At 69.2% G+C, this 57011-nt stretch carries 50 protein-coding genes and 1 pseudogene (2 of these 51 running past the window's edge); 27 read left to right on the top strand and 24 right to left on the bottom strand.

The window, feature by feature from the left end; translation table 11 throughout:
- Together AC069H_RS28475 and AC069H_RS28480 are read right to left on the bottom strand one after the other, a co-directional pair.
- On the bottom strand, positions 1-1082 hold the 5' portion of the coding sequence (locus AC069H_RS28475) for a multicopper oxidase family protein (RefSeq protein ID WP_478234371.1). It extends 487 nt beyond the left edge of the window; only the first 1082 of its 1569 coding nucleotides appear in the window; it begins with the start codon at positions 1080-1082; its stop codon lies beyond the left edge, outside the window.
- Positions 1079-1486 (bottom strand): hypothetical protein, encoded by a 408-nt coding sequence (locus AC069H_RS28480; RefSeq protein WP_478234372.1) that lies wholly within the window; start codon positions 1484-1486, stop codon positions 1079-1081. Before AC069H_RS28480 ends, AC069H_RS28475 begins: the two co-directional genes overlap by 4 nt.
- Before the next feature lie 80 nt (positions 1487-1566).
- Between AC069H_RS28480 and AC069H_RS28485 the strand changes: the two genes are divergently transcribed.
- Complete coding sequence (locus AC069H_RS28485) at positions 1567-2463, top strand: LysR family transcriptional regulator (protein WP_478234373.1); 897 nt, start codon at positions 1567-1569, stop codon at positions 2461-2463.
- Between the two features lie 21 nt (positions 2464-2484).
- Here AC069H_RS28485 and AC069H_RS28490 read toward each other — a convergent pair whose 3' ends face one another.
- The 3 genes from AC069H_RS28490 to AC069H_RS28500 form a co-directional block, all read right to left on the bottom strand.
- Entirely contained in the window at positions 2485-3579 is a 1095-nt protein-coding gene (locus AC069H_RS28490; RefSeq protein ID WP_478227069.1) for a S1 family peptidase, read from the bottom strand.
- Positions 3580-3829: 250 nt separating this feature from the next.
- Positions 3830-4978, bottom strand: a complete 1149-nt coding sequence (locus AC069H_RS28495) for an SGNH/GDSL hydrolase family protein (protein ID WP_478234374.1) — start codon at positions 4976-4978, stop codon at positions 3830-3832.
- A gap of 8 nt (positions 4979-4986) precedes the next feature.
- On the bottom strand, positions 4987-5559 hold the full coding sequence (locus tag AC069H_RS28500) for a TetR/AcrR family transcriptional regulator (RefSeq protein WP_478234375.1): 573 nt from the start codon (positions 5557-5559) through the stop codon (positions 4987-4989).
- A gap of 157 nt (positions 5560-5716) precedes the next feature.
- On the opposite strand from AC069H_RS28500, the gene AC069H_RS28505 reads away from it, so the two are divergent.
- Positions 5717-6712, top strand: a complete 996-nt coding sequence (locus AC069H_RS28505) for a hypothetical protein (protein ID WP_478234376.1) — start codon at positions 5717-5719, stop codon at positions 6710-6712.
- On the opposite strand, the gene AC069H_RS28510 is transcribed toward AC069H_RS28505, so the two are convergent.
- Positions 6692-7129: a Dabb family protein gene (locus tag AC069H_RS28510; protein ID WP_478227073.1), complete on the bottom strand. Its 438-nt coding sequence runs from the start codon at positions 7127-7129 to the stop codon at positions 6692-6694. The genes AC069H_RS28505 and AC069H_RS28510 overlap by 21 nt on opposite strands.
- Positions 7126-8298 (bottom strand): MFS transporter, encoded by a 1173-nt coding sequence (locus tag AC069H_RS28515; protein ID WP_478234377.1) that lies wholly within the window; start codon positions 8296-8298, stop codon positions 7126-7128. The genes AC069H_RS28510 and AC069H_RS28515 overlap by 4 nt, the downstream gene beginning before the upstream one ends.
- 81 nt (positions 8299-8379) lie before the next feature.
- Between AC069H_RS28515 and AC069H_RS28520 the strand changes: the two genes are divergently transcribed.
- From AC069H_RS28520 to AC069H_RS28530, 3 genes and pseudogenes are all read left to right on the top strand, one after another.
- Positions 8380-9831 carry an FAD-binding protein gene (locus tag AC069H_RS28520; protein ID WP_478234378.1) on the top strand — a complete coding sequence of 484 codons (1452 nt, stop codon included), beginning with the start codon at positions 8380-8382 and terminating at the stop codon, positions 9829-9831.
- On the top strand, positions 9753-10499 hold the full coding sequence (locus AC069H_RS28525; RefSeq protein ID WP_478227076.1) for an EI24 domain-containing protein: 747 nt from the start codon (positions 9753-9755) through the stop codon (positions 10497-10499). The genes AC069H_RS28520 and AC069H_RS28525 overlap by 79 nt, the downstream gene beginning before the upstream one ends.
- A gap of 86 nt (positions 10500-10585) precedes the next feature.
- Positions 10586-11017, top strand: a pseudogene (locus AC069H_RS28530) (carboxypeptidase-like regulatory domain-containing protein); the annotation flags it as partial.
- 26 nt (positions 11018-11043) lie between these two features.
- Here AC069H_RS28530 and AC069H_RS28535 read toward each other — a convergent pair.
- Complete coding sequence (locus tag AC069H_RS28535; RefSeq protein ID WP_478234413.1) at positions 11044-11202, bottom strand: hypothetical protein; 159 nt, start codon at positions 11200-11202, stop codon at positions 11044-11046.
- 51 nt (positions 11203-11253) lie between these two features.
- Here AC069H_RS28535 and AC069H_RS28540 point away from each other — a divergent pair, with 51 nt between their 5' ends.
- Positions 11254-11517 carry a hypothetical protein gene (locus AC069H_RS28540; protein ID WP_478234414.1) on the top strand — a complete coding sequence of 88 codons (264 nt, stop codon included), beginning with the start codon at positions 11254-11256 and terminating at the stop codon, positions 11515-11517.
- A gap of 81 nt (positions 11518-11598) precedes the next feature.
- On the opposite strand, the gene AC069H_RS28545 is transcribed toward AC069H_RS28540, so the two are convergent.
- Positions 11599-14583, bottom strand: coding sequence for a 3-keto-alpha-glucoside-1,2-lyase-like domain-containing protein (locus tag AC069H_RS28545; RefSeq protein WP_478234379.1), 2985 nt, complete (start codon positions 14581-14583; stop codon positions 11599-11601).
- A gap of 153 nt (positions 14584-14736) precedes the next feature.
- Here AC069H_RS28545 and AC069H_RS28550 point away from each other — a divergent pair, with 153 nt between their 5' ends.
- The 6 genes from AC069H_RS28550 to AC069H_RS28575 all read left to right on the top strand — a co-directional run bounded on the left by AC069H_RS28550 (position 14737) and on the right by AC069H_RS28575 (position 23080).
- The gene (locus AC069H_RS28550) at positions 14737-16050 is read left to right on the top strand and encodes a hypothetical protein (RefSeq protein ID WP_478234380.1); all 1314 of its coding nucleotides are present in this window, start codon (positions 14737-14739) and stop codon (positions 16048-16050) included.
- The gene (locus AC069H_RS28555; RefSeq protein ID WP_478234381.1) at positions 16047-17102 is read left to right on the top strand and encodes a hypothetical protein; all 1056 of its coding nucleotides are present in this window, start codon (positions 16047-16049) and stop codon (positions 17100-17102) included. Before AC069H_RS28550 ends, AC069H_RS28555 begins: the two co-directional genes overlap by 4 nt.
- Positions 17089-20130, top strand: coding sequence for a hypothetical protein (locus tag AC069H_RS28560; RefSeq protein ID WP_478234382.1), 3042 nt, complete (start codon positions 17089-17091; stop codon positions 20128-20130). Before AC069H_RS28555 ends, AC069H_RS28560 begins: the two co-directional genes overlap by 14 nt.
- 58 nt (positions 20131-20188) lie before the next feature.
- On the top strand, positions 20189-20716 hold the full coding sequence (locus tag AC069H_RS28565; protein ID WP_478234383.1) for a hypothetical protein: 528 nt from the start codon (positions 20189-20191) through the stop codon (positions 20714-20716).
- A 183-nt stretch (positions 20717-20899) separates the two neighbouring features.
- Complete coding sequence (locus tag AC069H_RS28570; protein ID WP_478227083.1) at positions 20900-21745, top strand: DUF3592 domain-containing protein; 846 nt, start codon at positions 20900-20902, stop codon at positions 21743-21745.
- A 21-nt stretch (positions 21746-21766) separates the two neighbouring features.
- Entirely contained in the window at positions 21767-23080 is a 1314-nt protein-coding gene (locus AC069H_RS28575; RefSeq protein WP_478227084.1) for an MFS transporter, read from the top strand.
- Here AC069H_RS28575 and AC069H_RS28580 read toward each other — a convergent pair.
- On the bottom strand, positions 23073-23888 hold the full coding sequence (locus AC069H_RS28580; protein ID WP_478234384.1) for an MBL fold metallo-hydrolase: 816 nt from the start codon (positions 23886-23888) through the stop codon (positions 23073-23075). The genes AC069H_RS28575 and AC069H_RS28580 overlap by 8 nt on opposite strands.
- 82 nt (positions 23889-23970) lie before the next feature.
- Positions 23971-24567, bottom strand: a complete 597-nt coding sequence (locus AC069H_RS28585) for a DUF6801 domain-containing protein (protein WP_478227086.1) — start codon at positions 24565-24567, stop codon at positions 23971-23973.
- A gap of 228 nt (positions 24568-24795) precedes the next feature.
- Here AC069H_RS28585 and AC069H_RS28590 point away from each other — a divergent pair, with 228 nt between their 5' ends.
- Positions 24796-25578 (top strand): adenylate/guanylate cyclase domain-containing protein, encoded by a 783-nt coding sequence (locus AC069H_RS28590; protein WP_478227087.1) that lies wholly within the window; start codon positions 24796-24798, stop codon positions 25576-25578.
- Positions 25579-25822: 244 nt separating this feature from the next.
- On the opposite strand, the gene AC069H_RS28595 is transcribed toward AC069H_RS28590, so the two are convergent.
- Both AC069H_RS28595 and AC069H_RS28600 read right to left on the bottom strand, forming a co-directional pair.
- Positions 25823-27211, bottom strand: a complete 1389-nt coding sequence (locus AC069H_RS28595; protein WP_478234385.1) for a Gfo/Idh/MocA family protein — start codon at positions 27209-27211, stop codon at positions 25823-25825.
- A gap of 174 nt (positions 27212-27385) precedes the next feature.
- Entirely contained in the window at positions 27386-28081 is a 696-nt protein-coding gene (locus AC069H_RS28600) for a nitroreductase family protein (RefSeq protein WP_478227089.1), read from the bottom strand.
- A 279-nt stretch (positions 28082-28360) separates the two neighbouring features.
- Here AC069H_RS28600 and AC069H_RS28605 point away from each other — a divergent pair, with 279 nt between their 5' ends.
- Positions 28361-29080, top strand: coding sequence for a S1 family peptidase (locus tag AC069H_RS28605; RefSeq protein WP_126736969.1), 720 nt, complete (start codon positions 28361-28363; stop codon positions 29078-29080).
- Positions 29081-29403: 323 nt separating this feature from the next.
- Here AC069H_RS28605 and AC069H_RS28610 read toward each other — a convergent pair whose 3' ends face one another.
- Together AC069H_RS28610 and AC069H_RS28615 are read right to left on the bottom strand one after the other, a co-directional pair.
- Positions 29404-30189 carry a dioxygenase family protein gene (locus tag AC069H_RS28610; protein ID WP_478234386.1) on the bottom strand — a complete coding sequence of 262 codons (786 nt, stop codon included), beginning with the start codon at positions 30187-30189 and terminating at the stop codon, positions 29404-29406.
- Positions 30190-30351: 162 nt separating this feature from the next.
- Positions 30352-30927 (bottom strand): CGNR zinc finger domain-containing protein, encoded by a 576-nt coding sequence (locus tag AC069H_RS28615; RefSeq protein WP_478227092.1) that lies wholly within the window; start codon positions 30925-30927, stop codon positions 30352-30354.
- Positions 30928-30991: 64 nt separating this feature from the next.
- Here AC069H_RS28615 and AC069H_RS28620 point away from each other — a divergent pair, with 64 nt between their 5' ends.
- The 6 genes from AC069H_RS28620 (at position 30992) to AC069H_RS28645 (ending at position 38830) form a co-directional block, all read left to right on the top strand.
- A complete protein-coding gene (locus AC069H_RS28620) occupies positions 30992-31630 on the top strand; it encodes a haloacid dehalogenase type II (protein ID WP_478227093.1) in 639 nt (212 codons plus the stop codon).
- Positions 31631-31701: 71 nt separating this feature from the next.
- A complete protein-coding gene (locus tag AC069H_RS28625) occupies positions 31702-32199 on the top strand; it encodes a hypothetical protein (protein WP_478234387.1) in 498 nt (165 codons plus the stop codon).
- Positions 32199-33578, top strand: coding sequence for a hypothetical protein (locus tag AC069H_RS28630; RefSeq protein ID WP_478234388.1), 1380 nt, complete (start codon positions 32199-32201; stop codon positions 33576-33578). Before AC069H_RS28625 ends, AC069H_RS28630 begins: the two co-directional genes overlap by 1 nt.
- Positions 33575-34945 carry a VWA domain-containing protein gene (locus AC069H_RS28635; RefSeq protein ID WP_478227095.1) on the top strand — a complete coding sequence of 457 codons (1371 nt, stop codon included), beginning with the start codon at positions 33575-33577 and terminating at the stop codon, positions 34943-34945. Before AC069H_RS28630 ends, AC069H_RS28635 begins: the two co-directional genes overlap by 4 nt.
- A 19-nt stretch (positions 34946-34964) precedes the next feature.
- Positions 34965-36077, top strand: coding sequence for an ATP-binding protein (locus tag AC069H_RS28640; protein ID WP_478227096.1), 1113 nt, complete (start codon positions 34965-34967; stop codon positions 36075-36077).
- Positions 36074-38830, top strand: a complete 2757-nt coding sequence (locus tag AC069H_RS28645; RefSeq protein WP_478234389.1) for a DUF5682 family protein — start codon at positions 36074-36076, stop codon at positions 38828-38830. Before AC069H_RS28640 ends, AC069H_RS28645 begins: the two co-directional genes overlap by 4 nt.
- Before the next feature lie 44 nt (positions 38831-38874).
- On the opposite strand, the gene AC069H_RS28650 is transcribed toward AC069H_RS28645, so the two are convergent.
- A complete protein-coding gene (locus AC069H_RS28650) occupies positions 38875-40332 on the bottom strand; it encodes a carotenoid oxygenase family protein (protein WP_478234390.1) in 1458 nt (485 codons plus the stop codon).
- A gap of 83 nt (positions 40333-40415) precedes the next feature.
- Between AC069H_RS28650 and AC069H_RS28655 the strand changes: the two genes are divergently transcribed.
- Complete coding sequence (locus tag AC069H_RS28655) at positions 40416-41135, top strand: TetR/AcrR family transcriptional regulator (RefSeq protein ID WP_478234391.1); 720 nt, start codon at positions 40416-40418, stop codon at positions 41133-41135.
- On the opposite strand, the gene AC069H_RS28660 is transcribed toward AC069H_RS28655, so the two are convergent.
- The gene (locus tag AC069H_RS28660) at positions 41119-41724 is read right to left on the bottom strand and encodes a TetR/AcrR family transcriptional regulator (RefSeq protein ID WP_478234392.1); all 606 of its coding nucleotides are present in this window, start codon (positions 41722-41724) and stop codon (positions 41119-41121) included. The genes AC069H_RS28655 and AC069H_RS28660 overlap by 17 nt on opposite strands.
- 89 nt (positions 41725-41813) lie before the next feature.
- On the opposite strand from AC069H_RS28660, the gene AC069H_RS28665 reads away from it, so the two are divergent.
- Positions 41814-42686 (top strand): alpha/beta fold hydrolase, encoded by an 873-nt coding sequence (locus AC069H_RS28665; RefSeq protein WP_478234393.1) that lies wholly within the window; start codon positions 41814-41816, stop codon positions 42684-42686.
- Here the strand turns inward: AC069H_RS28665 and AC069H_RS28670 are convergent.
- A complete protein-coding gene (locus AC069H_RS28670) occupies positions 42668-43276 on the bottom strand; it encodes a TIGR03086 family metal-binding protein (protein WP_478234394.1) in 609 nt (202 codons plus the stop codon). The genes AC069H_RS28665 and AC069H_RS28670 overlap by 19 nt on opposite strands.
- 70 nt (positions 43277-43346) lie before the next feature.
- On the opposite strand from AC069H_RS28670, the gene AC069H_RS28675 reads away from it, so the two are divergent.
- Positions 43347-43775: a MarR family winged helix-turn-helix transcriptional regulator gene (locus tag AC069H_RS28675; protein WP_478234395.1), complete on the top strand. Its 429-nt coding sequence runs from the start codon at positions 43347-43349 to the stop codon at positions 43773-43775.
- A gap of 6 nt (positions 43776-43781) precedes the next feature.
- Here the strand turns inward: AC069H_RS28675 and AC069H_RS28680 are convergent, their stop codons facing one another.
- Positions 43782-44405 carry a YaaA family protein gene (locus AC069H_RS28680; RefSeq protein ID WP_478234396.1) on the bottom strand — a complete coding sequence of 208 codons (624 nt, stop codon included), beginning with the start codon at positions 44403-44405 and terminating at the stop codon, positions 43782-43784.
- 13 nt (positions 44406-44418) lie between these two features.
- Positions 44419-45534: a sensor domain-containing diguanylate cyclase gene (locus AC069H_RS28685; protein WP_478234397.1), complete on the bottom strand. Its 1116-nt coding sequence runs from the start codon at positions 45532-45534 to the stop codon at positions 44419-44421.
- Between the two features lie 146 nt (positions 45535-45680).
- Between AC069H_RS28685 and AC069H_RS28690 the strand changes: the two genes are divergently transcribed.
- On the top strand, positions 45681-48677 hold the full coding sequence (locus AC069H_RS28690) for a DEAD/DEAH box helicase (protein WP_478234398.1): 2997 nt from the start codon (positions 45681-45683) through the stop codon (positions 48675-48677).
- A complete protein-coding gene (locus AC069H_RS28695) occupies positions 48670-49374 on the top strand; it encodes an SWIM zinc finger family protein (RefSeq protein WP_478234399.1) in 705 nt (234 codons plus the stop codon). The genes AC069H_RS28690 and AC069H_RS28695 overlap by 8 nt, the downstream gene beginning before the upstream one ends.
- Here the strand turns inward: AC069H_RS28695 and AC069H_RS28700 are convergent.
- A complete protein-coding gene (locus tag AC069H_RS28700; protein WP_478234400.1) occupies positions 49362-50360 on the bottom strand; it encodes an enoyl-CoA hydratase/isomerase family protein in 999 nt (332 codons plus the stop codon). The two genes, AC069H_RS28695 and AC069H_RS28700, sit on opposite strands and share 13 nt — an antisense overlap.
- Before the next feature lie 101 nt (positions 50361-50461).
- Here AC069H_RS28700 and AC069H_RS28705 point away from each other — a divergent pair, with 101 nt between their 5' ends.
- Positions 50462-52117 (top strand): DUF885 domain-containing protein, encoded by a 1656-nt coding sequence (locus AC069H_RS28705; protein ID WP_478234401.1) that lies wholly within the window; start codon positions 50462-50464, stop codon positions 52115-52117.
- 22 nt (positions 52118-52139) lie between these two features.
- Here the strand turns inward: AC069H_RS28705 and AC069H_RS28710 are convergent, their stop codons facing one another.
- Entirely contained in the window at positions 52140-54530 is a 2391-nt protein-coding gene (locus AC069H_RS28710; RefSeq protein WP_478234412.1) for a LamG-like jellyroll fold domain-containing protein, read from the bottom strand.
- A gap of 348 nt (positions 54531-54878) precedes the next feature.
- Positions 54879-55283: an HAD domain-containing protein gene (locus AC069H_RS28715; protein ID WP_478234402.1), complete on the bottom strand. Its 405-nt coding sequence runs from the start codon at positions 55281-55283 to the stop codon at positions 54879-54881.
- Positions 55284-55357: 74 nt separating this feature from the next.
- On the opposite strand from AC069H_RS28715, the gene AC069H_RS28720 reads away from it, so the two are divergent.
- Positions 55358-56938 (top strand): FAD-binding oxidoreductase, encoded by a 1581-nt coding sequence (locus AC069H_RS28720; RefSeq protein ID WP_478234403.1) that lies wholly within the window; start codon positions 55358-55360, stop codon positions 56936-56938.
- On the opposite strand, the gene AC069H_RS28725 is transcribed toward AC069H_RS28720, so the two are convergent.
- A protein-coding gene (locus tag AC069H_RS28725) for a LysR family transcriptional regulator (RefSeq protein ID WP_478234404.1) crosses the window boundary here: on the bottom strand, positions 56913-57011 show its 3' portion. Its footprint extends 825 nt past the window's final position; 99 of the gene's 924 nt are visible here — the last part of the coding sequence; the start codon falls outside the window, past its right edge; its stop codon occupies positions 56913-56915. The genes AC069H_RS28720 and AC069H_RS28725 overlap by 26 nt on opposite strands.

Below are 57011 nucleotides of genomic sequence, written 5' to 3' on the forward strand. Positions count from 1 at the left end.
AGCCGGTTCACGAGGGTGACCTCGGTGCCGGCCGGATACCGGCCGAAGTCGACGACGACGTCGTACCGTTCCGCAGGCGCGATGGGGAGATGGTCGTGTACGCGCGGCGCGTCCAGGAGGCCTTGGTCGGCGCCGATCTGCACGAAACCGCCCCCGCCGGGCGGCGACGGGTCCAGCGCCAGGTCGTAGCGCCGGGCGTTGGAGCCGTTGAGCAGGCGCAGGCGGTACTTGACGGCCGCCACCTCGTGTACCGGCCACGGCGCGCCGTTGACCAGGATGACATCACCGAAAACGCCTTCCACATAAGCACTTTCGACGCCTGGTGTGGTCCGCAGCGACCGGTCGAGCGAGGGATAGGCGAAGGCCCCGTGCTCGTCGAAAGACCGGTCGGCGATCATCAGCGGCAGTTCACGGTCCCCGGACGGGAGTCCCAGTGAGTCTTCCTCGTCGTCGCGGACCAGATGGAAGCCGGCCAGGCCCCGGTACACGGCCGGACCGGTGAAGTCCATGCGATGGTCGTGGTACCACAGTGTCGCGGCCCGTTGCCGCAGCGGGAAGACGTAGTCGCGTTCCCCGTTCGAGATCCGGGCACGGGCGTCGGCCATGGTGTGCCCCGTGTGCGCGGTGCTCCAACCGGACCGCGGCAGGACGAGATCGGTCGGGTAGCCGTCGGAGTCGGCGGGGGTGTGCCCGCCGTGCAGGTGGACCACGGTCGGCACGGGAAGTTCGTTGCGGTGCTGAGCCACCACCGTCCGGTCCCGCCGCGACTCGATCGTCGGACCGGGGAAGATTCCGTCGTAGCCCCAGATCGGCGTCCGGACGCCGGGGAGGATCTCGGCCGCCGCCGCCCGCTGGGTGATCGTGTAGTGATCGGCCTCGGCGGTCCTTTGCGGACGCAGGACCGGCGGGATCGGCAGCGGTACCCGGAACGGCTCCGGCAACGGGAGTCCGCTGCGCAGCAACTCGCCGGTCCCCGGAGCGCCCCGCGCGAGCAGGCGGGGAGCCGCGACCCCCGCCGCGACGAGGACACCGGCCCCGCCGGCGAGCCCGAAGAAGGTCCTGCGGGGCAGCCGCCTGCTCATCGGTCCACCCGCCAGGTCTGCGGCCGCCAGACGGCGATGGTCGTCAGCACCGTCGCGGTGACGAGGGCGACGCCGAGCGGGATGTGCAGGTCGAGCGCGCCCTTCATCCCGGCGAGATACTGTCCGGTCTCGCCCAGCGCGAGCAGCAGGCTGATCCAGAACAGCCAGCGCGGTCCGCGGACCAGCCACAGGACCAGCGCCGCCAGGATCTGCGCGTACGCCAGGTACGACACGGCGTCGGCGCCCCAGCGGTGCAGCCAGAGCATGTCGTAGTCGCCGCCGAGATAGCCGCCGGCGAATACCGGCTGGCCGATGATCGCGACGGCGTGGGCGCTCACCAGTACCCGGTTCACCACCAGCGTCCCGTTCGCCGTCCGGCTCGGGCTGGTCAGGGTTTCACTCACGTGATCGAACGTAGAAGCCGACGCCTTATGCTGTCCAAGACAAGATCGGTTATCTGTTCATAACAGGCGAGGTATCAGCAGTGGATCTTCTGGCACTCCGGTACTTCCAGACGGTCGCCCGGCTCGAACACGTCGGCCGGGCCGCCGAAAAGCTGCGTGTCGCGCAACCCTCGCTCAGCCGGACCTTGGCCAGGCTCGAGAACGACCTCGGCGTACCGCTGTTCGACCGGCACGGCCGCCGGATCCGGCTCAACCGGTTCGGGACCGCGTTCCTCCGCCGCGTCGACCGGGCGCTGGCCGAACTCGACGACGCCCGTCAGGAACTCGACGACGCCGCCGGGCTGGAACGTGGCACCGTCGCCGTCGCAGCCGAAAGCCTCCTGGTCCTCACCGAACCGCTTCGCACGTTCGTCCCCAATCATCCGCTGGTGGACTTGCGGCTTTCCCAGGCATCGGCGGAGGGGATGGCGGACAAACTGAGAGCCGGCGACGTCGACCTCTGCGTCACGTCGCAACCCTTGACCGGCAACGACATCCGCAGCCGTGTGCTCCTCGACGAGGCGGTGATGCTCTGCGTTCCTTCCGGGCACCGGCTCGCCGAGCGCGGCCGTGTCGGCCTGGCGGATCTCGAGGGCGAGCCGTTCCTCACCACGCGGCCCGGTTACTGGCAACGCGGGCTCGTCGATCGTCTGTTCGCAAAGGCCGGGCTCGACCTGCACGTCGTCTGCGAGGGAGACGAAGCCGCGGTGCTCTTCCAGCTCGTCGACGCGGGGCTCGGTATCGCGCTGGTGCCTTCCCTGGGGTTGCGCGCCGTCACCGGCTCGGCGGTGGTCTGGCTGGACGTCGACGATCCCGACTGCCGCCGCGTGCTCAGCGTCGCGTGGCGCGAGGACACGTACCTTTCCGTTGCCGCCCAACGGTTTCGCGATCACCTGGTCGGCCACTTCCGTGCGCGGGCCGAGCCCCGGTCGAGGTGACCGGGGCCCGGTGGGGCGCCCTTACGGGTTGAGCGTGACGCTGTAGGCGCTCAGTGCCTCGCCGATCGGCTGGTAGTACGAAGTGCCACTGCCCTTGCCGGAGGTGATGCCGAGGCCGACGCTGCCGGAGAAGAGGCAGCCGCCCGAGTCGCCGGGGTTGGCCAGCGCGTTGGTCTGGATCAGCTGGTGCACCGAGCCTTCGGCGTAGTTCACCGTGACGTTCAGCCGCTGCACCGAACCCGAGGTGAGGCGGGTGGTGCTGCCGCTCTTGCTGATCCGCTGCCCGACGGTGGCGGTACCGGCGGAGGCGATCCGCTGGGTGGAGCCGTTCCACAGGGTGACGGCGCCGGGTGCGCTGCCGGTGGTGTTGCGGATCAGGCCGTAGTCGTTGGTCGGGAAGCTGGCGCCCTGCGACGGTCCGACGTTCCACTGCGACACCGCGCGGGTGCAGTGACCGGCGTCGAGGATGTAGTTCTGGCCGCCGCGGTTGGTGTTGAACCCGACCGAGCACCGGGTGCCGCCGCCGGTGATGGCTTCACCGTTGTAGATCGCGGTGTGCATTTCGCCAGTGGTCCGCTCCACGCGGACGCGGTCGCCGAGTGCTTCGGCGGCCTTCACGAGGGCTTCGGTGCCCTTGGCCGCGTCGGAGATGGTCAAGACGACCTGGTTGGCCTTCGGGTCGAGGCCGATCGACGTGTGCGCGACCGACGGCAACGCCTGCAGGGCGTTCTGCGCCCCGGCCAGCGCGGCGCTGGAGTGCTTGACCACCCGGGCCTGCGCCCCGGTTGCCGTCACCTGGTCCGCGGCGGCCTGGTCGAGGACGTTCACGACCGGCTTTGCGGCGTCGTCGAGGTATCCGTCGGCGGCGCGGGAGCCGAGCGAAGCGGTGACCTTCTGCAGCTTCTCGACGCTCGCCGTCTGCGTCCGGAGGAATTCGACGGCGGCGGCCTGGCTGATCCCGGCTTCGGCGGCGAGGGACGTCACCGCCTCGTGCTGCACCGTGGGGGAGTAGCCCGCGATGGTGGTGGCGGTGGCCGTGGACGGGGCGAGGAAGCCGGCGACCGCGGCCGCGGCCACCAGTGTCGTGGCGGTACGGGCTAAGGGGTTTGTGCGCATACCGGTGACTCACTTTCGCGAGGGGACATCCAGCGCGAGGGGTGGCCGCACTGGACACAGTGGGTAGCCGGGCACGGCCAAGGCGACCCGGCGCCGGTGATCCGGTGCCGATCATGGTGATCCGCCGCACCGGTGGCGGATACCGACTTTCGTTGGACAGGAAGAAAAATAGGTACCCGCCGTTCGGTCTACCGACGGATACGCGCACAGCAAACGGTGGGTACGTGACTCGCGTGATCAGGAACGGATCTCACGTGAGTGCGGCGTCGAAGGCCAGGCGGGCGAAGCGCTCCCCGATGAGCCGGTGCGTGGCCGCGTCCGGGTGGAGGGCGTCGGGCAGCGGCAGCTCGGCGTGGTCCGCCTCGCCGTACAGTTCGAGGCCGTCGAGGTACCGCAGGTTCGGATCGGCCGCGCTCCGTTCCTTGACGATACGGGCGAGTTCTTCGCGGATCACGGTGAGCGTCAGCTTTCCCGATGCGGTCTCCGCGGGATCGCCGGCGGCCCTGAACCGCACTTTCCCCTCACACAGGGCGTCCGGGTCGAACTCGCCTGGCCCCGGCGTGTGTTCGTGGATCGGGCAGTGGATCGGCGAGACGACCAGCAACGGCGTGGTGGGATGGCCTTCCCTGATGGTGTCAAGGAAACCGTGCACCGCCGGGCCGAACGCGCGCAACCGCATCAGGTCGGCGTTGACGACGTTGATGCCGATCTTGACGCTGATGATGTCGGCGGCCGTGTCCCGCATCGCGCGGGCGGTGAACGGGTCGAGCAGCGCGCTGCCGCTGAAGCCCAGGTTGACCAGGTCCACCCCGGCGAGGGCCGCGGCCGTGGCGGGCCACGTCCCGGTCGGGGTCGTCGCGTTGGAACCGTGACTGATGGAACTGCCGTGGTGCAGCCAGGTCCGGCGACCGCTCGACTGTGCACTGTGGACGGACGAGTCGGTGCGCAGGGCGACCAGCCGGGTCGTTTCGTTGTGCGGCAGCCAGATTTCGACGGTCTTCTCGTGACCGGGCAGGTCGTCGAACCGCAGGGTTCGCACGGGGCCGGGCTCGTGCCGCGCGGCACCGGTGGCCAGGTCGACGCTGATCGTGTCGCCGTCGGCCACGCTCGCCTGCCTCGAGAGCCTGCCGTCGACGAACAGTTCGTAGACGCCGTCGGGCCGGGGCGGTGTGCCGGTGAAGACCCGTTTGGTGGCCAGGACGTCGAGTTCGACGAGGGACGCCGTGGTGCGGAAGACCAGCCGCACGCCGGACGGTTGCGACTCCGCCATGGTCAGCTGGCCGTCGGGGATCTGCTGCCGCGCCCGCGCGGGCAGCCGGTGGGGGAGCACGCCGCGCTCGGTGGATTCGAGGTCGAGCGCGCCGCGGACGAGGTCGGCGGTGATCGGGGTGGTGAGCATTCTTCCGTTCATTTCGTTCGGGGCCAGGCGCGCAGCAGGACGTCGAGCGCGTCGAGGATCTCGGTCCAGCTCTCCTGCGAGCCGGGGGTGCTGTGGCTGAAACCTCCGGCGGCCTCCAGACCGACGAAACCGCTGAACACACTGCCCAGCAACCGGACCGCGTGCGTCCGATGCGGTTCGGCGAGGTCGTAGCCGCGCAGGATCGCCCGCGTCAATTCGGCGTGGCGGACGCCGGCGCTGGTGGCCGCCTTGTCCGGTGCGAGCCGGAACCTCGCGGCGGTGAACCGGCCCGGGTGTTCGAGGGCGTAGTCGCGGTGGACGTTCGCCAACGCGACCAGCGCCTCCTTGCCCGCCAGTCCCGCCACCGCGGTGACGGCGAGATCGGCGAGTTCGGCCAAGGCCAGCAGGGCGATCTCGGTCTTCAGTTCGTGGGCGTTCCGCACGTGCGAATACAGGCTCGCCGTCTTGACGCCGCACCGTTTCGCGAGCTCGGTCGGGGTCACGTGCTCGAAACCGATCTCGTCGGCCAGCTCCGCGCCCGCCCGGATCACCCGTTCCGTCGTCAATCCCGCTCGCGCCATGGCTGCCACTCTACCATAGTCCATTTGGGAGTTGCCTAATAGGATTAGGAGACGAAACCTGGGTTCGGTAGCGCCGGGCTCGGCAAAGGGTGGACCGGCCGAGGCGCCATCCCGCCCTCGGCGACCGGCTGCCCGCGAACCGAACTCTGGAGTGTCCATGCCGCTCACCCTCGTCCGCGGGTTCCTGACCGGGATCATCAGCGGGACGACCTTGTGCGCCTTCATCGCCGGCGTCGTCATCGAGTACGTTCCGCTGATCATCACGGGCGTCGGACTGCCGATCGTCTACGGGATCCTGCTCTACCTCGCCGGGGCACCGCGACGCGCCCGTGAGGCGAAGATCGTTCCGGTGGTCGCGCTCGCCAAGATCGAAAGCCTTCGTGCCGGGGGCACCGAGACGGGGGACATCCCGGTCGAGCTCGCCCTCACCGTCGCCCCCGACGGCCTGGCCACGTTCCGGGTGAAGATCACCCACGGCATCAACCTGGTCGACATCCCGAACTACCGGACGGGCGACGTCCTCGTCGTCCGGTACCCGCCGGACCGGCCGTGGAAGGCGGAGGTCGTGGACCGGCCGCCGCCGTCGTGGGAACGCCGCGCGGCCGAAGCCACGATCGAATCCGCTCCGGAGTCCAGCCTGGTGCAGGAACCGACGGAGGGCTGCGGGTTCGCCGCGCTCGCCGTCCTCGGGTTCCTGCTCGGCGCGGCGCTCGTGCTGTTCCAGTTCGGCGCGGAGCTGTTCGCGCCGGAAACGCCTGCCCGGACGGAAGAGACCCAGTCCAGTGTGACCACGTCCTCCTCGGGATCCGCGACCGTCGACGTCGACAGATCCCTGCTGGGCGAAGGGGAGTTGCGCCGGGCGATCGACTCATTGGCGCAGGCCGCGGACGTTTCGCAGGTGATCACCGTTGTCGTCGAGGACCGGCGGCTGACCGTGGTCTTCGCGCCGACGGGCGCCCAGGTGCCGCGGTTCGACCTCCGCGCGCTGGAGGTCGACCGCGTCCCTGCCCTGGTGCGGCGGGCGAAGGCGACCATCGAAGTCGGGGAACCGCAGACGTGGCAGGTCACGACCGTCCCGTTCGGCACCGCCGTCAGCACCCGGGTGATCGTGACCGGCCCCGACGGCAGCGGCTCACTCGCGGACGGTGGCTGAAGCCGGTCCGTGCTTTCCCGGCGCGGCGCTGCCGGAGTATTCGCCGAGATCGGAGATCAGCGCGGTCAGCTCGGCGTCGTTGTCGTAGCGACGCTGGTGCAGTTCGGCGATCTTCGCGCCCATCTCCGGATCCGGGTCGTCGGTGATGTCGAAGGACGCGAACCTGTCGACCAGCGGCAGCCCGACCCGGTCGGTGTTCCGGTGCGCCGGGTGCATGAGGTACTCCCAGTACCCGTCGAGGTCTTCGATCGCGAAGACGGCGCCCCATTCGTAGTCACCGCCGAAATCGCGGCCGACGACGAAGGACTTCACCGACGGGATGACCCGGCCTTGGTTGCGGAGGCTTTCCAGAGCTTCTTCGACCTGCTCCGGGGAGGCGTCGGGGCGCAGGGTGAAACGGTTGCCGTGGTAGATCATCGTGTTTCCTTTCCGTTGTTCCGGTTCGGGAGGAGAGCGGCGAGTGCCGCTCCGGCGCCCAGGGCGACACCGGTCCAGGTGAACGCGCCGGCGATGCCGATGCCCTGGACGAGTGGCTGGACGACGATGGGGGACAGGAACTGCCCGAGGAAGATCGCGGCGACCAGGCCGCTGAGCACGCGGCCGCGGTGCGCGGGATGGGCGAACTCGGCCAGGCGCAGGTTGAGGTTCGGGACGACGAAACCGACGCCGAACCCTCCGACGAGCAGTCCGGCCACGACCTGGGCGACGGTGCCCGCCGTGCCGATCACCAGCCAGCCCGCGCCCATGAGCGCGACGCTCACCGTGGTGATCGCCGTGGGGCTCAGGCACTCACGCAGGCGGGGGAACGCCAGTGCACCGGCGACGCTGGTCAACGTGCTCCCGGCGACCACGGCCCCGACGACGGCGGGGCCGCTGCCGAACCCTTCCAGCAGGAAGGGCAACTGAGTCGGCGCCATGTAGAAGACCAGTGTCGCCACCAACGCGAGGACGTAGACGCCGATGATGCGCGCGGGCAGCCGGGTCCGCTCGCGCTCACTGACCGCGGGACTGCTCCGGACCGGTTCGCGCAGGGATGTGATCGCGAAGATCGCCACGATCGCCGAGACCGAATAGATCCAGAACGGCGCTTGCCAGCTGACTGTGGCCAGCACCCCCGCCAGCGGCAGGAAGACGACACCGCCGAGACTCGCGAAAGCCTGCTGCAACGCGAGGAACGAGGCACGGCGCTCGCCGGAGTACCAGTCGGTGATCAGTGTGCTGACCGCGGTCATGATCCCGCCGACGGCCAAGCCGAGCCCCGCCCGGGTGATCAGCAGCAGGTAGAGGTCGTTCACGAAGAATCCGGCCGTCCCGGAGATCGCGTAGAGCCCGAGGCCGGCCAAGAGCAGGGGGCGGCGTCCGGCGCGGTCGGCGACGATCCCGGACAGGGGCGCGCTGATCGCGATCGCGAGGGAGGTCACGGTCAGCGTCAACCGCACGAGAAGGCCGGAGCCGGGGGTACCGGAGAAGACCTCCCGCATCGCGGGCAGGCTGGGCGCGATGATCGCCGCGGCCATGATGGTCAGCGGTGCCGCGGCCAGCACGGTGCCGCGGGCTCGCCGCGTCGGCGCCAATGTGTTCGTCACGCCCCCAATCTCGCAGCGCGACGGCGGGGTTCGCGTCGGTGAAAATCGCCTATGTCCGCCCGTTCTCGGTAGCGTGCGAGCATGACCGACGAGATCCTGCCCGCCATCGCCGGAGCGATCCTCACCGGAGAAGCCGCGCTGTCCGTGGCGGGGAGGGACTGGGGCAACCTGATCCACACCAGGCCCGGGCTGGTCGTGAGGCCCGCCTCGGTGACCGACGTGGCGATCGTGCTCAGGTTCGCCGCCGCGCGGGGCCTGCCGGTCGCCGCCCGCGGAGCGGGGCATTCGCCGTACGGGCAGGGACAGGTCGAGGGCGGGATCCTGCTGGACATGACTTCGCTGCCGCCGCACAGGGTGGTCACCGGTGATCTGGTGTCGGTGGACGCGGGCGCCCGCTGGCGGGAAGTGCTGGAGGCGACCTTGCCGCACGGGCTGGCACCTCCGGTACTCACCGACTATCTCGAGCTGACCGTCGCCGGCACCCTGGTGGTCGGCGGGATCGGCGGCGCCACCCACCACCACGGCACACAGACCGACGGCGTGGTGGAACTGGAGGTCGTCACCGGCGCCGGAGAGGTGCTCACCTGCTCACGCGAGAGCGGCGAGGACCTGTTCGACGCGGTCCTCGGCGGCCTGGGGCAATGCGCGGTGATCACCCGCGCGACCCTGCGCCTGACCCCGGCCCCGGCGCGGGCCCGGCGATGGAAGCTCTACTACGACTCGCTCCCGGCGTTCTTGGCGGACCAGCGCGCGGTTGTCCGTGACGGTCGTTTCGACTACGTGGAGGGCCAGCTGATCCCCGTCGGCGACGGCTGGCGGTACAGGCTGGAGGCGGTGGCCTACTACTCGCCGCCCGCCGGGCCGGACGAGGACGCGTTGCTGGACTCGCTCGGTTTCGGCGAGTCCGAAGACGAGGACACGAGGTATTTCGACTTCCTGAACCGGATGGCCGACGGGGAGGCCGCCCTGCGGGCGGAAGGAAGCTGGTTCCATCCGCATCCGTGGCTGAACGTCTTCCTCACGGACGACACGGTCGAGCGGTTCGTCGCCGAAACCCTCGCCACCACCGGCGAACCCGAACTGGGTGCCACGGGACTGGTCCTGCTCTACCCGGTGCGGAACGACCGGTTGAAGACTCCGCTGTTCACCGTGCCGCGGGGGGGAGATCTCCTGGCTGTTCTCGCCGCTGCGCGTCGGTTCGCCCCGCGATCCGCTGCACAACGCCCGCTTGCTGGAGCTCAATGTGGACCTCTACCGGAAGGCACGCGAGCTGGGCGGGAAGGTCTATCCGTCGAACGCGCTGCCGATGTCCACAGAGGACTGGCGCGCGCATTTCGGCGGCGCCTGGCCGAAACTCGCCGACGCCAAGGCCCGGTACGCGCCGGGGAATCTGCTCAACCCCGGACAGTGCCTGCGGGTGCCCTGAGGTCCGCGGACACTGGTAGAAATGTCCGATGCGGGATTTCTTCAAGGGTTTCCGGATGTTCGGGCAAGGCCTGGGCATCCTTCTGCGGTCGCCGAGACTGCTGCTGATCGGCGCGCTGCCCGCGTTGCTGACCACGCTGTTGCTGATCGGCGGTGTCGTCGCGCTGGCTTTCTGGATCGATGATCTCTCGCTGCTGCTCACCCCGTTCGCCGACGACTGGTCGCCGGGCTGGCAGACGACGATCCGGGTGGCGGCCGGTGTCGCGGTGTTCGGGGTGGCGCTGGCCATCGCCATGATCGGGTTCACGGCGATCACCCTCGCCGTCGGCGGGCCGTTCTACGAACACATCGCGGAGAAGGTCGAGGACGACCTCGGTGGCGTGCCCGGCGCGGTGGACCTCTCGGGGTGGCGGTTGCTGGTGCTGGGCCTGAAAGACGGCATCGCTCTCGTGCTCCGCTCGCTGCTGTTCACGATCCCGCTGCTGATCGCGGGCTTCATCCCGGTGGTGGGGCAGACGGTCGTGCCGGTCCTGCTGGCCTTGGTGACGGCGTGGTTCCTGGCGCTGGAACTGATCGCCGTGCCGTTCTACCGGCGGGGGATGGGCTTGAAGCAGCGCCGGCCGCTGCTGCGCCGGCACCGCGCGCTCGCCCTCGGGCTGGGGCTTCCTGTGTCGCTGCTGTGCCTGATCCCGTTCGCCGCGCTGATCGTGATGCCGGTGGGGTTCGTCGGCGGTGTGCTCGTCGCCCGTGAGGTCCTCGCGGCGGAGGCCTCCTGAGCCTCCCCGGGCCGTGTCTGTGTCAGATGGCGCAGACACAGCAGCCCCTCGGCGCCATCGTTGGCGGACACTGAGGGGAGCTTCCGATGAAGAGAGCACTGTTCCTGGCCACCGCCATACCGATCGCGGCCCTGCTGACGACCGGTCCGGCCGTCGCCGCCGAAGGGATCGTGTCCGGGGTGGTCAAAAGCCGCGGACTCCGGAGAGCCGATCGCCGGAGCGTGCGTGACGCTGTTCGATCTCGACCTGAAGGAAACTACAAGGCACGCGCGACCGCCGCCGGATATGCCGAGCTTTGGTCGCACAACAAGGGAAGCGCGCTCGCCGCGGACGTACTGGGCCTGCCGCACGCACTGGATTTCGGCTTGCGGCAGGGCGCGGCCACCGTCCGCGGCCGGATCACCGACCAGGGAAAGCCCGCCGCGGGGGCGTCGGTGAGCTTCACCGACCAGAACCAGCGGTGGTGGTCGACGGTCCTCACCGCGGCGGACGGCACGTACTCGTTCGGCGACGTGAAGGCGGACACCTACACGATGGTGATCACCTACGGCGATCGCTCGCAATGGATCCGGCGGAAGGCGAGCTTCCCGGAGGCGGAGACCTTCGTCGTCGCCGATGACCAAGTCGCCGTCGTCGACGAGGCGATCGCACCGTACGGGAAGCTCCGGGTGGTCGCGACGGACGAGAAGACCGGCGCGCCCATCGCGGGAGCGTGCTCGCAAGTCGAACAAGGGCATCCGCCGCAGCTGCGCAAATGCGCCGGCGCGGACGGCAAGCCCACCCTCGGGTACGTCTACAGCTACAGCGCGCGCACCGGGACATCCTCGACTGGGCCACGCCGGACTCGGACGGGCAGTACACCGTCAACGGCCTCGCCACGCAGAACGTCAAGATCAAGTTCTACGTCGACGCCGAATGCTGGTACCGGGACGCGGCCGAGTTCGCCTCCGCCACACCGATTCCGGTCACCGCCGGGCAGACCACCGGCGGTGTGGACCTCGGTCCCTGCCGCCGCTGAGCCTCAAGTTCGTGAAGGCCTCCTTCCCTACCGTGAGGGTAAGGAAGGAGGCCTTCACGGACCACGCCGGACCGGCATGACTCAGCCGATGGGCTCGATCCAGATGTTGCGGAACCGCGGGTTCTCCCCGGGATCCCCGTGGTCCTGCAGCCGGATGGCGCCCGGTGCCGCGCTCTCCGGGATGCTGTCGCCCGTCCCGCCGTCGATCGCCACGTCGTTGTGGACCACGACGCCGTTCCAGACCACGGTCACCCGGGCGTTGTCGGTCTTGTTCCCGGCACCGTCGAACCGCGCGGCACGGAAGGTGACGTCGTAGGTCTGCCAGGTTCCGGGAGCCGTCGCCATGTTCCGGTCGGGTGCCTTCTTCGAGTAGATCGCGCCCGCTTCGTTGTCGGCGAGCGTGGTGTCCCCGAAGGATTCGAGCACCTGCAGTTCGTAGCGTTCCTGGAGGTAGACGCCGCTGTTGCCCCTGGCCTGCCCGGTGACCTCCGGCGGGTAGTTCGGCTCGTTCCACTCGACATGCAGTCGGAAATCACCGAACTGCTGTTTCGTGCGGATGTCCCCGCCGTACGACTCCATCGCGCCGCCCGAGACCGGCCAGGTCGCCGCGCCGCCCGCGCGTTTCTCCCACGCGTTCAGATCGGTGCCCTTGAACAGCTGGATACGCCGCGACTCGGTCAGGGTGAGACTGTCGAGATTGACGTTGCCCGCGTCGCCCGTGTCGTAGCGATAGGAGATCGTGTTCGCCCCGGCTTTCAGGTTCAGCGTCTCGGGCTGTGTGTTCCAGGTGTCCCAGTTACCGGTACTGGCGAGCCTGACCTGTTTCACCTTCGTCCCGTTGACGTAGACGGTCACCGATTTGGTCCCCGGCGCCGGATCCGGGCCGTTCGAGTAGCGCAAGGCCGCGTTGTAGGCACCGGACTTCGGCGCGTTCACGGTGAACGTCGTGGCGGCGCCCTGGTTCCAGTAGCCGTCGACGAATCCGGTGCCCGTGTAGCCGGCGTGGTTCGTGTTCGTCCCGGCGCCACCGCTCAACGCGGCCCGCTCGGCCTCGTAGGTCGTACTCGCCGGAGGGCCACCGACCAGAGAATTGAGCGTGTACCAGGCCTCGGTGCTCCACAACGCCGCACCGGACTCCGCCGCGAACGGACGCGGCGAACGCACGTGGACCACGTGCCCTGCCTTCAGGCCCGCCATCTGCAACGTGACCTTCTTGCGGTCGGCCGAGAGGCTCGCGGCCGTGACGGACAGGGTCTGCTCGTCGATCTTCGGTCCGCCGTACGCGGGGGTGGGCTGGTAGCGCCACTGCTGAGCCTGGTACTTCGCCGCGAGGTTTTGCGCGGTTTCGGCCGACAGCGGCTGGGTGTACTCCAGTTCGAATCCGCCCGCGACGGCCCGCATGGCGCGGATGTCGAAGGCGTTCGTGCCGTTGGGCGTCACCTTCTGGAGGCCGTAGGCGAGCTTGCCGGGCTGGCCCCAGTTGCCGCCGCCGTCGATCCCGCCGGTGTAGATCGCGCCGTCGGGGCCGAGGCTGATCCGGCTGACACCCGACTCGAGTCCTTGTGTGAGACGGAAAACGGCTCCCTGGTACTCGCCGTTGACCTTCTCCAGGAACGCTCGCTGAAGCCCGCCGTAGGTCACGTCGCCGTACACCATCTGCCCGGCGAACGGGCCCTGCGAGAGCATGACCATGTTGCTCGGCGAGTTCGCGATCTCGTTGTGCGGCAACCACAACACGGGAGCGGTGACGGGCTTGGAGTCGAACGGGCCCGGGGGATTGGTGTAGTGGTTGAAGAAGCGGTCCTGCTTGACCCGGACGAGCTTGTTCGCCGGCAGCCAGCCGCCCTGGTTGTCCGTGACGAAGACGTCGCCTTCCGGTCCCCAGCCGATACCGTGCGGGGTGCGCAGCCCGCCGGCGATGTAGGAGACCTGGCCGGTGGCCTTGTTCACCTTGATCGTGGTGCCGCGGTTCGGCGCGGGCTGCGGGTCGGTGGTGGCGCCGCCGTAGTTGATGGACACGGAAAGGTTGGCGTAGAAGAAGCCGTCCTTGTACAGCAGGCCGAACGCGAACTCGTGGAAGTTGCCACCGAACGGCCACGTGGCCACGGTGCGGTAGTCGTCGGTCACACCGTCACCGGTGGTGTCGTTCAGTTCGACGAGCCGAGTCTTCTCCGACACGTACAGCTTGCCGTCGACGTACTTGACGCCCATCGGTTCCTTCAGCCCGCTGGCGACGCGCTGGGTGCGGACCTTGCTCGGGTCGGTGTTCCCGCTGACGTTGCTCAGCAAGTGGACCTCGCCGAGGGTCTTGTCGGAACCGCCCCAGGTGGCGATGGCGAGCCGTCCGTCCGGCAGCCAGTCCATGCCGGTGACCTGCGGCTGGAAACCGTCGGGACGCAGGTTCGTCAGCGTGAAACCCGGGTGGACGCCGTTCAGCGGCAGGCCGTCACCGGGCGAATCCGTGGCACCCTCGCATTCCTTGCGCCCCGGCGAGGTCACCCGGACGACGTCGGCGTCGGTGCTGAGCACCGAATTCGGCACGAGCGCGAAGTCCGCCGCGCCCGGTGGCCGCCATTCGAGGGTGACCTGCTGGTCGTGGAGGTTGTCGAAATGGTCGATCCGCAGTGCGTGATACCCGGTGCTCAACTGGACCGAACCGGTCGCGGGAGTCGCGCCGTGCAGGCCGTCGTGGTTGATCACCGTCTGGCCGTCGATCCGGAGCCGGGAGCCGTCATCGCTGGTGAGCCGGAATTCGTACTGCCCGGCCGAGGCGATGTTGATGTTGCCGATGACCTCGGAGACGAACTGCTCGTTGAGCCCGAAGTCGGCCGTGGTGGTCCAGTTGATCGTCGGCATCAGCTTGTCGACGTTGGGAGTCTGGCCGGATTTGATCGAGCAGAGCTTGGTGAGCTCGCGCTGCAGGTCGTACGTGCGGAGCGTGACACCTGGTTGCTGGGGTGGGATGGCCGCTTCTGCCGGGGCTGTCACCAGCCCGGACACTGCCGTGACCAGCGCCAACGAGGCGACGATGGTCCGGTTGAAGCGCTTGCGGACAGACGGAAGCATCGTTGCTCCTCGGGTCGGCGGCGGAGCACCTCTGTGACGACGCTGAACCTAAGAGGACTTTCGGTTGAAGTCAACGAAAGTATGTACAGAACGGACGAAAGTTAGTCCGAACGGTCTCTCGGATAGAGTCGTGGCCTGCGGGAGGGAGGGCGATTGACGACGGAATCGGGCGGGCCCCGGCTGCGTTCGGCCGTTCTCACTCAGGCATGGGAACGCATCGACGGTGTCGAGGTCCTGTCGTCGGCCGACGGCGGTCCGCTGACCCGGACGATCAAGAAGCTCATCGACCCGCTGGTGATCCGCACCGCCGCGCGGCCCCGGCTCGGTCGTCCCGTGCTGGACCCGGCCACGGCGGCCGAGCTGACGGAAGTGCTGCTGGCCGACGCGGACAGGCTGCGCGCGACGGCCGCGTGGTTCACCCACCTCAAACGGCAGCGCCGCGCTCTGCGCATCACCGCGGGCAACGTCCAGGACGTGTGTTTCCCGCTGGCGTACGAATTGGCGACCGGTTTCGGCTCGCCGGGGCCGGACGCGGCGGAGACGGCCGCGGCGGCGTTGCGGGATCTGCACGGTGAGGGCGGCGCGGTGGGCGTCGATCAGCTCACCTCCTACCTCTCGGATCCGCGGTACTCGGCCGAGCTGACCGCGGAACTGCGGCGCCGCTGGCAAGCCGAATCCGCCGTACCGCAGGACATCACCGCACTCGGCGCGTTCGTCGACGAACTTTCCGACTCCGCTTGGCGAGCGCTCGCCGATTCGGTCACCGGGCACGCTCTCGGCCTGATGCTGCGACAGCCGGGCGGGGCCCGAGGCTTGAGCGAAGTCGTCCAGGCGATTTCCGGGCTGCCCGTACCGGATCTCGGTCTGCAGCGCGGGGATCGCACCACCGTCCCTCCGCTGAACCGGAGCGACGAAACCGGTCCCGAACTCCTGGAACGCAGTGTCGAGCGACGGGTGCGCGCGACCCTGCGCCGTCTGCCTCTGGATGAGCGGGCTCCCGTCGCCGAGCTCGTCGATGACGAACTCACCAGGGTCGCCGCCGGATTCGGGCTCGGCTTGCCCGCGCTGGCCGCGTGTTTCGCGCTCGGGGTCGTCCTCGCGCCCGCGCTGAGGCCACTCGACGGCGCGGCGCCCGCCGGCGTTCCCGAATTCGCGCGGCGGCTCAATGCCCAAGTCGCCCGGGAGGGGTACGTCCTGCACGCTCGTCGAGCCCTGGCCGGCGTCACGCCGCTCACTCCGCGACCCGACGCCGAACTCCTGCGCGATCTTCACGAGTTCGCCAAGCACTTCCTCGGCAGGCTGTGGGTCCGGCTGCACGGCTTCGACGTCCGCGGTGACCAGCCCGCCGACGCCGCCGACGTACGCGACCTGGTCACCGGCGTGGTCCGTTCGACCTCACTGGATCTGCGGACGAAGGTGCGGCGCGCGCTCACGGCCCGCCTGCCGGAGCTGGAGGCCGTGTCGTGACGCATCCGGTGCATACTCCCGTCATCGCGGCCGATGGCGGCCTCATTCGCTTCGCCCTCGTCGATCTTCTCGCGGGCCGGGCCTCCACGATGCACATCGAACTCACCGACGCCGCGGCCGCGGAACCCTGGCTGACCCGGCTCGCGGGCGCGGAGGCGACTCTCGTCGCGCTCGGCCAGGGCCACATCGAGCTTCCTGCCCAGCCGGAACTCGGCAGGCTCGCTTTGCTGCTGTGGCTGCGTCGCTGGTGGCCCGCCGGTCCGTCACTCGGGATTCCCTCGCTGGATCCGGCCTTGCTGGATCTCGAGACTGCGGTCGCGACGGCCGACGTCGAGGGCCTGGCCGAAGGTCTTCTCGACGGGTTCGAAGCTTCCCCTGCCGAGCTGTTCGACGCGGCCATCGCGGACGACGCCCTCCTGGCGGCGGGCCCGCCGGTCGCCGAAGAAGTCCGCGGATTGTGCACCCGGCTCGCCGCCTGGTTCGACGACGAGGACGACGTCGTACGCGCCGAGACGGCGGCGGAAATGTCGGCACGGTGGGAAACGGCGACACCCGGCCAACGCGCGTACGCGCTGGCCGCGGGCCTCGATCCGCTCGCACCCGGCGAAGGGGTATTGGCGAGCGGACGCGCGAGCGTCGACTGGGCGCGGGTACCACCTGGGATCCTTGACGCCGGTGAGGACGCGGTGACCTGGCGGATCGTCGCCGCCGCGACCGCCACGAGGCTCGAAATCGTCGTCGCGGGCGCGTTCGCCGACGCGGCCATCACCGCGTTCGCGAGTCATGCGGGCGAGCCGTTCGCCGAGGTGCCGCTGGAGCTGGGTGCCGGGCGGTTCTCCGGCACGGCGGAGCTGGACGAGACCGCGACCAGGCTCGCCGCTCGTGTCCATAGTGGACAGATCGCCGTCGTTGTCGGCGTCGCGGGAGAAGGTGTCGACGGGACCACGGCGGAAGACCGGGCCGAGGTGGTCGCGCTCGTCCGGGCACGTCCTCCGGCGGCAAGGACGCTCGCCGAACGGGCGGCGGCCGCTTCCGCCGATGAGGAGTTCTGACGTGCTCGTCGGCATGCCACCGCCCCGGAATTCACCCGACCGCCCGCTGCCGCCCGAACTGGGGCCGGCGACCTCGCACGGTTACAACTGTCGTTGTGTCGCACGGCATTTCGGCCTCGATCCGGCGCCGTACGGCGAACTGCCCGCGTGCTCGCTGTCCGAACGCCAGTACCGGAAGCTGCTCGTCGAAGCGGTCGAACTCCAGGACAAGGCCAAACGGCTCGCCGTCGCCCGGGACGTCGCCGGTGCGCACCGGACGTACGGCAAGATGCGGGAGATCGCGCAGCGGCTCGACCGGACGGATCTGGACCTCGCCGCGGTCAGCGATCTGGCCACCGTCTGCTACTCCACCGGCGACCTTCGCAACGCTCGTCAGTGCGCCGAAGCCGTGCTCCAGGCGTTCAAAGTCAGTACCGCCGCCATCGTCCACTACGGACAGTACGCCGAGCTCCGGATGATCGAAGGCTCCCGGGAGGTCGCCGAGCGCGTGCTCATCTCCTTGAGCACGGAGGAAGGCGACGTCGTCAAGGCGCGTGAGTTGATCGCCGGGCAACGCCGACGGGCGGCGCAGCGCAAGGACGCGGGGCCCGGACAGTACCCGCCAGAGCTGCTCGACGTGTACGGCGCGGACGAGCTGGAACTGCGGATCTTCCACGTGCGCGTCCAGATCGCCGCCGGGGACATGGCGGGCGCGCGGACCGCGATCGAGGACATCTTGACGGCTCTGGATGCCATCGCGGAGATCGACGATGTCCGCGGGCAAGTGGCGGCACTGCAGGCGATGGCGCGAGCCGAGCGGGCCCGCGTCCGCCAGGCGGGTGGCGAAGACACCGACGCGCGCGCGGATCTGCTGCGGCTGAGTGCCCAGCACGAAGGCCGTCCCTTGGCCGCCAGGGCGAGCATCGAGCTGGCGGCCGACCGGGCCTTCGGCGGCGACCTCCCCGGAGCGGTCGCCGCGATCGTCGCCGCCCGCGAGGAACTCGCGGCCGCGGGCCTGAACGGCGATGTCGCGGAGGCGAGCCACGCGCTGGGCACACTGCTGCTGTACACAGGAGACGTCGTGCAGGCCAGGGATCAGTTCGAGCACGCCGGAAAGATCTGGACGGCCAATGCCGACGTGCCGGGCCTGCGGCGCCTCGACGTGGCATTGGCCCGCTGCGCGATGGCCGAAGGCGACTGGACGAAGGCGAGTGAACACGTGACCCGCGCCCGGGAGTCGGCGCGGACGTCGGGGGACTGGTCGGATCGCCTGCACACGGATTTCGTGGCGGCCACGATCGGCTTCGCGCACGGCGAAGACCTCCCGGCCGTGCTGGACCTGCTGCTTCCGCTTGCGCTCGCGGCGGCGGAGTACCGGTTCGAGTTCACCTCGCCGCAGGCACGCACGGCCTGGGCCCGCGACGTCGCCGGTCCGGCGACGGAAATGGTGATGGCGCTGCTGGCGCAGCTCCAGGAGCCGAGGCTGGCGGCGGAACTGATCGAGCGCACCTGCGCCGTCGGGGCGTACACGGGTGTGGAAGGGCGCTCGCTCGACCTCACCGGCGCGCTGCCCACCCTCGAAGTGGGCCCCGTCGCCGAAGGGCTTCCGTTGGCGGCACTGGGTTCCGTGACGTCGTCGCTTCCGCTGCGGCTCGCCCCACCGCCCGGGCTGCGCTGGTCACCCTCGTCGCCGATGGAGCTGGACCCGTGGCTCCGCCTGGCCGCCGAGCGGTACCAGCTGCCCCGCACGGTCACCGAAACCGTCGAGACCTGGCCGACCGCGAAGCCCGGACGCGAGACCTTCCTCCTGCGCTACGCCGACGCCGGCCACACCTTCCTCACCTGGCGGACCACCGAGGACCTCGACACCGTCCACACTCATCCGATCGAGTTCGCTCTGGTCGGGACCGCTCGTCAGTGCTTGGACGCCGCGTCGCCCACACCACGCGAGGGCGAGAGCGTGGCCGACGCCGTCCGTCGCTCACTGAGCGAAGACGCCTTCGGCAGCTTCGCCGGTGAACAACGCCTGGCGCGCGTCCTCGCCCTCAACCTCCTGCCAGCGGACCTGGTCGAGCGGCTCCGGCTTACCGCGGCCGGCGGAACCCGCCCGCTCCTGCGGATCCAGCCGTCCCCGAGCCTCGCCGGTGTCCCGTGGGGGCTGCTCGCCCTGCCCGACAGGCGGGCGGACCAGGTGCTCGAGATCGACGAGATCGGCGGCTGTTTCGACGGTGACGAGCGCGTTCTCGACGTCGCCGACGTCTCGCTGCTCGCCCCTGCCGCGATCCCGCGCCGTCGACCAGCCGCCGACGGCCCGCCGGTCTACCTGCTCGACCCGCGAATCCCCGGGCAGAGTGCCTTCGGCGAGCTGGGTTCCGTGCTCGGCAAGCAGGATCCGGGGTCACCGCTGATCCGTCATCTCGAGAAGCGGATCGCCGACGGCCCGGTCCTTCCCGCCGCCGCCCGTGGGCTCGATCTGGTCCGCCGCACCGACACGGACCGCCGTCTGCTCGCCGAACTGCTGTCCGGCCCCTGTGCCCGGTTGGTGTTCGTCGGGCACGTCAGCCGCGTCCGCGACGAGTACGGCGCGCAGACCGCGCTCCATCTGTCCTGTTCTGCCGACCTTCCCGGCACGGCCGCGCCGATCGGAGCGCACCGGCCGTTCACCGCCGCCGATCTCGCACTGTCCGAAATGGACGCCATGCCCGCGCGGGTGGCGCTGATCGGCTGTGCCAGCGCGAGCGATTTCGGCTTGGCCGAACCGTTCGGCGTGCTGCTCGCCGCCGTCGCGGCCGGCGCGGGACTGGTCGCCGCCACGGTCTGGGCGCTCCCGACCTCGGCCGCCGTGCCCGGTTCGGACCCGATGTCCGAACTCGTCATCGCCGTCGACACCGCGCTCGCAGGGGAGGATCCGGTCACCGAACTGTGCGCCTGGCAGCGGTCCCGGCTCGCCCGCTGGCGCGAGAAGCCCGAACCGGCGACATCGCCCGTCTTCTGGGCGCCGCTGACCTGCCTCGACGCGACCGACGACGGGAAAACCTGGGTTCGGTAGCGGAATGGCCCGCCGAAGCTGTGTCCAGCACGAACGACACGGCGAGAGGCGGCACCCGATGTTCAAGAAGATCCGCGACAAGATCAACGAAGCGACGCAGCAGGGCATGACGCGGGGTGCGCAGGACTTCCAGCGTCACGCGGAGCAGTTCCGGCAGGCCGCCGCCGCGCAGGGCCACGACATCACCCCGCAGCTGCCGACGCCGCAGCTGGCCGCGCAGGCCTTCCGGAGCCTCAATGCAGACCCCGACATGGCGGCGTTCATGGCACTGCCGATGGACGAGCAACTGCGCCAGCAGCAGGAACTCCAGGCCTACGGCACCGAACTGCGGCGGCTCTACGACACCTGCGAGCCCGCCACCCTGGTGGTCCGCGAGCTGGAGCCGACCGGCCGGAAGATCGCCGGGCAGGCGCAGTACACCGCGACGCTCGAAGTCACCCGCACCGACGGCACCACCTACCGGACGGTGACGCAGCTGATCGCGCCGCTGGCGACGATCCAGCAGTACGCGCCGGGCACCCGCCACGAAGCCCGCGTCGACCCCGCCGACCCGGCGAAGGTCGCCGTGTTCGGGCCGATCTCTTAGCGCTGGTAGGCGGAGCTGCGAGAGGTCCGGAGAAGTGACCATACGCGTGAACCCGCCCGGCCGAAGGCCCCGCTATCGCGGTGGCAGGGCGCCTTGCTCGCTCGACATGACCTTTTTGCCATACCGCGCCCTGCCGACGTCGATCGCGGTCGCGGGTTCACCCACAACAGTTAGGCGGCGGCGATGTTCGGGACCTTCGAGTTCGGCCTGCCGGGAGATCCCCGGCAGGCCCACCGCCCCGGCCTGCGGCTCTGGCTGCTCGGCGTGCCGACGACGCTCGCCTGGGCGGCGGCGGGCTGGTCGGGCGCCCTCGGGCTGCTGGACGGCTTCCGGTTGATGTCGCTGAACCGCGTCGACGCGTGGGGGCCCGACGCGGGCCCGGCGGTTTCGCTCGTCCTGTTCTTCAGCGTCTCGATCACGGTGGCTTCGTCGCTCGGGTTCGCGATGCTGTGGGGCGGCGGGATGTCGTTGCGCGGGATGGGCATCGGCTTCCGGGCGAGCAGCCTCGCCGCGTCCCTCGGCATCGCGCTGGGCAGCGGCGTCGCGATCCCTTCCTGGACGCCGCCCGAGGCGGTGGGGAAGCGGCTGCCGTCCGAACCGTGGACCGAGGTGGACTGGATCGTCTACTACGAGCCGTACCTCGTTCCGGCCGTGGCCGGGGTGACCGCGCTGGTCATGATCATGGTGCTGGGACGGGCGTTCGTCACCAAGGCCGAGGCGGACGACCGCGCGCAGGCGCTGGCCCAGACGGGCCGTCAGGTGATGGGCCAGGTACTCGGCGTCGAGTTCACGAACGTCTGGGTGATGGGGAATCCCAGGTTCACCGTGCAGGTCCGGTTCCCCACGGACGACGGCGAGCGGACCGTCGTCACGACGATGATCACCCCGCCGCTTCAGGCCCCTGCCCGCGGCTCGACGGTGAAGGTCACCTACGACCCGCGGAACCCCGACTCGGTCCAAGTGGACCCGGATCCCGCCGATCGGGCCGCCGGCGGAAACTTCGGTGCGTTCCTGCCTCCGCTGTTCTGATCGCCCTCTACACTCGCGCGGATGGACGAACAGACGGCAGAGGTGTCCACCGCGCCAGCGGTGCGCAAGGCGATGATCCGGCTGGTCCCGTTACTCGGGCTGCTCTATCTGCTCAACTATCTCGACCGGGTCAACGTCGGGTTCGCGGCGCTCACCATGAACGCAGACCTCGGCATCAGCTCGGCCGCCTACGGGCTCGGCGCGGGCCTGTTCTTCGTCGGGTACTTCTTCTTCGAGGTGCCCAGCAACGTCATCCTGCACAAGGTCGGCGCCCGGATCTGGATCGCGCGGATCATGATCACCTGGGGCATCGTGGCCTCGGCCACCGCGTTCATCCAGGGCGAGGTCAGCTTCTACATCGTCCGGGTACTGCTCGGGATCGCCGAGGCCGGGTTCTTCCCCGGCATCATCCTGTACCTGACCTACTGGTTCCCGCGAAAGCAGCGGGCCAAGATCGTCGCGCTGTTCTTCCTCGCGGTGCCGCTCTCGTCGGTCATCGGCAGCCCGGTCTCCTCCCTGCTCATCAAGCACGGCGACGGCGTCCTGGGTTTCGACGCCGGGTGGCGGTTCATGTTCTTCGCCGAAGGGGTGCCGTCGATCCTGCTCGGGGTGGCGGTGTTCTTCCTGCTGCCGAGCAAGCCGAAGGATGCGAAGTGGCTGACCCCTGGCGAGCGCACGGCGTTGCAGTCGGCGATCGACGCGGAAGACATCCGTGAGGTCGGCAAGGAGGTGAGCACCCGATCGGCGCTGACCGATCCGCGTGTGCTCGCGCTGAGCGCCGTCTACTTCGGCATCATCTTCGGCCTCTACGTGCTCGCGTTCTTCCTCCCGCAGGTGATCAAGGGCTTCCAGGAGCAGTTCCAGACCAACTACAGCATCGTGGAGATCGGGCTCATCACGGCGATCCCGTACGCCGTGGCCGCCGTCGCCATGGTGTTGTGGGCACGGCATTCCGACCGCACCGGCGAACGGGCGGGGCACGTCGCCATCGCCGCGTTCGTCGGCGCGGTCGCGATCGCCGCCGCGCTGTATCTCGGCTCGCCGCTGTGGGTGATGATCGCGGTGACCCTCTGCGCGGTCGGCGTGTTCACCGCGATCCCGGTGTTCTGGCAACTGCCCAACGCCTTCCTGTCCGGAGTCGGCGCCGCCGCCGGGATCGGCCTGATCAACTCCTTCGGTAACCTGTCGGGCTTCGTCGGCCCCTATCTCACCGGCTGGCTGCAGGGTTTGACCGGGAGCTTCCGCGCCGGGATGTGGGCCGTCGCCTTCTTCATGGCGATGGCGGGGGCCATCGCGTTGACCTTCCGCGGCAAGGACAAACGCGCGATCAAGTGAGGTGGTCGAAGTCGCCGTTCACCCACCGGATATGGGTTTCGGCGCTTCGGCGCACCACCGCGCGGGCATCCCGGTCGATGGTGTCACCACCGAGGGTGTAGAGGCGGTCGTAGGAGAACTCGTCGAGCCGGTCGACGATGCGGCGGACCACGGCTCCCGACAGCGGGATGTGCTTGGGGAAGTTGCGCTGGAACGAAACCCAGTCCGGCGCGAGCCCGCCCGAGATCGTGTCCCCGGCCAGGATGCTGCCGTCCGGCGTCCTGGCCACGGCGCTGCCGCGCATATGCCCGCCGAGCCGGACGAGTTCGAGGCCCGGCAGGGGTTCCACGCGCTCGTCCCAGAACTCGAACGCCGGATCGGGGGCGGGCAGCCATTCGCGGTTGCGTTCGTTGACCAGCACCGGAACCTCGCCCAGCGCGCGGCTCCAGCCGAGCTGGGCGCCGAACATGTGCGGGTGGCTGGTGGCGATCACGGCGACGTCGCCGAGCCCGCGCACGACGTCGAGCACCTCGGTGTCCAACCAGGACGGCGGATCCCAGAGCAGGGTGCCCGCCGGGGTCACCGCGATGAACGACCAGTGCCCGATCGCGAGGTTCGGCTCCCGTTTGATGCTGTGCAGGCCACGTCCGTGATCGCGGTGCGAGGTCTTGTGCGGCACGGAGATCAGTTCCTCGTGCGTCCACCAGCGTCCGGTGTGCGCGCCGAGGTCACCGGCTTCCTCGATGCCGACCTCGCCTCGGTCGAGAACGCACCGGGGAGGCTCGGGAGTGGCGGGATGTTCGATACCGCACCTGTCGCAGATCCACATGATCGACAGCTTGCGACCTCCAGTGCGCTGGAGGTCAAGACGCGTCTTCCCCCGGCTCGCCGAGCCGGGGGAAGACGGGGGTTCAGCTGATGGTCGTCTTGCCGAGGACGGCGTCCTGGTCGGGCGGGTCGAGCGCGAGCTGGACGTCGAACTCGCCGAGCGAGCTGTCGGTGACGATATGCGAGGTCGCCGCGGCGTCCACGCTGCTGGTCGCCTCGCCGGCGGGGGTGCCCGCGGGGATGGTGAAGTCGACCTTGCCCTGCGCGGTGAACTTCAGCGGCCCTTCGGCGGGTACCTCGGTGTCCGGGATCGGCAGCTCGATGGGAATCGAGATCTTCTGCTCGCCGAGCGCGATGTTCACCTTCGAGCCGATCGTGCCGGAGAGCTTCTTGGCACCGACGAGCCGGAGCCCGTCGCCCGCGGCCTGACCGGCGTCGACGTCGAGGGTGAACGGCACCGAAACCGGCTCCCCGGCCTTCGCCGCCGCCGGGATTTCCGCCTTCACGACCACCGCGACCTTCTGGTCGCCGATGATGGGGAAGCCGCCCTTGTACGTGAGATTCTTTTCGACGGCGGCAGCGGTTCCCGCCGCGGCGAGCATGACCGTCCCGGCGACGGCGGCCGCGATCCCGGCCGCGCAGAACCGCCGAACACCCTTCCGTACGAGGGTTTCCGTCATGTCAGGTCCTTTCATCGTTGAATGGGCTCGAAAGCGAATGTAGGTGGAAAGTCACCAACGAGGAAAGGAAAAGATCTCTCGCGTTTTCTTTGCGCTTCGATCTTGTCACGTGTATGTGGAATGGCGAGTTCGTAAATTGTCATGCGGGGGAGGAAAGGGGAAATGGTGTCCGCATTCTTGTCACCTCGGTGACAGGTGCGACGGACGCGAGGTGAGCGGGCTAGGGTCTTGATCGTGACCGAACGACCCGAGCCGTGGCACCTCCGGACCCGCAGGTTCCTGCGCGCGACGGATCAGCGCGGCGAACTGGTGCGCGGGGCGCGGTTCCTCCGCAGGCTGGTCCCGGGTGACCCGCTCGCGCCGTCGACGGGCCGCTCGTCCGACCGGCTCGCCCGGCTGCTCGCCGAGGCGGGTGCGGACCGGCCCAGCGCCACCCGCGAGCTGGGGCTGGCCGCCGTGCAGGCCTGGCAGGCCGTCCGCCGGTCCGGCGCGCCGCCGGTGTCCGCGGACGGGATCACGGTGCTGTTCACCGATCTGGTCGGCTTCTCGACATGGGCGTTGCAGGCGGGCGACGAACGCGTGCTGGAGCTGCTGCGTTCGGTCGGCGAAGTGACCGAATCGGTCGTCACCGGGCATCGCGGCAGCATCGTGAAGGGCCTCGGCGACGGCGTGATGGCCGTGTTCGCCGACCCGGGCGAGGCGGTGAACGCCGCTTACGAGACGTGCTCCGCCGTGAGTGTGATCAAGGCCGAGGGCTATCTCCCGCACCTGCGCGCGGGGCTTCATCGAGGGAATCCGCGGCGGGTCGGTAACGACTACCTCGGCGTCGACGTGAACATCGCCGCCCGCGTCATGGCCGCCGCCGACGGCGACGAGGTGCTGGCCAGCGGAAGTGTCGTCGACGAGCTGGACCCCGGCGCGGTGATCGTGCGACCGCGCCGGAGTTTCCGCGCCAAGGGGACCCCGAAGGACCTCCGTGTCTACCGTGTCGTACCTCGCTACTCCTCGTGAGTGGTGAGGACGCTATCGAGGGATAGGTCAACGGTGGCTTTCGCGGCATGAGCACCGGGCACCGTCTTCGGGATGCGCACAGCGGAGGTGTACCCGAATCGCCGCTCGTGACCACCTCCGTGGCGCGTTCATCGGACGCCAGGAGTCAGGAAAGTCCGTGAAGGCCTCCTTCCCTACCCTGAATGTAGGGAAGGAGGCCTTCACGGACTCGCCGCGTTCGCTTTGCCGCTCACGGGCCGGAGTCCTAGCCGGGCATCTCCGAAGGCTGCGAGTCCAGCCCCGCCCGGCGTTTCGTCCAGCCACCGCGCGTGAAGTCCGGCACCGCGACCGGTTTCCCGCCGCGAGCGAGGGAGACCACGCTCAAGGGCACGGGGGAGCACCAGGCCGCCGAGTCGTAGACGTCGATGTCCGGCACCAGCCCGGCGCGCATCTGCTGCACGATCCGCCACTGCAGCACGTAGTCCATGCCGCCGTGCCCGCCGAGGTTCGGGTCGTCCTTGAGCTTCTTCCACAGCCAGTGGTCGTGACGGTCGCGGTACGGCCCGAAGTCCTTCCACGCGTGGCCGCTGTGGTCGGGCTCGACGTAGATCCGGGCGGGGTAGTCCTCCACGATGCCGCGGCTGCCGGCGAGGCTGTTGATGCGGCTGTACGGACGCGGCGAGCTGACGTCGTGCTCGGCGCGGATGATCCGGCCCTGCTCGGTCTCGATCAGGCAGGTCACCAGGTCGCCGTTGATATAGGTCTCTTTCCACGACGGGTGGCCCGGCGGCATGTGGCGCTTCCGGTAGTCGGCGAGCCCCTTCGGCTCGGTCGCCGTGGCGCGCAACGTGGCGAACCGGTCGCCGCGGTTGACGTCCATGCAGGCGGCGATCGGCGCGAGGCCGTGCATCGGGTAGAAACTCGCGGTGCTGCGGGTGTGCCACTTCCGGCGCCACGCGTCGGTGTAATACGTGTCGGAGAACAGCAGTTCGCGCAGGTCGTGCAAATAGCCGCCGTGTCCGTTGGTGACCTCGCCGAAGACGCCTTCGTGCGCCATCTTGAGGATGGCCAGCTCGTTGCGGCCGTAGCTGCAGTTCTCGGCCAGGAACAGGTGTTTGCGGGTCTGCTCGCTGGTGTTGACGAGGTCCCACAACTGGTCGAGCTCGGTGGCGATGGGCAGTTCGACGCCGACGTGCTTGCCTGCCAGCAGCGCGGCCTTGCCCTGCGCGTAATGGAACTCCCACGGGGTGGCGATGTAAACGAGGTCGATGTCGTCGCGGGAGAGCATCTTCTGGTAGGCGTCGGCGGATCCGCCGTACTCAGCCGGGCGAGGACGCCCGCCGGCGGCGAGTTTGTCCGCGGCGGCCTTCGCGCGCTCGGCGCGGATGTCGCAGACCGCGGTGACCACGGCGCCCGGGACGGCGCTCCACCCGCCGATCATGGACATACCGCGATTGCCGAGACCGATCAGCGCGATCCGGACGGTCTGGTGCCGCTCGAACGGGACCCCGATCATGCTGCGCTGACCAGGACGGCGGGGTGCGCTTTCCGCCTCTTCCGCCGCGGTCGCGCTCGTCGGGATCGCGGCGAGCGCTCCGGCGGCGAGCGCGCCGCCGAACAGTGTCCGCCGGGAGACTGAGGGCAGGTCGGCCATGAAGAACACTCCTTCGTGTCGCCTTCGGTGCCCAGACTTTGTCCAATCGCCGCCGGATATGTCAAGAGATGTGCCAAAGTGTGCAGTAAACTGCACTATTGCGCAATTTGGATGCTTGTTTGCCGGTGTTTCGCGCAGCCCAGGTGCGCGTACACACCCGGGCCGCGCGGATGGTCATCGACGGATCAGCACCTGGTCGATCGACTTGCGCACCAGGTTCGGCACCACGCAGTCGTCGGCTGGATAGCCGACCGGGATGACGGCGAACGCCTTCTCGTTCAGTGGCCGCTCGAGTAGTTCGCCGAGGAACCGCATCGGCGACGGCGTATGCGTCAAGGCGGCCAGCCCCGACAGATGCAACGCCGTGAGCAGCATGCCGACCGCGATGCCCACCGACTCGTCGACGTAGTAGTGCTTGTGCTTGGTGCCGTCCTCGTCGAGGAAATAGCGCTGCTGGAAAACCACGATGAGGTACGGGGCGTCGGTGAGATGGGTTTTGACGGCGTCGGTGCCCAGCGGGCGCAAGGCGGACAGCCACTCCTCGCCGAGCCTGCCCTCGTACGAAACGCGTTCTTCCTCTTCGGCGGCCTCACGGATCCGCTGTTTGGTCTCGGCGTCCTTGATGAGCACGAACGTCCATGGCTGCTGATGCGCGCCGCTGGGCGCCGTGGCCGCCACCGCGATGGCGTCCACCACCACCTGTTCGGGCACGGGGTCCGTCGAGAACATCCGCACGGTGCGGCGGGTGTCCATGCGGCGGCGCAGATCGGCGGCGGTGGCCAGCGATTCTTCCGCGGGCACGCGCGCCGGACGGTAGGGAACCGGCTCGAAGGGGTCGCCGTAGGTCGGGGTCCACTGTGCTGTGGTCATGATGGCGATTCTGGCGGCGGACCCGGTTTTCGGGAAGCCCCGGAGCCGGGTTATGTCCCTGGAGTTATGCCGCCGTCTGTCTCAAGTGGACGGAAGCCGGTCGTCGTAACCGGCGGGCGGTTCCGATACCTAGAGCGCCACTCAGCGGTGTCGCGGCGTAGAGATAGGTATCCACTGCACGACTTTCGTCGGTGTCAGGTTTCTCTTGCCGCGCACCAGAATCAGCACACCCGTCCCCATCGCGCGGCCGAACCCGGGCCGCAGAAATGAGTCGGAATCATGCGACTGCGCTCCTTCGCCCTGATCGCCGGCACCGCCTTCGCGGCGCTGCTCGGCGTCACCGCCCCCGTGGCGTCCGCCGCGGAACCGTCCTCCGACGTCCAGCCGATGATCATCGGTGGCCAGAACGCGACGAGCGGCCCGTGGGCGGCCAGACTCTTCGCCAACGGCAGGCAGACCTGTACCTCGACGATCATCGCGCCGCAGTACATCTTGACCGCGAAGCACTGCGTGGCCAGTAGCGGCACGTTCACCTTCCGGATCGGCAGCCTCGACCAGCAGAGCGGCGGCACCATGGCCACCGGCTCCACCGTCACCCGGCACCCGAGCGCCGACCTCGCGATCGTGCGGCTCACCGCGCCGGTGAACGCGACGTACTCGCCGCTGGGCACCACCGCCAACGTCTCCGTGGGGCAGACCGTCCAGGTCTACGGCTGGGGCGCGACCAGCCAGTGCGGTTCGGAGATCAACTGCCAGTCCCGCTACCTGAAGGTCGCCAACGTCTCGGTCACGTCGGTCTCCTGCCGTGACTACAACGGCGGCATAGCGGTGTGCGCGCGCCGCGGCGACGGCATCACCGCCGGTGGGGACTCGGGTGGCCCGATGTTCGCCTCCGGCCGTCAGGTCGGCGTCGCCTCGACGAGCGACCGGCAGACGACCACCGCCTACACGAACATCACGCGGTACCGGCCCTGGATCCAGCAGATCGCCGGCGTCTGAGGGGTATGGCGGACGTGGCGTGGTCCAGCACGGGGCCGAACTGGCTGACGTAAGCTGACCATGCCCCGCGTGCCCGATCGATGTCCATATGTACGGTTCCGAGTGGGGTCGTGAGTGGTAATGAGGGGTTAGAACGCTCATTGCCACTCACGACCCCCTGGTGAAATCGGGCAAACCATCCGAAACGGGCGTACTTCTCCGAGCGGTGTCCCTTGTGGACGGTCATGAGGGGTGCCAGGTCTTTTGAGGGGCCGCGCCCGTCTTCAACCTCGGCGTGCACAGGGCCCTCCCCGGCGCTTGCCGGGGAGGGCCCTGTGCTTGCTCTAGTCGGGACGGCCGACTTGGGTGTTCGACAGGTCGAGACCGATCGCGAAGTCCGCCGTGTAGCCGCTGCCGGTCTGTTGTGGACGCAGCAGCATCTGGGCACCGCCGTTGCGGTAGATCGAGTCCCGGCTGTTGGTCGTGTCGGCCGGACCTTTCCGCCGGTACGGTTCGGTCCGCAGATAGGCCGCGCCGAACTCGGGCGTGAAATAAAGCTGCGAGGTGAACTCGTACGGCCTGCCGTTGGTTCCGACGGTGCGTATTTTGATGTGGATATGCAGCGTGCGTCCCGTGTACCAGCCTGGCAGAATGGTGGTGAACCGGGCCGCTCCCGATTGGTCGGTGTTCTGGTAACCGCGCAGGAAACGGCGGCCGCGACTTCCCTGGGACGGAATGTCGGAGTACAGCCCGAACGCGTCGCACTGCCAAAGGTCGACCATGGCTCCCGGTAGTGGCGTGCACTGCTGCTGACGGATTTGCTGAACGGTGAAGTTGATCACCAGCGCGGTGCCGGGAACCAGTTGCCCGGTGGAGGGCTCACTGCGGATGTCGGAGCGGTTGAGTCGTTCGTCGACGAAGTACGGGCCCTCCATCTGCTCTGGTTTGACCACGCAATCCAGCGTGCAGACCTCGGGTGTGCCCGCGTTGAAGGTGGTGGCGCTCGCGGTGGCGGATCCGGCGACCGTGAGTGTCGCGCCGGCGGCGCCGAGAAGGATCAACGCCTGCCGCCTGCCGAGAACTCGGCCTACTGGCTCATCATCGTCATGCATGGGGTTCCTTTTCGCCAAATGATGGGAGTAAGGGAACTGAGCGCAACAATGGATTGTCGCAGGGTGCCGCGCGCATCCGATTGTCCGCCATGATTCGCTCGCTGTCGAGACGGTTCACTCTCGTGCATCATACTTCGAAGCGAGCAGTATTATTTGATGGGCCGAATTCTCGAACCGCTGCTACGGCATTTCGCCTACGGCGCCTCGAAATCCATCTTGAGAAAGCTTGCGTGCCCGGTGGTTCGCGACGTTGACGCGATTCCCGCATAATCCCGGCATGCAATAGCGACGCCGCCCCGGACGTGTTGTGTCGATGAACGCACCTCCGCAAGTAGGTGCGCCGCAGGCGCGGAACCGTTCCACGCCGAGAGACCGGACGACGCCGAGTATCCCGACGCCGCAGACCAGGGCCAGGGAGTCCGCGACCGTCGCGTCAGGCCGGGCCGAAACGGCCCATCGTGCGCTGTCGGTCAGAAGAGTGACGTCACCGATCGAAGAGGTGAGCGCGGTGGCTCCGGTGATGAGGCGTGCCTGATCCGGGTGGTCGATCAGATCCCGCACCGTGACGCGTAACCGATGAACGGCACGCAGATCACCAGGCCGGGTGGGCTCAGGCAGTGCGTGAAGCTCGGCGAAGGCGGCGAGAGACTCCAGGTCGGAAAGCTTGTCTTCGCCGTGCCAGACCTTCGGGGCGGTGTTGACCAGGTCGGTAGCGACGCCCGCCGCCCGGACGTAATCGTCTAACGCTACTTGCATCCCTTACCGACCTCTCGTATCTTCGCGGTTAACTGCTAGTTTAACCCTTACCTGGAGGTTGTCCGTGGAGATCGACGCCCTGGTGTTCGACATACTCGGCACGCTCGTCGACGAACCGGCCGGGATCCGCGAGGCGGTCCGGCAAGCGGCGCCGGGCACCGATGCGGATGATCTGGTCGGCCAGTGGCTGGGCCACATCGAGACCGAGCAGCGGCGCATCGTCGCGGGGGAACGGCCGTTCGCCCCGAGCGACGTTCTCGACCGCGAAGCGGCCCAGTTGGTCACTAAGACCGACGTGGTGCCGAGGCTTCCGCCCTGGCCCGACACCGTCGAAGGGCTGGCTCGCCTCGCGGAGCGATACCCGCTGATCGGTCTCTCCAACGCCGGCCGGACGAGCCTGCTCCGGATCAACGCCCATGCGGGTCTCCGGTGGCATCAAGCGCTCTCCGCCGAGGAGGCGCGGACCTACAAACCGGACCCGGCCGTCTACGAGCTGGCCGTCGAGCTGAGCAAGACGAGGCCGGAGCGGCTGCTGATGGTCGCCGCCCACGCATGGGACCTGAGGGGAGCACAGAGCGTCGGTCTCCGGACCGCCTACGTCGCCAGGCCCGTCGGGGACCCGCCGAAGGCCATGGATCGCTTCGACTTCCACGCAGACGGCCTCGCCGATCTGGCCGGTCAGCTCGCGAAAAGCCGGATGTGATCAAAACTGTCGGTGCCTCCCGCTAGGTTCATCCCAGTCCCCACCGAGACACCCCGCAAGGAGAAGATGCGTTGTCAGACTGGGAAAGAGCAAGCACGGTCAGGGTGTTGCCACCCGCCCGCCCGCGCAAGCTCGCGAAGGTCCCGTTCGTCGAACTGGCCGACGGACGGGTGCAGGGCGTGGTGTCCAGCGGATCGGACATCGGCCGGGTGTACGTCTCGTCGGTCGCGGCGAGCACGTACGAGTTTGCCTGCAGTACCAACAACAACCGGCCCTGCGGCGGAGCCCGGGGCATGTTCTGCAACCACATTCTCGCCCTGATCAACGAATCCACCCTTCAGTACGGTGCGGAGCGGGTCGCGCGGTACTTGCGCGTCGAGGTTCCGGAGCCGACCGCGCAGGCCATTTCGCAGACCATGAGCGCGACGCGGCCGTCGCAGGGTGACAACACCGCCGCCGCTTCCGTGTTCAGCCAGTTCTTGCGGCACTTGGCCTACCTCGAATTCGAGCCGTCGACGGCGCCGGTACCGGAGCTGCAGTGGTTCCCGCCGACGAGGGCGGTGGTCTGATGCGTGTCGATCTGCTCACCGATCCCATCGCCGGTCTCGACGAGGCGCTGGCGGTTGTCGATGCCTTCGACGACGTGCTCGTCGCCGGCTTGCTGCGTCCCCAGAAGATCGCGGGCTTGACGGAGCTGGCTGACGCCGTCGAGGGGTCGCCATTGGCGTCCAGAGTCGCCGAGGCGGCCGAGAAGACCGCAGCTGGTGCCGCAGGGGAGGAACATTTCGTTTCCCTTGCGGCGGCACGGATCGCGGTGTTCGGCTCCGTGCACGACGCGGTTCTCGCGCGCCTGGTCGAAGCGACCGGCCGGCCGCTGGGCGAGGACTCCGCCGGGCAAGCCGCCGCGCCGGAACCGCTCAATCTCCTGGTCGCCGCACGGTCCTGGCTGTCCGATCTGGCCCGCGCGGGCTGGCAGGGTATCGACCACGACCTGATCTCGGCTTCGGCGCAGGTGATCTCCGCGCTGCTCGCGGAACCGAGCCTCCGTCGGCTGGCCGTCCTGCTCGACGGTTTCGCCGCGGAACTCGCGGCGTCCTGTCCTGGAGCGGCGCTGGAGCGGATCCCCGCCCGGCGCTGGGGCGACCTGTGGTCGCGCGGAATGCTGCTGACCCTGCCCGGGGCGGCGGCGACGCCGGTGATCGGCACGGTCACCGGCCGCCTGTTGCCTCTCGGGGTCGACCTGCTGGAACATGCGACGGCCGCGCAGGCCCAGGTCCACGCGGTGTTCGAACCCGAAGACGGCACCCCGCCGCGGCTCGTGCGCGCGAACGTGACCGCGCCGAAGCCGGACACGATCATCGGCGCCGGGATCTGGCAGTTGCTGCGCCCGCATCTTTCCCTGCTCACGGCGATCAGCGAGGGCCGCTCGATGGACCTCGCCGACATGCCGGTCACCGCGGAGGGCGACGTCCTCTGGCGAGACGAACTTGCCCGTCTCGGAGAGCCCGCGGACGCGTTCTCGACCGCGCGCGTCGCTCTGCCGAAGGCCGTCACGCCGACGGTCGAGCCGCTGGATCGGCACCCGGTGCGACTCGCCGTTCCCGTCTTCCTCGAGGGGTACGGGATCGAGGGAGACGAAGACGTGCTCACGTTCACCTTCGCCGGGAATCGGCTTTCCGTCGAGACCGATCGCATCCCGGCCGCCGGCCCGCTGACACCCAAGGCGGTCGCGGGTTCCAGCGCGTGCATCGGCCTGATCCGGTGGGACGGCGGATTCCGCCTCCAGCCGCTCGCCGTCGAAACCACCGTGCGCAAGAAGACCACCGCCGTGCACGCCGGAGCCTGGGCAGGCGGCACCACGGACAAGGCCGGGGTGAAAGCCGAGAAGGCGGCCACCGACGCCGCGGCCGTACTGCGCGAACGCGCCGGAAGGCTGTTGCGGAAATGACCGAACCCGAGGACAACCGCCGCCAGGTCCTGTACTGGCGGCTGCTCGCCCGGCTCTTCGACACCGAGGAGCAGGCCGCGCTCGAATCGGCGAGTGTGGCCGTGGTCGAGGACGTCGGCCTGCCGTCCGCCGTGCTGGATCCGAACGTCGCGGTCGACTCGATCGTCCAGCGTCATCCGGAGCTGGCGGCCGAGTTCGACGGGCTGATGGTCCCCGAAGCCGAGGAGAGCCGGGACAAGGCCGCGGAAGTGCGGCGCGCGGCGCTCGTGTCGAAGGTGCTGCTCAACGTCTTCGCTCCGGCGCCGCCCACGGTGACGGCGGGGCAGCTGTCCCGCTGGCAGGCCGACGCGGGCTGGCTGGAGCGCGCGTTGGGCTGCCGTCCGGGAGAGTTGCGCGGAGGTCGTCGCGGCGGCGCCCCGACCGGCCTCGGCGGCACCGGCGGTGGTGGCGCGCCCGACCTGAGCACCCTGCTCCCGGCCATCGGCCCGGAGCTCGGCGGCATCGAGGCGGACCTGGTCAAACGGATGCATCTGCGTGAGGTCCTCGCCGACCCGGCGCTCGCGGCGAAGCTGAGCCCGAGCATGTCGCTCATCGAACAGTTGTTGCGGGACAAGGACAACCTGTCCGGAGTGGCGTTGGCCAACGCCAAATCGCTCATCCGCCGCTACGTCGACGAGATCGCGGAGGTCCTGCGGACCCAGGTCGAGAAGGCCTCGACGGGCAAGGTGGACCGTTCGGTCCCGCCGAAGCGCGTGTTCCGCAACCTCGACCTCGATCGCACCATCTGGAAGAACCTCACCAACTGGAGCCCCGACGAGGAGCGGCTCTACGTCGATCGCCTCTACTACAAGCAGACCGCGAAGAAGACCACGCCGCAGCGGCTCATCGCGGTCGTCGACCAGTCGGGCTCCATGGTGGACTCGATGGTCAACTGCGCGGTGCTGGCTTCGATCTTCGCCGGGCTGCCCAAAGTGGACGTTCACCTGATCGCCTACGACACCCAGGCGCTCGACCTCACGCCGTGGGTGCACGATCCCTTCGAAACGCTGTTGCGCACCAACCTCGGCGGCGGCAACGACGGCATGGTCGCGATGGCGCTGACCCAGCCGAAGATCGCCGAACCCGCGAACACCGTGGTGGTGTGGATCTCGGACTTCTACGAGACCCGCGTCGAGCAGCTCTTCGAAAGCATGGCCGCGATCCACCGGTCCGGGGCGAAGTTCATCCCGGTCGGCTCGGTCACCAGCGCCGGCCGGGGCAGCGTGAACCCCTGGTTCCGCGAGCGCTTCAAGGATCTCGGCACGCCGGTGATCTCCGGCCACATCACCAAGCTCGTCCACGAACTCAAGACTTTCCTCACCTCCTGAACCTCCCGAAAGGCAAGACATGTCCGACCTGTTGCGCGCCCCCGCCGAGATCAAGTACGCCGAAGAGCTGGACTGGCTGGAGTCGGTCGACGACAACCCCAAGCCGTTCGCCTGGCGTCTGTCCCCGAAGATGCTGCGCCTGTTCATCCTCGGTTCCGAACGCGCCGACGGCCTCGACCGCGAGATCTCGCAGAAATGGTTCGGCGACCGGAACATCGTCGAGCGGGCCATCGTCACCCTCGCCTCCGACCGCGGCCTTCTGCTGATCGGCGACCCCGGCACCGGCAAGAGCTGGCTCGCCGAACTGCTGGCCGCGGCCATCTCCCGCAACTCCACGCTCGTCGTGCAGGGCACCGCCGGCACCACCGAGGACCACATCAAGTACTCGTGGAACGTCTCCATGGTCATCGCCAAGGGCCAGTCCCGCGAGTCGATGATCCCGTCGCCGATCATGACCGCGATGGAGGCGGGTTCGATCGGCCGTTTCGAGGAGCTGACCCGCTCCACCAGCGACGTGCAGGACGCGCTGATCTCGATCCTGTCGGAGAAGTACATCTCGGTACCGGAACTGGACAGCGACGGCATCGTCTTCGCCAAGCCCGGTTTCTCCGTGATCGCCACCGCGAACAGCCGCGACCGCGGGGTCAACGACCTGTCGTCCGCGCTCAAGCGTCGCTTCAACTTCGTCCGCATCCCGGTGGTGACCAACAAGAAGAGCGAGGCCGAGATCGTCCGTTTCCGCACCGAGGAACTCCTGCGCCGCCACCAGATCGAGCTGGACGTGCCGCCCACGCTGCTCGACGTGCTGCTGCGCAGCTTCGGCGACCTGCGTGCCGCGGCGGCGTCGGCGGGCAGCGACGACGAGAAGCTGGAGTCCGCGTTGTCCACCGCCGAACAGATCGGAGTGCTCGAAGACGCGGTGCTGCACAGCAACTTCTTCGGCGAACATGAGCTGACCGCCCGCACGCTGGCGTCTTCGCTGGTCGGTTCGCTCGCCCGTCGCGAGCCGGAGGATCTGGCGATCCTCAACAAGTACCTGCACGGCGTCGTCGAGCCGCGCAGCAAGGACGAGGGCGGGGACTGGCCCGAGTTCCTCGACGGCGGCCGCGACGCGATCGCCTCCCTCTCGTGAGCGGCGCCTTCGAGGCGTTGCGCGGCCAGTTGCAGGAGGCCGCGGCCGCCTTCGCCGATGGGCCCGGCGCACTGGAGGGCATCCTGCTCGGGCTCGTCGACGACGTCGACCGCGCGGTGCGCGAGCCTTTGGAGATCTTCCCGGTCTGCCATCATTCCCCGGCTTCGGCCGTGGCGATGGCACGGCGCTTGCGGGAGAAACAGCCGAAGGTGGTCTACCTCGAGCTGTGCGAAGACATGGCGCCATTGCTGACCGAGCTGCGCAACTGCCGTCTCCCGGTGGCGGTCCAGGCGTTCGCGACGGAGGTGAAGGGATTCCCCGCGGAGTGGGCGCCCCTGTCCGTGGTCGCGCCGATCACCGAGGCTTCGGCCGAGTACCAGGCGATCGCGTACGCCCTCGACACCCCGGGAGTCGAGCTCGTCCTCGTCGACCGGTCGGCGGACCACGTCTTCCAGTGGAACGAACGCGAACCGTCCCCGGAGCCGGACACGCCGCCCGCCGAGGAAGAGGCGGCGCTGCACGGTGACGCGGTCGGCGTCGAGATCGGTGATCTCCGGCCCCGGTTCGCCGAACTCGAGGAACACCTGCTGCGGCACGGGCGGGTGCGGCACTGGTCGGAGTGGTGGCACCAGTACGTCGAGCTGCCACTCGGCGACAGCGACCACGACACCTACCGGCAGGTGATGTTCCTGATCGGCAGCCTGTTCCGTCGTCTCGCGCCGGGCGACACCCGGCGTGTCCGGGTGGACGAAGACCGCGAGCGCTACATGTGGACCCGGATGCGCGAGCACCTCGCCGCCTCGGGTGCGGATCCCGCGGACTGTCTCTACATCTGCGGTGCCTTCCACGCGGCCAGCCGGGTGGCGGAGTTCGGTGTCGAGGGTACGGACGGGTTCGTGATCAGCCCGCGCAGCGAGAGCACGTGGCAGTACGGGCTCATCCCGTCGAGCCACGCCTCGATCGAGGCGCAGTTCGGGCTCGCCGGGGGATCGGTGTCGATCGCCGCCACCGAGTGGGCGAAGAACCTGAAGCGCACCAAGGTGAAGCAGTTCCAGCTGGAAGGACAGGTCGGAGGGCCGAAGCGAAAGAAGGCCGCGGAGTTGCCCGCGCCGATCCCGGATCCGGTGGCGTCGGACCAGCTTTCGGGCTTCCTGCAACGGCCTCCGGTGCTCGACCGGCTGGACGAGGCCGAACTGCTGGGGTGGTCGGTCGAGATCGTCCGGGCGGCGCGCCGCAACGGGTACCTGGCCTCGACGGCCGACGCCATCGCGGTGTTCGAGACCTCGATCCTGCTGGCGGGTCTGCGCGACCGGGCCAAGCCGACGCCGTACGACTTCCAGGACGCTGCGGTCACCTGTATCGAAAAGGACGTCGTGCCCGGCAGGCGCGACGTGCGCCGTCTCGTCGAGATCATGATGGGCGGGGACCGGATCGGCCAGGTCGGCTACGACGCGTTGCCGCCGCTGGCGCGCGACGTGCACGACCGGCTCGAACCCCTGAATCTCAAGCTGCAGCAACGAGGTGTGCAACGGGCGCTGCTCGACATCGCGTCGAGGCCGGAGCTGGAGCCCTGTTCCGATCTGCTGTGGATGCTGCGCCACCTGATGCCCCACGGTGCGGCGCGGCCGATCATGGGGGAGCGGCGGCTCGGTGAACGGCCGATCCAGGAGTCGTGGGATCTGGCGCTGGGCACCCACCAGCGAGCCCTCATCGAGCTGGGCTATGAGGGCGTCAGTGTCGAACAGGTGCTGGAGCAACGGCTTCGGCGTGCCGCTTACCATCCGCAGGCCACCGCGGCGAAGGTGCTCGGGGCGGTCGAAGACGCGACGCTCTACCTTCGCAGCGCGCGGCTGGCGGGAGAGCTGGGCACACGTGCCCTGGAGGTACTGGCCACCGAACGCACCGTCGACGGCGCCCCGGAAGTGCTGCGGCGGGTGCGGAGGCTGCTGGCGCACTACCGGACCAGCGAGCCGGTGCTGCCCCGGTGGATCGAGGACTTCGTCCGGACGGGGTACGCGCACTACTGCACGCTGCTCCCGGCGGCCTTCGCCGACGAGGAGGCCGGTGTCGAGCAGGTCGCCGCGATGCTGGGCTTCCTGTTCAGCATGGAGGCGCTCGCGTTGTCCCTGGGGTGCGACCGTACGCAGCTGGAGCTGGCGATCGCCGGATCGCATCCGGAGGAGCCGTCGAAGGTGGCGCTGTTGTGGGCGGCGCAGGTCCAGCTCGGCCGTCTCACGCGTGCGGAACTGCGTGAGCGCTGCGCCGGACTGCTGGCGAACCCGATGGTGCTGCCGGCTTATCCGCGCTACCTCAGCGGTTTCGTCCACGCGTTGGAGCCGGCGCCGGGATTGGCCGACTTCGTCGTCGAGGCGGTGTCGAACGCTTTCGCCGAGCTGCCGGACAGGCTGCTGCTGCCGTGGTTGCCGACGTTGATCACCACGTTGCGGTCCCGGGGCGCGGAGCTGGTGCCGCTGCTCGTGCGTGAGGCAGGGCGGATCTTCCCCGGCAGGCTCACAGCTCTCGACGCCTGGGTTCCGCCCTGGAAGGACCAGCCGGAACCCCTTGCGGTGACGAGGAAAACCGGGGGAGGCGGCCTCGCGTTGCTGGCGGCGCATCCGGCGAGCTGCGACGCCGTGGCGGGCCTGCTGGGCTGTGAGGAGCCGTGGGCGAGCACCGCGCGCACCGGCTTGGCGCTGCTCGAGCGGTATCCGGACTCCGCAGCCGCGTTGGAGGAGGTGCTCACCGGCGGGTGAACCCGAGGGGCGGTCGCCGGACGTCCGGCGACCGCCCCGATCCGTCAGTCGGCGACCCAGCTGCCGTGGAAGCCCAGCGGCACCGGCCTCGGCAGATGGATGCGGGCCAGTGGCTTCGCGGTGAAGTCCTGCGCCGCGAGGATCACCAGATCCGAGGCGTTGCGGTCGGGATTGTTCACGTAGGCGAGGGCGTAGCCGTCGTCTTCGGACTTGCTGCGGGACGACGGCACGAACACCGCTTCGCTCGCGTCGGCGCCCCGGCCGAAGCGGTGCACCTCCGAACGCCCGTTCCGCAGGTCGTGCTTGATCAGCGCGTTGCCGAAGGAGCCGGAGGGCTTGTCCAAGTAGACGTCGAACAGTTCGCCGGGAGAGGCCGAGTACCCGTACCTGTGCCGCCGCGATACGAGGCTTTCGTTGACCCGCGGGAACTCCTGCGGCCGGTCGTCGAGAACTCGGCGCCGGACCCGTCCTTGCGCGAGATCGATCGTCCAGCGCTCCAGCACCGGCGGTCCCGACGCCGACGGGCCGCCGAAGCCCTGCTTGCCGGCCACCTCGAACGGACCCGGCATCGTGGTCAGGTCGACCACCACCGTGGAGCCCTGTTCGTAGGCGTTGAGCGTATGCGAATAGAACACCGGATCCACCCCGAACCAGCGGACCGGGCCGCCGTCGCGGTTCATCACCCCCACCCTGGCCGGATGGCCCGTGTTCCACTTGTAGGGCACGACCTTGCCCGGCTGCGGATCGAAGGTGACCGGCACGTCGAAGACGACCACGTAGTTCTCGGTGAGCCCGAAGTCGTGCATCATCGGGCTGTCGGTGACCGGGATCCTGGTGGTGCGCACGACCCGGCCGGTCCGGTCGACCATCAGGTGCCGTACGTGATCCCACGTCGGGTGATAGGTCACCGCGTGCAGCTCGTCGGCGCGGGCGTCGAACTTGGTGTGCGCGGTGTAGGAGCCTGCCAGCGAACCGGCGAAGTCGAACGGTCCCAACGTGTTCAGCTCGCCGTCGAGTTCGTAGGGCGGAGCGCCGGACTCCTGAAGGGTGAGGATGCGGCCGTGGTGGCCGATCACGTGCGTGTTCGGCGCGAAATCCTCGGCGGGCACCGGCCACGGGTACCGCTCGCCGAGTTTCGCCGCGACACCGGACGAACGCACCCACCGGTTGCGGTACCACTCGGCCTTCCCGTCGCGCAGCCGGACGCCGTGCACCATCCCCTCGCCCAGCATCCAGTGGTGGGCGCGCGGGTCTTCGAGCCCGAGCACGTTCGGCCCGGTGCGCAGATATCGACCTCGGAGGTCCTGGGGAATGCGGCCGGTGACCGGCAGACCGAACGCCGTCACCTCCTCTTTCACCGGCGCGAACGCACCTTCGACGAACGGGTAGCGCGGATTCTGCTTGGCGAAGGCGGATCCGCTGCTCCCGAAGGTCGCGGCGGCTCCGCCGATGGCCAGCGCCGCCGCCCCGCGAAGCACGTTCCGCCTGGTCGGTTCGGTCATGGTCGATCCCCCAACTCAGTAAGTAACTGTGTATGCCATAAACAGTGTATGGCATTACCTGTTTTAGGTGCAACAATGCGGCCATGGACGACGTGGAGATCGAGTTGCTGCCGCCGGGCACCGCACTAGCGTGGGGGCCCGCGCCGGCGCCCCGGCGCGGGCCGAAGCCGGGATACAGCCTCGAGCAGATCGTCGACGCGGCCATCGCGCAGGCGGACGCGGAGGGTTACGCGGCGCTGTCCATGCCGTCGATCGCCAAACGTCTCGGCATCACCGCGAACGCCCTCTACCGATATCTGAGCTCCAAAGAGGAGCTACTCGTCCTGGTGGCCGAGGCGGCGTGGGGGCCGCCACCGGAGCCGGTGTCCGGCGATTGGCGCGCCGCGGTCACCGCCTGGGCGCGCACGCTCCTGGAGCGCTGCCGCCGTCATCCGTGGCTGATCGACCTGCCGGTGCGGAGGGCGCCGAGTACGCCGAATCTGCTGGGGTGGCTGGAGAACTTCCTCGAGGGGATGGCGGACTCGGGCCTGAGCGTCCAGGACGTGACCGGCTGCGCCGTCCTGGTCGACGGATGGGTCCGCAGTACCGCTTCCTTGCTCCGGGACGTGAACGCGAGCCCGCCTGATCAGGTCCGGGCGCTGAGCGCGTTCCTCGGCCCGCGCCTCGGAGGGCGGGGCTATACGCGCGTCGCCGCCGTGATTTCCGGTGAGGCGTACGGCGAGGAGAGTATTGAGGAGGCCGACGTCGAGTTCGGCCTCGGTCGCATCCTGGACGGCATCGAGGCGCTCATCGAACGCCGGTGAACACTCCGTCGAGCCGGTAGTCGACGATCTCCGACGCGCGTTCGGCCGTGTAGGCGTCGACCATGATCCCCGTGACCAGACCGGCGGACATCGTCGCGAGCGCGTCCGCCTCGAGCAGGGGGTCGAGGCGGGCGGGGACGGCACCTTTCTCCTGTGCCGCCCGGAGCAGGCCGGCGATCGCGTGGACCAAGTGGGGCAGAAGGGGTTCCTGATCGGGATCCTGGCTCCCGCGCGTGACGTCGACGGCGAAGTACGCGATCTGGACCGCGGCCAGCATGCGGCGGCGTTCGCCGTCCGGCAGGACGGCGGTCAGGTAGGCGCGCACGATGGTGCGTTCGTCCCCCGTCTTCATCGCCTCGCCGATGCTCTTCCCTGTGATCTCGCCGGTCAGTTCGACGACCCGCTGCCAGGCGAACCGCAGCATCTCTTCCTTGGTCGGGAAGTAGTACTGGACCAGGTTCATCGAGATGCCCGCCTCCGCGGCCACCGCGCGCAGGGTGACCGCCTGCAGGCCTTGGGCGGCGGCGATCCGGAAAAGGGCCTCCGCGATTTCGCGCCTGCGCTCTTGGTGGTCGACACGTTTCGGCACGCGATCACTCTGCCATGCCGGCGAGGGCTGGCGGGAACGGCCACCCACTGTTATGGTGCAAGTGCACTATAAAACTTCGAGGAGGTCCGATGCTGGGGGAGTTCACCGACAAGAAGGCCGAGGAGCGCTTCTTCGCCACTTATGACGCGATCCTGCGGAAGTGGCCGGTTCCCGCCGAGGAACTGGACATCGCGACGAGGTTCGGCCCGACCCACGTCCGGAGTTGCGGGCCGGAAGACGGTCCGCCGATCGTGCTGCTTTCCGGGGGAATGGGCACCTCGTTGTCCTGGTATCCGCATATCGCCGAACTCGCCGCCCGGCACCGGATCCACGCGGTCGACAGCATCGGCGAGCCGGGGCGATCGATCCAGACCGCTCCCATGGAGTCCGTGGAGGACTGCGCGGACTGGCTCGCCGAGGTCGTCGACGGGGTGCTCGCGGGAACCGGCCACGAAAAGGTCCACCTCGCCGGCGTTTCCCGAGGTGGCTGGCTCGCCTTGAACCTCGCCACCCGGACGACCGACCGGATCGCCGGTGTCGTCGCCATCGAAGCCGCGGGGTTCGGTGTGATCGACCGGAGCTTCATCTGGTGGAGCTTTCGGGAGATCTTCCTCTGGTTCCTGCCCAAGTGGCTTCTCCGGCTGGTGGCTTCCGGCGATCCGGACGTGCGGCACACCGTGCGGCCCCTGTTGTTCGCCGCGCTCAAGTACAAACAGCGACTACCGGAGATGCACCTGTTCAGCGATGACGAGTTGTCGGCGATCGATGTGCCCGCCCGGATCATCGTCGCCGAACGCAGTGTCATCCAGTGTGCCCGCGAGGTGGCGGCCCGGCTCGACTCGCTGAATCCGCGCATCGAGGTCGAAGTCGTTCCCAAGACGACTCATGGGCTGTCCCTGGAGAAACCGGAGCTGGTCACCGCCCGGATCCTCGAGGCCGCGCATCACGCCGCGACCACCTGATCCGGCCACGACGGCGATCGGCCGAGCAGGGCGACGATCGTGTCCAAATCGGACTGCCCTGGTGCGTCGACGGCCGGGCCGAAGGCGGCGCCCGGAGCCTTCCGGTTCTTCCCGTCCGGGATCGCCTTTGCGAAGCCCAGTCCGGCGTCGAGCACCTCGCGCTGGAACTCGAGCGGCAGGCCGACGGTTTTGGCCACGTCCCAGGAGTGCACCAGGTAGTCGACGAAGTGGAAGCCCAGTGCCTGCTCCGCGGTGAAGGTGATTTCGGTGGAGAACTCGGGAAGAGCGAACTTCCGGTCGGCGAGGTCGTGGGGGGCGAACGCGTTCAGGACCCGGTTCACCGAGGCGCGGTAGGTGGCGACGGGGTCGTCGTCCAGCGGGAGCAGTCGCCAATGGTCGAGGTGGCTCTCGCCCTCGGCCGCGGCGGCGAAACCGTGGTGCTGGGTGGTCATATGCGCCAGCAGGCCGTGCAAGGTCCAGGCGCTGCACGGGGTCGGCTTGGTCAGATCCGCGGGGGCGATCTCGCTGACGAGGTCGAGGCTGGCCCGGGTCACAAGGGCGTCGAGGATGCGAAGTTCATCGATAGGCATGCGCATATCATCTACGCATGCGTACGAATCCGTCAACAGGTTCCGCCGACCAGGTCGGTATGGTCTGCGCATGGCGGAGCAGGGGAGGCCGGATCTCGCGGCGATGCTCGGCGGGCTGATGCGACGGCTGATGAACGCCGAGACGCCGGTGCTGGCCGAGCACGGGTTGACCATGTGGGGCTACGTGGTGCTGAGCGCGCTCGACGACGGGCCCGTCCGCACGCAGGCCGCCCTCGCGAAGGCGATCGGCGCGGACAAGACCCGGATCATCGGCACCCTCGACAACCTTCAAGAGGACGGGCTGATCACCCGCGAGCCGGACCCGAAGGATCGCCGGGTCCGGCTGCTGGGGATCACCGAAGCCGGCCGCGCCGCGCGAAGGTCGGCCCAGTCGAAGATCCAGGAGCAGGAGGAACGGTTGCTCGGACGGCTTTCCGCCGGTGACCGGGCGGCGTTCCTCCGCGCCGCGCGCCTGCTGTCCGAAGCCGAGTGGCCGTGACCGGGTTCACCCGAGTTCTTCGGTGACCATGCCCGGCGGGTAGTCCGACGGCGACCGGCGCCACCATGCGCCGAAGGCGTGAGCCAGCCGCCGTGGCACCTCGACCTGCGCGCCGCCGCCATGAAAGTCGATCGTGACCAGCACGCCGCCGATTTCCGAGGTGTCCCAAGGGATTCGCCGGATCAGTTTCGCGTAGTCGGCGCTGGCGGACACGAACGTGACCACCTTCGTCGCCCCGATCCGGCGCGCCTCCCCGAGTACGGCGCTTTCCAGCACTCCGGACGGCCAGTCGCCGAGTTTGAGTTTCCGGTCGTAGTAGGCGATCGGCTCGTCGGCGCGCAAGATGCCGTAGCCGCCGCTGAGGAGCAGCAACCGACCGCTTCCGGCGGCCTCGGCCAGTGCGCCGCCGACGTTCCGGTAGAAGTTCCCGGTGTAGCGCAGCCAGGCCTGCCGCAACCCACCGTTGTCCACCTTGGACCGCTCCAGGACGTCGGCCCGCGCGCGTAGCAGCGGTTCGGGCCACACCTCGCCGGTCTCCCCGGACGCGTCACCGCCGCGGATCTTGGCTTTCGAGGGGCCGAGGATCGTCAGCGCCTCGCGCGGATCGATCGTGTCCAGGACGGTATCCACCGGAGTGACCGTATCAGTGGAACCAGGTCGAACCAGTGCCGTTCGGTGTCGGGAGCATGCCCTGGCTGGGCGGCCACAACGCCGTCGACCGCACCTGTTTCAGCTGTCCGCGCAGGGAGTGCACGGGAAGTGGCCGCTTCCGGGTGAGCATGGTGGTCGTCCGCGGATGTAGATCCACGAACGGGTAGGTCGCGTGGAGCGCGCCGAGCCGCCGTTCGAGACGGAGGCTGTGTTCGGTGAGGTCGGCGGCGTCCAAAGCGGGCTGAACGAGGAGGAATTCGTCGGTTCCGAGCCGCACGGCTCTGTCAAGAGGGCGCAGATCCTCGCGGATCAGGTCCGCGATGTTCTGTTCGGTGTGCATCCTGACCCGGTCGCCGTGGCGTCTGCCGACCTCGGCGAGATCGTCGACGGTGATCATGATCAGCCCGAGGGGGACGGTGTCGGTCGACGCGCCCAGCCAGCCGGAGATCCCGGCCATGGTCGCCAGCCCGGTGTCGGGATCGATCGCGAGCGCCGGTTCCTCCGGTTTCGACGGCGCGCGCCGTTCCAGTCGCCCGGCGAGGTGACGCAGCGCCGCTTCCGCCCGGTTCTCCACGGGAGCCGCCGCGGGAGTCGTCACGCTGTTCAGCACTTCGTCGATCTTGATCCGCGCGGTGGGCGGCAGGCGATCACCGAGCGCGTCGCGCAGGCGGACGACCTCGGCGTAGGCCTCGTCGCGGCGGAAACCCCAGCGGCCCTGGAACCGCCGCGCGGCTTCCACCGTGGACGCCGACGGGTCGACATCGTCGAGGTCCTGGGCGACGACCGAGCCGCCGAAGGTCGGGGTGAGCACCGCGACCGACCACTCGCGGGCGAGGCTCTCGTCGGCACGCAACAGGACAGGGGTCACGCCGTGCGGCAGGTCCGGACGGCCCGAATCGACCATCCCGACGACAGTGACGGCCGCGCGGCGCGCGATCCTGGCGTAGACCTCCCGTTCCCGTTCGAAGTAGGGCAGTCGCTGGAAGAGCGCGAGGACGACCATGTCTTCGTCGGTGCCTTCGGCGAGCGCGGCTCGCTCCACGGCGTGCGACGCGATCACGAGCGCGCGTTTCGAAAGCACGCCGGCGCGTGCTTCTCCGTCGGTCATCGAAGGATCGCTTCCGTGTGGGGATGAACTGATCAGGTTAGAAGAGCGGTCGGCCGCCGCCTAGCCACACGATGGTGTGACCCTCGCTGACCGGACGCTGATCGGTCCCGGGCATGCTGGACGGACCAGACCGCGGAAGGAGGACCATGTCGCCACTCGTCGTGCACGGCCTGTGGTCCCGGGGCCGCGGGATCGTGCTCTGGGGCGAGCACGGCGACCGCCCGGCGACGACGTCGATGCGGCCGTCGAGCGCGGCCCGGCCGCACCCGTTCGCCGCGTCGGTCGCGGATCTGACCGCCTTGCACCCCGGCAAACCGGCGTCGGCCGTTCTTCTGCTTCCGTCGCGTCGCGGGGGGCCGGTCGCCTCGCCCGAACTGGGCTCCCGCGGCCGCCCGCAGCAGGAGCTGACGCTGGAACCCTGGTCGGTGCCCGCGCTCCTGATCGACCCATCGGAGCTGGAGGACCTGGCCGAGACGGTCGGCTACGGCACCTCGGTCCGCCATCTCCGCGCCGTCGTCCGGCTGGCGGACGATCTGGTGCGCCGCGGCCGCGTGCTGCCCACGCTCGTGCGGAACGAGATCGTGGCGCGGGCACGCTGGCGGCCCGTGGCCCGGGGAGGTGACGCGGTCGCGGTCCGGGCGCTGATCGCGGCCACCCCGCCGGTCGGCCGGGCCGAACATCCCGGGCCGGATCCGGCGGCGCTCGTCACCGACGCGCTCCACACCCTGGTCGACGCGGCGGTCCGCGATCGCCTGGCCGCCGCCGGACATGCCACGGAAAGCGATGGCCGTGAGGGCCCGTTCGGGTCGTGGCTCCACGCGCTGAAGAGCGCCGACGACCGGATCGGCCAGGCGCCGGGCCGCATGGGGATCGTCGCCGAGGGCATCGCCGCCTGGGACGCGGTCGGCGACACCGACCTGACCGAGGGCACCGTCTGCTTCCGGCTCGACGAGGTCCCCACGCTGCACGGCCCGGCCGACGACCCCGACGACCAGACCGGCGACGGGACCAAGTGGCAGTTGCGGTTCCTCCTGCGCTCCACGGCCGATCCGAGCCTCCTGCTTCCGGCGGAAGACGTCTGGTCCGGTGAGGCCGGCGCCAAGTTCACCGACCCCGAGGGCCTGTTCACCGCCGAGCTGGAGCGCGCCGCCGGTGTGCTGCCGCTGCTCGGCCCCGCGGTCGAGGCCGAGAAGCCGGGTATCTACGACCTCACTGTCGCCGAAACCGTGGAGTTCCTCGACGGCGGCGCGGAACGGCTGGTGGCGGCCGGATTCGACGTCCAGCTCCCGGCGAGCTGGGGCGGCAGGCGCAAGCTGGCGCTCAAGCTGTCCGTGCGCGGCGCGCCGGTCGACCAGGCCGCCGTGCATCGGCTCGGCCGTCACCAGCTCGCCTCCTACCGCTGGGCGCTCGCCGTCGGGGAGGACGCCCTGACCGACGAAGAACTCGCCGGGCTGGCGGCCGCGAAGTCGTCACTGGTCCGGCTGCGCGGCCGCTGGGTGAGCGTGGACCCCGAACTGCTGCGCTCCGGTCTCGAATACCTCCGCCGCGACCCGGACCGCGAGAAACCGCCGCTGCCCACCCCCGCGGACCTGCTGGCCCTGCTTCACGGGTTCGACGACACGCCGCTCCCGGTCACCGAGGTCACGACCGACGGCTGGATCGACGACTTCCTCGCCGGTCGTGTCCAGCGCACGATCGAGCCGGTCGAGCCCCCGTCGACGTTCCTGGCGGCCCTGCGGCCTTACCAGAGCCGCGGTGTCGCGTGGCTTTCGTTCATGGCGTCGATCGGGCTCGGGGCCTGCCTCGCCGACGACATGGGGCTGGGCAAGACCGTCCAGCTGCTCGCGCTCGAAGCGATCGAGCGGGCACAGGGGGACAGGCGGCCGACGCTGCTCGTCTGTCCGATGTCGCTCCTCGGGACGTGGCAGCGGGAGGCGGCGAAGTTCGCACCCGAACTGCGCGTCCACCTCCATCACGGCGCCGATCGCGGCCGCGTCCGGACCGAGGGCGCGGACCTGGTCGTCACCACCTACTCGACCGCCGCCCGCGACGCCGACGAGCTCGCGGCCATCCGGTGGCACCGGCTCGTGCTCGACGAGGCGCAGGCGGTCAAGAACCAGAACACCGGGCCCGCGCAGGCCTTGCGCCGGATTACCGCCGGGCACCGGATCGCGCTGACCGGGACGCCGGTGGAGAACCGGCTCGCCGACCTGTGGTCGCTTTCGGATCTGCTCAACCCCGGTGTGCTCGGTGGCAGGCAGGAGTTCCGCGAGCGGTTCGAGGTGCCCATCGAACGGCGCGGCGATCTTCCCGCGGCCACCGAGCTGCGCCGGCTGACCCGGCCGTTCCTGTTGCGGCGCCTCAAAACCGATCCCACCGTACTCGCCGACCTTCCCGAGAAGATCGAAATCCTCCAGGAGTACCGCCTCACCCGCGAACAGGTGACCCTGTACCGCGCCACCGTGGACGAGATGATGACCAAGATCGCCGACAGCGCCGGGGTCAAACGGCGTGGCAACATCCTCGCCGCGATCACCAAGCTCAAGCAGATCTGCAACCACCCCGCGCATCTGCTGCACGACGGCTCGCCGATCGGGCACCGTTCCGGCAAGGTCAACCGGCTCGAAGAGCTCCTGGCGGAGATCCTGGACGCCGGTGATCGCGCGTTGTGCTTCACCCAGTTCGCGGAATTCGGGCACCTGCTCGTACCGCATCTTTCGCATCGGATGAACGCGAAGATCGCCTTCCTGCACGGTGGCCTTTCGCAGCGGCGCCGCGACTCGATCGTCGAGCACTTCCAGTCGGGCGAGGGTCCGTCGATCCTGCTCGCGTCACTGAAGACCGGGGGAGCGGGGCTGACGCTCACCGCGGCCACCCACGTCCTGCATCTCGACCGGTGGTGGAATCCGGCGGTCGAGGAGCAGGCCACCGACCGCGCCTTCCGCATCGGCCAGCGGCGCAGCGTCCAGGTGCGGAAGTTCGTCTGCCCCGGCACCATCGAGGAGCGGATCGACGCCGTCATCACCAAGAAGGAAGCGCTGGCCGATCTCGTCGTCACCGACGGGGAGGACTGGCTCACGGAGCTGTCCACCGATTCGCTGCGCGAGGTCTTCGCGCTCGGACGGGAGGCGGGCGATGACTGACGGATTCCGCCGGACACTCGACGAATTGGGTGTCCACAAAGGACTCGTGCCGCCCTGCCGGGTCGACACGCTCACGATCGGGCCCGGCGCCGCGGTCGCCGGCGTCCGGGTGACCCGGCAGCGGTTCTACGAGGTCCGCATCGGCTTGCCGACGTTCGGCAAGCAGGTGTGGACGGCGGTCATCGCCGCCGTCGCCGCGGACGAGACCGCGAAGACGGCCTTGCTCGACGGCCGGATCCCGGACGACATCGATCGCTTCTTCGCCGCCGAGCAGGTGCCGTTGTTCCCCGAGGCGGCGTGGGAACTGTCGCTGGACTGCACCTGCCCCGGCACCCGCGTTCCCTGCGATCACCTCGTCGCCGGGCTGATCGCGCTCGAAGAGGAGGCGGACCCGTTCGCCATCTTCACGCTCCGCGGCCGCGACCGCACGGCCTTGCTCGAAGAGATCGGACGGCAGGCGGGTGCCCGGGTGACCGCCCCGTCAGCGGAGGCCGAGCCCCTTGGTCTCGACGAGGTGATGGACGACTTCTTCGGCTGGGGCCCGGCCGGCGACGTCACGAACACGCGACGGCCGCGGGCCGGGGACCCGTTGGGACTGCTCGACGAGGTCCCGCCGCTCACGGCCACAGTGGACGGAACCTCGGTCACCGCCCTGCTGCGGCCGCTCTACCGGGCGATCACCGGTCAGGCGAAGTAGGCGTCGACGAGCTCGTCGTCCACTTCGGACAGTGTGGCGGGGGACCACTTCGGGGAGCGGTCCTTGTCGATGATCTGTGCTCGGATCCCCTCGGCGAACTCGGCGGACGAGAGCGCGTGGGTCGAGATCCGGAGCTCCTGCGCCAGCGCGGTTTCCAGATCGGGCATCGCGGCGGCCGACCGGAGTGCCCGCAGGGTCACCTTCAGCGCGGTCGGCGACTTCGCCTCGATCTCCTTGGCCGCGGTGGCCGCGGCGTCCCCCTCGGCGTGGAGCCTGCCCAGGATCTCCTCGACGGTGTCCGCCGCGTAGCACCGGTCGATCCAGGGGGCGTCCCCGGCCAGCGTGCTCGGCGGCGCGGGTTCGGCGATCAGCTCCAGCGCGTCGTCCGGTGTACGGGCCGCCAGCGCGTCGAGCAGGTCCGGGATCAGTTCGCTGGGCACGAAATGGTCGGCGAGTCCGCAGTGGATCGCGTCGGGTCCCGAGATCGCCCCGGCGGTGAGCGCCATATGCGTCCCGAGTTCGCCGGGCGTGCGGGACAACAGGTACGTGCCGCCGACGTCCGGGACGAAGCCGATACCGGTCTCGGGCATGCCGACCCGGGAGCGTTCGGTGACGATCCGGTGGCTGCCGTGCGCGGAGACGCCGACGCCGCCACCCATGACGAGCCCGTCCATCAGCGCGAGGTAGGGCTTCGGATAGCGCGAGATCACGGTGTTGAGGCGATACTCGTCGGCCCAGAACCGCAGGGACGCGGTGCCGCAGGCGCGGGCGTCCTCGTAGATGGCACGGATGTCTCCGCCCGCGCAGAGCCCGCGATCGCCGGCGCCGTCGATCAGCACGGCGCGGACACCCGGGTCGGCGCGCCACGCTTCGAGGTGGTCGAGCATGGCGAGGACCATGCCGTGGTTCAGCGAGTTCAGCGCACGCGGCCGGTTCAGCGTGATCCGGCCGATTCCGCTCTCGACGAGGAACTGGACGTCGTTCACGATGAGCCACCCTAAAAGTAGGAAGTCCGACCATGTGGAGCTTGTGGCCTACGCCTCATAACCGCGAGCGGATGCCGCGTGGATTCTGGTAGTCATCGGATATGAGTGAACAGCCGACGGCGGCGGAGCTTGCCGACGAACTCCTCGACGTCCTCGCGACCGAGCTGCCCTTGATGGCGACCTTCGACAACATTCCGGGACACGACCACGAATTGCGGGACGTCTCGGAGGCCGGTGACGACCGGCTCAGGGAGCGCGCCGTCCGCATCGCCGATCACGCCGCCCGGTCCGCGGATCCGGACCGGATCACCCTCGGTGTCGTCACGCATCACGCGGAATCGCTGCTGACCAGGCTCGACTCGCGGAAGACCGAGTTCACCCTCGCCGATCCGATGGCGGCCGAGGGGACCGGGGTGCTGTCCTGGCTTCCTCAGCTCGAGCCGTCGGGGGAGCAGGCGGAAGAGGACTATCTGGCCAGGTTGGCGGCGTTCCCGGGGTTCTTCGCGGCGCTGGCCGACCGCCACCGTGCCGGGATCGCGGCGGGCCGGATCCCGGTGGAACGGGCGGTGCGCGGCGCGATCGACCACGTCGACCGGTTCCTGGCCGCCGAACCCAACCCGCTGCTCGTCCCGGCGCTGACCGGTGACCGCGCGGCGCGACGGCAGCGGCTGTTCATCGAGAAAGCCCGCCCGGCGCTCGTCGCCTATCGCGAAGTGCTCGCTCGCGAGATCGCCGGCCGTGGCCGTTCCGATGATCGGCCGGGCCTCTGCTGGCTGGACGGCGGCAAGGAGAGCTACGCGGGTCTGGTCAAGACGCACACCACCACCGGGATCTCACCGCAGGAACTGCACGACACCGGCCTCGCGCTCGGGAGGGCGCTGGACGAGGAGTACCGGCGGCTCGGTGCGGCCGTGTTCGGCGAGGACGACCCCGTCGCGGTCCGGCGGCGGATGCGCACCGATCCGTCGCTGTGCTGGCGGGACGCGGACGAGATGATCGCGACCGCGACGGAAGCGGTCGCGCGGGCCACGGCCGCCGCGCCCCGCTGGTTCCGCCGCGTGCCGTCGGCCGAATGCGTGGTGCGTGCCGTGCCGGAAGCCGATGGCCCCTCGGCGGCGCAGGCGTACTACATGCCGCCATCGGCCGACGGCACCCGACCCGGCGTCTACTCCACCAACACCTACCGGGTGACTGAACGCTTCCGGTTCATCGCCGAGTCGGTGGCGTTCCACGAAGCCGTTCCAGGACACCATTTCCAGGCTTGCGTGTCCTACGAGCTGGAGGACATGCCCCGGCTGCGCAAGCTCGTCCCGCTCTCGGCGTTCGACGAAGGCTGGGCGCTCTACACCGAGCGGCTCGCCGACGAGATGGGCCTGTACTCCGACGACGTCATGCGGCTGGGCATGGTCGCCGAGGACTCCTTGCGTGCGGCGCGGCTCGTGGTGGACACCGGGCTGCACGCGCTGGGTTGGACCCGGCAGCAATGCGTGGAGTACCTCACTGAACAGTGCGTGCTGAGCGACGTCGAAGTGCAGTCCGAGACCGACCGGTACATCGAATGGCCCGGTCAGGCACTGTCGTACATGACAGGCAGGCTGGAAATCCAGCGGTTGCGCGCCTTCGCCGAGGAGCAGCAGGGCGAGGCCTTCGACATCCGGGATTTCCACGATGTCGTGCTGAGGAACGGGCAGGTGCCGCTGCCCGTGCTCGGTGACATCGTGCGGGAATGGGTGGCCGGCACGCGGCGCCGGGAGTGACCCCGGCGCCGCGTATCCGGGCTCAGTCGCGCTTCGCGAGCGTCGCGACTTCGGCGTCGGTCAGCGGCCGGTCGTAGAGCCGGACGTCGTCCACCGCGCCGCGCAGGAAGTCGACCTGCTGACCGCCGTACTGGCCGCGGCCGATCACCGTGTGCCCGGTGCTCGGTGCGGCGGAGCAGGCGTTCTGCGCGGCGACCTTCTGGCCGTCGACGTAGAGCGACAACGTGCCCGCCTTGGCGTCGCGGACGCCGGTCAGGTGATACCAGCGGCCGACTTCCGGCTTCTCCGGCGAGAGGGCACGGAGGCCGACGAAGCTCATCGCCCACCGCTGATCCTGCCCGGAGTACTGCAGGAAGAACGCGCTGTCGCGGCCGGTGTCCTGGCTGACGACGGTCTGGAACGCGCCGCTCGCCTCATCCAGCTTGGCCCACGCCGAGACCGAGTAGCTGCCTGCCGTGTTCACAAGGTTCGCCCCGGTGTCGGCCTGCCCATTGCCCGCGAAAGCCAGCGCGCCACCCTGGACACCGCCTGCCCACTGCGTGTTGGTCAGGGTGGCGTGCGCGGTGCCGACCGAGTCCTTGGCGCTGGATCCGGTGCCCTCATCGAACTTGTAGGCGTGCACCCCGTCGATCCCCGGAGTGCCGGGGCCCGGGTCGGGAGCGCCGGAGCCGCTGCCGTCGGCGTTGCGGATGATCGCCTGGTTGACCGCCCGCACCTGGGCGAAGTCCATCTTCTTCACTTGCCTGTCGTAGGTGAAGAAGCCGTTGACCTCGTGCTCGACGTCGGTGATCTGCGTGTAGATCGAGCCGCTGATGCCGCAGCTCTGCGCCGACGCGAGCACGTCGCGCTGGTTCTGGACGTAGCGGCTGTTCAGGGTCGCCTGGTCCTTGACCATCTCGTAGGCGTGGCCTTCGCCGAACCACATGTGGTTCTCGACCTCGAGGCCGTAGCCGCCGTGTTCGCCGTCGATCGAGATCCGCTTGCCGTCGGGCATCGGCTTGGCTGGGCCAGGGTAGGCGTGCCAGTCGATGACGTCGCCCTTGCCGGAGTCACCGAGGGAGTCGCAGCAGTTGACGCCGCTGTGCGCGTTGACCAGCCGGGTCGGATCCTGGGCCTTGACGTCGTCGGCGATCTTGCCGGTGGTCTCGCGCGACCACTCGCCCCAGCCCTCGTTGAACGGCACGTAGCCGACGATCGAGGTCCAGTTCTTCTTCTGCTCCACCAGTTCCTTCAGCTCCACCTGGAACTGCCGCTGGGCGTCGGCGGGCGGACGTCCACCGGTGCGCATCGACGGCATGTCCTGCCAGACGAGCAGACCGAGTTTGTCGGCGTGGTGGTACCAGCGGTCGGGTTCGGTCTTGATGTGCTTGCGGACCGTGTTGAAGCCGAGGACCTTGTGCTGTTCGAGGTCGAAGCGCAGCGCCTGGTCGGTCGGCGCGGTGTAGATGCCGTCCGGCCAGTAGCCCTGGTCCAAAGTGGACTGAAGGAAGAGGATCTTGCCGTTGAGGGTGAACCGGAGTTTGCCGTCAGCGCCCTTGGCGGTGCCGAATTCGCGCATGCCGAAGTAGGACGAAACCTTGTCCACGGTGCGGCGGCCGTCCTTCAGTTCGACGTCGAGGTCGTAGAGGAACGGCGAATCCGGCGACCAGAGCTTCGCCTTGGGCACCGGCAGGGAGATCGTCGCCGAACTGGATGCCGCCTTGCTGCGGCTGACCACCTTCCTGCCGTCGCGGACCACGGCCTCGACGGTGAGCCCGGAGTTCCCGCCCGTGTCCACGGTGAGCTTGAGCGTGGAGGACTTGAGGTCGGGGACCATGCCGAGCGTGCCGATGTGCTTCGCCGCGACCGGTTCCATCCAGACCGTCTGCCAGATGCCCGAGGCGCCCTCGTAGAAGATGCCGCGATCGGGGACCAGCCGCTGCTTGCCGACGGGCTGCCATGTCGCGTCGGCGCGGTCTTCGACACCGACGATGATCTCCTGCTCTCCCTGGGGTTTCAGCGCCGAGGTCACGTCCGCGGAGAACGCGCCGTAGCCGCCTTGGTGCGCGGCCACCTCCTTGCCGTTGACGTAGACCTTCGCCTTGTAGTCGACGGCGCCGAAGTTGATCCGCAGCGTGTTGTCCCTGCCGACGTTCCAGTGCCTCGGCACGGTGAACGTCCGCCGGTACCACATGTAGTCCTCGTGCCGCTGGATCCCGGAAAGCGCCGATTCGGTGGGGTAGGGGACCAGGATCTTCTCGGCGAGCTTCTCCCCGAAGGGCGGGATCTCACCGGGCGCGGCGCCGGCGAACTCCCAGACCCCGTTGAGGTTCTGCCAGTTCTCGCGCACCAGTTGCGGCCGGGGGTACTCGGGCAACGCGTTGGTGGGCGACACCTGGTTCGTCCACGGGGTGGTCAGGCGTGGCTTGCCCATCTTCCAGCCGCTCTCCGCGGCCGTCGCGGCCCCCGACGTCAACGCCACCGCGGAGACCACCGCGACCGCGGCCGCCAGTGACTTCCGGAAGCGTCTCGTCTTTCGGGGACGGTGTGGTGACAACGTTGGCAACATCTGCTCGACACCCTTCTCCGGGGGCGGCCGCCTCGGCGGAGGTGCGCCTCCCACTGGACCTGTGCAGGCGTGAAACCACGACCCCGTGGCCGGGGAGAACCGGTGTGAGCCGGGGCCACGGCTGGCCGTCAGGATGTTTTTACATCGTTGATACAACGTTGTAAAGCGTCGAAGGCCTCGAATCGGTCCTGGGTGGTAGAGCTGTCCTGTGTGTCAGGAGCGGCGGGTTTCCCGCAGCCACTCGCCGAGCGCGCGGTAGTCGGCGCCGGTCAGGCCGTGCCGGGGATCGACGCGGTGCAGCAGGGCATGCCCGGCGTGGTGGCCGGACGCCCAGTCGCGATCGATCTCGGAGATCTCGTCGTCGACCCAGACGAACGGGCGGTTCTGGGCATGTTCCAGCAGAGGCCGCGTCTTCCAGTGCAGGCCGATGCGAGCGTCGCCCTCGTCGGTGTCGGATGGCTCGGGCCAGTCCGCCACCGGCAAGCGGGGCAGGCCAAGTCTTGGGGCGAGCGCGTCGTTGGCGTCGTGCAGCCACGTCGTGGCCCAGACGAGTTCTCCGGGGAGTGCCTTCAGTCGTGGTCGAGGTAGATCAGAGGACTTGGTGCCACGACGGCACACGCTATCGGTGTTCGTTGACACGGTAACTGACCGATAAGTAACTTACTGGTCAGTCAGATCGAACGGAGGCGACGATGCCCGAAGAACGGTCTTGGTGGGGTTGGGGCACCCTCGACGGCGAACTGTCCCGAGAGGAGTCCGACGCGCTGGTGGCTCGCACCGCGGGTGTGCTGCCCGGCCACGACTTCACCGACCACGCCCCGCCCGACCCGGCGGAGCTCGGCGTCCCGGCATCGCGGATCCGCCCGCCCGCGGCGCTCGCCGCGTTGTGCGGTGACGCACCGGCCGACCGGTTGTCCCACGCCCGCGGCAAGGCGTTCCGCGACGTCGTCCGCAATCTGCTCGGGCGGGTCGACCATGTCCCGGATCTGGTCGCCCGGCCGCGGACGGAACAGGACGTCGTCGACCTCCTCGACTGGTGTGCCGCTTCCGGTACCCCGCTGATTCCTTACGGCGGCGGCAGTTCCGTGGTCGGTGGGGTCGAACCGCGGTTCGACGGCCCGGCGGTCTCGATGGACCTGGCCGGCCTCGGCGACGTGCTCGAAGTGGACACGGTCAGTCGCGCGGCGCGGATCCAGGCCGGGATCTTCGGACCGGCTCTGGAAGACCGCCTTCGCCCGCTTGGGCTGACCTTGCGGCATTTCCCGCAGTCGTTCGCCCATTCGACGCTCGGCGGCTGGCTCGCGACCCGCGCGGGTGGGCATTTCGCCACTCTCGCTACGCATATCGACGATCTCACCGAAGCTCTGCGCGTCGTCACGCCCGCCGGGATCAGTGAATCGCGACGTCTGCCGGGCTCGGGCGCCGGTCCCTCGCCGGACCGCATGTTCCTCGGCTCCGAGGGCACGCTCGGCGTGATCACCGAAGCCTGGATGCGCCTGCAGGACCGGCCGGTGTGGCAGGTGACCGCGTCGGTCGCCTTCGAACGGCAGGAGGACGCGGTCGCCGCCACCCGCGCGATCGCGCAGTCCGGGCTCTATCCGTCGAACTGCCGGCTCCTCGACCCGGCTGAGGCTCTCATCAACGCGGGCGCGAGTGTGGGCGGTGGTCTCCTGCTGGTCGCGTTCGAATCCGCCGACCACCCGGTCGACACCTGGCTCGACCGCGCGCTCGAAGTGACCGCTGGCCACGGCGGTGTCGTGAAAGCCAGGCGCAGCAAGGATTCCGCCGGCCAGGACAGCGCTTCGACGTGGCGGTCGTCCTTCCTGCGGATGCCCTATCAACGTGACGCGCTCGCCCGCCGGTCGCTGATCGTGGAGACCTTCGAGACCGCGTGCACTTGGGACGGTTTCCCGGAGTTCCACGACGCGATCACCTCGGCGGCGCGCATCGCGATCGACGAGGTGTGCGGCGGCGCCGGTGTCGTCACATGCCGGTTCAGCCACGTCTACCCGGACGGCCCCGCGCCCTACTACGGGATCTACGCCGCCGGGCGCTGGGGGAGCACGGTCGCCCAGTGGGACGAGATCAAGGCCGCGGTTTCCGAGGCGATCGCGGGCCACGGCGGCACGATCACCCATCACCACGCCGTCGGCCGCGATCACCGGCCCTGGTACGACCGGCAGCGTCCCGGCCCCTTCGCCGCCGCCTTCGCCGCCGCCAAAGCCGCGCTCGACCCGGCCGGGATCCTCAATCCCGGTGTGCTGATCGGCTGACCGGCGGGCGGACGAACGAGGTCAGCAGCGCGGTGAACCGCATGGCAGCCAACGACAACGTCCGTCCCGCCAT

The organism is Amycolatopsis sp. NPDC043887 (assembly GCF_056435665.1).

Excerpts from the sequence above, each read along its gene's own strand:
- AC069H_RS28560 (WP_478234382.1), top strand. The coding sequence starts at position 17,089 with ATGAGGAGTTCTGACGTGCTCGTCGGCATGCCACCGCCCCGGAATTCA.
- AC069H_RS28650 (WP_478234390.1), bottom strand. The coding sequence starts at position 40,332 with ATGACCGAACCGACCAGGCGGAACGTGCTTCGCGGGGCGGCGGCGCTG.
- AC069H_RS28605 (WP_126736969.1), top strand. The coding sequence starts at position 28,361 with ATGCGACTGCGCTCCTTCGCCCTGATCGCCGGCACCGCCTTCGCGGCG.
- AC069H_RS28510 (WP_478227073.1), bottom strand. The coding sequence starts at position 7,129 with ATGATCTACCACGGCAACCGTTTCACCCTGCGCCCCGACGCCTCCCCG.
- AC069H_RS28520 (WP_478234378.1), top strand. The coding sequence starts at position 8,380 with ATGACCGACGAGATCCTGCCCGCCATCGCCGGAGCGATCCTCACCGGA.
- AC069H_RS28600 (WP_478227089.1), bottom strand. The coding sequence starts at position 28,081 with ATGACCACAGCACAGTGGACCCCGACCTACGGCGACCCCTTCGAGCCG.
- AC069H_RS28630 (WP_478234388.1), top strand. The coding sequence starts at position 32,199 with ATGCGTGTCGATCTGCTCACCGATCCCATCGCCGGTCTCGACGAGGCG.
- AC069H_RS28580 (WP_478234384.1), bottom strand. The coding sequence starts at position 23,888 with ATGTGGATCTGCGACAGGTGCGGTATCGAACATCCCGCCACTCCCGAG.
- AC069H_RS28615 (WP_478227092.1), bottom strand. The coding sequence starts at position 30,927 with ATGCAAGTAGCGTTAGACGATTACGTCCGGGCGGCGGGCGTCGCTACC.
- AC069H_RS28705 (WP_478234401.1), top strand. The coding sequence starts at position 50,462 with ATGAGTGAACAGCCGACGGCGGCGGAGCTTGCCGACGAACTCCTCGAC.
- AC069H_RS28585 (WP_478227086.1), bottom strand. The coding sequence starts at position 24,567 with ATGACGGAAACCCTCGTACGGAAGGGTGTTCGGCGGTTCTGCGCGGCC.
- AC069H_RS28490 (WP_478227069.1), bottom strand. The coding sequence starts at position 3,579 with ATGCGCACAAACCCCTTAGCCCGTACCGCCACGACACTGGTGGCCGCG.
- AC069H_RS28670 (WP_478234394.1), bottom strand. The coding sequence starts at position 43,276 with ATGCCTATCGATGAACTTCGCATCCTCGACGCCCTTGTGACCCGGGCC.
- AC069H_RS28505 (WP_478234376.1), top strand. The coding sequence starts at position 5,717 with ATGCCGCTCACCCTCGTCCGCGGGTTCCTGACCGGGATCATCAGCGGG.
- AC069H_RS28500 (WP_478234375.1), bottom strand. The coding sequence starts at position 5,559 with ATGGCGCGAGCGGGATTGACGACGGAACGGGTGATCCGGGCGGGCGCG.
- AC069H_RS28540 (WP_478234414.1), top strand. The coding sequence starts at position 11,254 with ATGCGCCGGCGCGGACGGCAAGCCCACCCTCGGGTACGTCTACAGCTA.
- AC069H_RS28545 (WP_478234379.1), bottom strand. The coding sequence starts at position 14,583 with ATGCTTCCGTCTGTCCGCAAGCGCTTCAACCGGACCATCGTCGCCTCG.
- AC069H_RS28575 (WP_478227084.1), top strand. The coding sequence starts at position 21,767 with ATGGACGAACAGACGGCAGAGGTGTCCACCGCGCCAGCGGTGCGCAAG.
- AC069H_RS28535 (WP_478234413.1), bottom strand. The coding sequence starts at position 11,202 with ATGGGCGCGCCGGTCTTCTCGTCCGTCGCGACCACCCGGAGCTTCCCG.
- AC069H_RS28690 (WP_478234398.1), top strand. The coding sequence starts at position 45,681 with ATGTCGCCACTCGTCGTGCACGGCCTGTGGTCCCGGGGCCGCGGGATC.
- AC069H_RS28635 (WP_478227095.1), top strand. The coding sequence starts at position 33,575 with ATGACCGAACCCGAGGACAACCGCCGCCAGGTCCTGTACTGGCGGCTG.
- AC069H_RS28565 (WP_478234383.1), top strand. The coding sequence starts at position 20,189 with ATGTTCAAGAAGATCCGCGACAAGATCAACGAAGCGACGCAGCAGGGC.
- AC069H_RS28695 (WP_478234399.1), top strand. The coding sequence starts at position 48,670 with ATGACTGACGGATTCCGCCGGACACTCGACGAATTGGGTGTCCACAAA.
- AC069H_RS28665 (WP_478234393.1), top strand. The coding sequence starts at position 41,814 with ATGCTGGGGGAGTTCACCGACAAGAAGGCCGAGGAGCGCTTCTTCGCC.
- AC069H_RS28495 (WP_478234374.1), bottom strand. The coding sequence starts at position 4,978 with ATGCTCACCACCCCGATCACCGCCGACCTCGTCCGCGGCGCGCTCGAC.
- AC069H_RS28720 (WP_478234403.1), top strand. The coding sequence starts at position 55,358 with ATGCCCGAAGAACGGTCTTGGTGGGGTTGGGGCACCCTCGACGGCGAA.
- AC069H_RS28710 (WP_478234412.1), bottom strand. The coding sequence starts at position 54,530 with ATGGGCAAGCCACGCCTGACCACCCCGTGGACGAACCAGGTGTCGCCC.
- AC069H_RS28640 (WP_478227096.1), top strand. The coding sequence starts at position 34,965 with ATGTCCGACCTGTTGCGCGCCCCCGCCGAGATCAAGTACGCCGAAGAG.
- AC069H_RS28595 (WP_478234385.1), bottom strand. The coding sequence starts at position 27,211 with ATGGCCGACCTGCCCTCAGTCTCCCGGCGGACACTGTTCGGCGGCGCG.
- AC069H_RS28570 (WP_478227083.1), top strand. The coding sequence starts at position 20,900 with ATGTTCGGGACCTTCGAGTTCGGCCTGCCGGGAGATCCCCGGCAGGCC.
- AC069H_RS28525 (WP_478227076.1), top strand. The coding sequence starts at position 9,753 with ATGCGGGATTTCTTCAAGGGTTTCCGGATGTTCGGGCAAGGCCTGGGC.
- AC069H_RS28685 (WP_478234397.1), bottom strand. The coding sequence starts at position 45,534 with ATGACCGACGGAGAAGCACGCGCCGGCGTGCTTTCGAAACGCGCGCTC.
- AC069H_RS28675 (WP_478234395.1), top strand. The coding sequence starts at position 43,347 with ATGGCGGAGCAGGGGAGGCCGGATCTCGCGGCGATGCTCGGCGGGCTG.
- AC069H_RS28655 (WP_478234391.1), top strand. The coding sequence starts at position 40,416 with ATGGACGACGTGGAGATCGAGTTGCTGCCGCCGGGCACCGCACTAGCG.